The sequence below is a fragment of the Collimonas sp. GW821-FHT07E08 genome (genome assembly GCF_059418905.1).
This window is the reverse complement of the sequence record NZ_JBWKQR010000023.1, coordinates 1-53,815: the sequence shown is the minus strand read 5'-3', so window position 1 is coordinate 53,815 and position 53,815 is coordinate 1. Positions and strand designations below refer to the sequence as shown.

The window sequence follows — 53,815 nt, the reverse complement described above, 5'->3', positions numbered from 1 at the left end:
ATCTTGACGAAGAACGGATCAAGCTTCGACCCGCACTTCGTTTCCATAAAAGCTTGACCAAAACCATAGAATCTATTGACGCCCTACGCCTTGCCGCGTTTGTTTGCATGCGCCTGCAACGCGGTAAGGCGTACCCGGTAGGGCGTAATAGCGCAGCGTATTACGCCGCATGCGATGTCCAAATGAGAAAACGACGTCAAATTAATTGCGGCGAATAGCAATTAGAAAATGCTGCTTATGTCGATCAACCGTACGGCGCAATACGCTGCGCTATTGACGCCCTACGCCTTGCTGCGTTTGTTTGCATGCGCCTGCGGTGAGTACGGTCAAACCAGCAGCCGGCGCTGCGAGCGGCAGCACGATCACCGCCGCAGTCAAACTGGAAACAATCCATTTTTATTCCGCAGGCATTGTTTTTCGCAATTGATAACAATTATTGTCTGTAATATAATGACAGCGAGAGTTCAGCCTCGCTGATTTACTCGTCAATCAGCTTGTAAATTTTTATCCGCACTGCGGATATCCTTCGCATCGATGTACGCCGCACGTCTCGACAGATGTCCAGCCGCAACGATCGCTCCAGATAAGTTTTGCCAGCCGCACCGCCAGCCAACATCTCACTGCTTTAAGGAAATCCTATGAGAAAACGCTTGCCTCGCCTGTTTCGTACAAGCTCCATTATTGTCGCCGGCCTGCTCGCCGCCCCCGCATCGGCTGCCGACGTCGATCCTGAATTTTCTGCCGCTGAAAACCGCCTCAAAGCCAATAATGCTTTCGATAGCCTGAGCCGCTCCAAGGCAAGGCGCGCTTTCGACGCCTTGCCGCCAGCCGATCGCGAAAGACTGTTGTCGTCGCGAATCAGAAAGGCTGTGCCGGGTGCGGCCAACACCAGGATTTTTCTGCGGGACGAGACGGATGACTGCCGCAACATGCCCAGTTATAGCGAGAATAGCGTCGGCTTCAGAATCGGCGTGACGCCGGACGGCTTGAAATTCAGCGGCGGACCCGGCGAATCGTTGCGGACGCCTTATCCATCCATGCATAAAGACGCAGGCTTTTGCGATTTTTCCCTGCATGGCATGATGCCGGCAGTTCGGCAAAACCCAGACGAACACCGGGGCAGTTTGCATGGCGCGAATATCGCTCCTCCTTTTAGAAGCCGCCATTCACCCACTTCCACGCTGGCCGAATCGCTGCGCAACCAGCGATATGCCAATGAACAGCAACGGTTATCGGCAAACCCGCCGCCGATGCCGGTCACAACGGATACTTATCGTGAAGGCCGTTCAAGCCGGACTCCCCATTTGCCAGGCAGGGTCATCGTCACCACGCCTGGCGGCGGTCTCAGATTCAAGCCGTAGCAGGTACGGCGTATCCGGCAGGTGTAATGGCGAAGCGTATTACGCCATTACACCTTACGCCTTATCGCGTTGTTATTTGTCTCAGTTTATTTGATATCGCTTGCTTTTGCGAAGCATCACATGCGGCGTAATACGCTTCGCTATTACGCCCTACGCCTCGCCACATTGCACGGCCGGATCAAAGCACACTTCCTCCAACGGCCTCCTTGAGCGGGGCTTCTTTTTTCCCGGAAAACAGTTTCTTCAGCCAATGCTCGAACTCGTCGACGTAGGTAAACACCACCGGCACCACCAGCAAGCTCAGTGCGGTCGAGGTCAGCAGGCCGCCGATGACGGCCACCGCCATCGGTTGCCGGAAGCTGGAGTCGGCGCCGAAGCCTAGGGCGATCGGCGCCATGCCGGCGATCATGGCGACGGTGGTCATCACGATCGGCCGCGCCCGCTTATGGCAGGCGTCTATCAATGCCTCGAACACCGACAGGCCGCGGTCGCGCTTGCCGACGATGGCGTACTCCACCAGCAGTATCGAGTTCTTGGTCACGATCCCCATCAGCATCACCAGGCCGATCATCGACGGGATGTCCAGTTCGCTGCGCGCCATCAGCAGCGCCAGGAAAGCGCCGCCGAGCGACAACGGAATCGCCGACAGGATGGTGACCGGCTGCAGGAAATCGCGGAACAGCAGCACCAGCACGCAGAACACGCACAGCACGCCGATGACGATCGCCATCATGAATCCGGCGCCCAGCTCCGCCGCGATTTCCGCATCGCCGGTCTGGATCAGCTGCACGCTGGACGGCATCTGCTTGACTGCCGGCAGCGCTTTCGCCGCCGCCAGCGCTTCACCCAGCGGCATGCCGCCGAGATCGGCGCTGACCGTGACGTAGCGCCGGCGGTCGTATCTTTCGATTTTCGACGGCCCGCTCTCCACCGACAGGCTCGCCACCGAAGACAGCGGCACCAGGCCGTTGCGGCCCAGCACATGCAGGTTGGCAAACGTGGTCACGTTCTGGCGATCGACGTCCGGCACGCTGACATTGATATCGACCTGCCGGTTGTCGAGGTTCAGCTTGGCCAGGTTTGCCGAAAAATCGCCGGCCGTGGCGATCCGCACCACCTGGCCGATGGCGGCGGTCGACACGCCCAGTTCGCTGGCGCGCTGCAGGTCCGGCCGCACGATGATTTCCGGGCGCTCCAGGCTGGCGGTGGAACTGATGTTGGCCAAGCTGCCGACGCCGCGCAGCTGCCGCTCCATGGCCTGGGCAGTCGCCTTCAGCGCATTTTCATTGTCGCCGGCAAGGATCAGCTGCATTTTCTCGCCAGGGCCGCCTGCACCCACCGTGAAACGGGCGCCGGGCACGTTCAGCAAGGCGCGCCGCACCGCTTTCTCGATTTCGGTCTGGCGCGGACGTTTGGCGCGGTCGGCCAGCGACAGCGTCAGCGAGCCGTTGCGCACTTCGCCAGCCTGCAGCTGCCCGCCGCCGACCACCTGCGACACGCCTACCGTGGTAAAGATAGCGTCGATGCCGCCCACGCTGCCCAGCGCGGTGCGCGCCCGTTCGGCTACCGCCAGCGTATTCTGCAATGAGCTGCCAGGCGGCAGTTCAACGTTAACCGTCGTATACCCGCGGTCGGCCGGCGGCATCAAACCGGTCGAGATCAAGGGAATCAGGGCCACCGAACCGACAAAAAACAGCGTCGCCGCCAGCATCGTGGTCTTGCGGTGCTCCATGCACCAGCGCACCGCATGCAGGTACCAGCGCATGATCCGGCCATCCTGCTGTTCAACCGCAGGCTTGGATTTCAACAGGTAGGCGGCCATCATCGGCGTCAGGATGCGCGCCACCAGCAACGAGGTAAGGACAGCGATCACCGCGGTCCAGCCGAACTGCTTGAAGAACATGCCCGCAATGCCGCTCATCATGGCCGTCGGCAGGAATACCACGACCAAGGCCATGGTGGTGGCCATCACGGCCAGCGCGATCTCGGTGACCGCGTCGCCGGCCGCCTGCAGGATCGGTTTGCCCATATGCGCATGGCGCTCGATATTCTCGATTTCGACAATTGCATCGTCCACCAGGATGCCGACGATCACCGCCAGCGCCAGCAAGGTCAGGGTATTCAGGGAAAACCCGAACCACGCCATGGCGGCAAAGGCAGGCAGGATCGACAAGGGCAGCGCCGAGGCCGCGACCAGGGTCGCGCGCCAGTCGCGCAAGAAAAACCACACCACCAGCACCGCCAGGATCGAGCCTTCGTACAGCATGTCCATCGAGCCTTCATACTGCTCCTTGGTGTAGCCGACCGTTCCCGAAATCCGCGTGAATTTCAGCGTGCGGTTGCCGGCTTGCAGCTTTTCCAGCGCCGCGCCGACGTTTTTGGCGATCACGGTTTCGTCGTAGCCCTTGGCGCGGAATACCTTGAAGCCGACCACCGGCTTGCCGTCCAACAAGGCAATCTGGGCGCGCTCGGCGCTGGCGTCGCTGATGGTGGCGATCTGGTCGAGCCTGAGCTTGCGCCCGTTGGCCAGCGTTATCGGGAACGCGGCCAGCTCCGAGGCCTGGTGCACCGTCGCGATCACGCGCGCCGACTGTTCTTCCTGGCCGAACTGCCCGCGCCCGCCCGACGATTCCTGCTGCATGTTGCGCAACGCCTGCGAGACGTCGACAGCGGTCACGCCCTGCGCCGCCATGCGCACCGGATCGACAGCAACGCGCACCTGGCGCGTCAGGCCGCCTACCCGGTCTATGCGGCCGATGCCCGGCACCGCCAGGATCGCCTTGCCGACGGTGTCGTCGACAAACCAGGACAGCGCCTCTTCGCTCATATCGGCGGCGATGGCGTACACCAGCACCGCATCGCCGCCGACGGTGACGGCGCTGACGGTCGGCTGCTGCAGGTCGGTCGGCAGCTGCGAGCGTACGCTGTCGACGGAATTCTTGGTGTCGATCAGGGCGTCCGAGAGATTTTTCTCAAGGACGAATTCCACTGTGATCTGCACCTGGCCGTCGGTGATCGAGGTGCGCAGGTGCTTGAGCCCGCTCATGGTCGCCAGCGCGTCTTCCACCTTGCGCGCCACCTCGGTTTCCAGCTGCGCCGGCGCGGCGCCGGGCTGGGTCAGCGTGACATTGATGGTGGGCAGGTCGATATCCGGCAGGTTTTGAATAGGCAGCTTATGGAAACCCATGATGCCGGCGACGGTCAGCAAGGCGAACAGCAGGATCGCCGGGATCGGGTTGCGGATGGACCAGGTGGCGAAATTCATTTGGCCTCCTTGGCTGCCGGCGCAGCGGCGGCATCCGCGGCGTCGCTTGCTACCCGCACGGTATCGCCCTCATTGAGGAATCCGGCGCCAAGCACCACGACCTGGTCCGATGGCGCCACGCCCTTCACGATTTCGATGTCGGTGCCCTGCCGGCGTCCGGTGACGACCGCCAGCCGCTCCACTTTATTGCTGCCGTCGTCCTTGAACTTGAGCACATAGGTATGGCCGTCGCGGATGACAATGCTCTGCGCCGGCACCACCAGCGCCTGCTTTGGATTGAGTGCGATCGCGCCGTTTGCGTACATGCCGGCCCGCACCTGCTGGCCGTCGGCGATATCGGCATACACCAGCCCGAGCCGCGAGCTGCTGTCCAGTGACGGTGCGGTTTGCCGGACCACGGCAGACGCCGTACCGCCGCCGGGCAGCGCCAGCGCCACCTGCTGGCTGGCCGCAATCCGCGCCAGCTGCTCCGCCGTCACTTCGCCGCGCCACTCCAGGCGCCCTTTCAAGATCATCCTGAACAGTTCCTGTCCGGTCGACACCACCGAACCGGCGGTGGCGGAGCGCGAGCTGATGACGCCGTCGTCGGGCGCGATCACATCGGTATAACGCAGCTGCAGCTGCTTGAATGCAAGCTGGGCGCGCGCCGTCTTGGCCAGCGTGGTCGACTGCAGCACGTCCTGGTCGCTGATGCCGCCGCTGCCCTGCAGCGAAATGGCCCGTTTGGCGTTGGCCTCGGCCTGGTCGTAAGCGGCCACCAGTTGCGCTTCTTCGGCGCGCAGCAGGTCGGGATTGAGGCGCGCCAGGACCTGGCCCTTTTTGACATGGTCGCCGACATTGACCCGCACCTGGTCCAGCTGGTAGCCGCCGATCTGGCTGCCTATGATCGCTTCCTGCCAGGGCGCGACGGCGCCGGACGCGGTCAAGGTCTCGGCCCAGCTGGCCTGGGCCGGCCGGGCGATCGTCACTGTCAGCGCTGGCGTGGTCTGGGCCGGCTTGGCTTCAGCCTTGCCGGATTTCGCCAGCATGGTGACGCCGGCGGCGACCGCCGCCACGGCAAATACAAGGGCAACGGCGATGGCGGCGCCCTTGCGCCGCGGGGAGGATTTGACGGGTGCTACCATTGGTTCGGACGTATTCATGGCTGGGTTTCCTGGTGTATTGCTATCGTATGGTTGTGATGGCGCTGGTGCAGGCATGCACCGTGCTAGCCCGGGTTATCGATTTGCCCGGTGGCCTGCATCAGGCTGATCCAGGCTTGCCCTTGGTCGCGCTTGGCGGCAATGAAATTCTCTTCGGCGGTCTGGCGCTGGCGCCGGATGTCTTCCAGCTCGAACATGCTGATGGCGCCGGCGCGCCACTGCGCCTGGCTGGCGCGGAAACTGAGCTGGGCGGCGTCTACCGCGTCCTGCGAGGATTTCACGCGTTCTTCGGCCGACGTCTGGAAGGCCAGCGCATCCTCGACGTTCTGGACCACTGTACGTAAAGTCGACTGCAATGTGGCGGCAGCTTCCCGGTAGCGTCCGGTAGCGGCGTCGACATTGGCCGCGCCGGCGCCGCCGTCGAATAAAGGAACGGTCAATCCCGGCCCGGCCGACCAGCTGGTGAAATTGACCGAATTGCCGACGGCGCGCAGCCAATTCCCCGACAGCATCGCGCTAAGGCTGATGGTCGGCAGCCGCTGCGCGCGCGCCACGCCGATATCCGACCAGGCCGCAGCCAGCAAGCGCTCGGCGGATACCAGGCTCGGATGGTCGCGCAGCACTGTCGCCGGCAGCTCCGGCTGCATGGCTGGCGGGGTCGGCATGACATGCGCGACATCGTCCAGGATCGCGCTGCTTTCCTGCGGATCGGCGTTGCTTGCCGTCGGCAGCAGCAAACGGCGCACCGCTGCCGCCGGCTGTCCGGTCAGCGCCACCAGCGCATCGACGTTGCGCGTGCATTGTTCCTGCTGGCTGATGCGTGCGGTGCGGGCGTTAGCCAGGTTGGTCAGCGCGCTGAATTCCGCCGAAGACGCGATATAACCGACTGCGCGCCGCTTGCGGGTAAGGGTCAGCTCGGTTTCGCGCGAAGCGATGTCAGCGTCGCGCACCTGCAGCGAATAGGCGCAGGCGCGCAGCGCAAGGCTGGTATTGGCGACTTGCGCCGCCAGCGACAGGCGGGCGCCTTGCGCATCGGCCGTGCGCGCGTCGAGGCGCCGTTGCGCCGCCGAGACCGATTCCCTGATGCGGCCCCAAAGGTCGATCTCCCAGCTGAAATCGGCGCCGACCGAGGATGAACTCTCCAGCATGGTAGTGGAGCTGCCGCCCAGCGTGTTCTGGGTCTGCGCGCGCGTGGCGCTGGCGTTGCCGTTTACCGCTGGCAAGCGCTGTGCGCTGGCGACACCGGCGGCAGCCTTGGCCTGGTCTACCCTGGCCGCAGCCTGGGCCAGGGTCGGGTTATCGGCAAACGCCGAGGACACCAGGCTGTCGATGGCGGGATCCCCCAATTGGGTCCACCACTGCCCGTTCGCGGCCACTGCGCTGCGCTTGCCGGGATGCGGATTGTTTTCCCAGTCGGCCGGGACCGGCTGCTTGGGCGGTGAATAGGCGGGCTGGGTTGCGCACGCGCTCAGGAGCAAGGCAACCGCGGCGGCGGCGGCAAAGGTTCTCATTTTTGGCATATCCGTTTCAATCCATTCCTGCTTTACCTGGAGCCCGGTGGGTTTTGTCCGACTGACATTATTTAATAGATCGAGCATTCTATCTATTATAAGCAGGAATCAGCCGCCGTCAATTTATGTTAGATTGATCGCTCTATTTTGTATCTTTTTGGTTTTTAGGAGGCCGCATGCGCAAAATCGACCCGGTAAAACACGAGCAAAAGCGGCGCGACATCCTCGAAGCCGCGGGCCGCTGCTTTGCCAAGGACGGGTTCCGCGGCGCCAGCATTTCCAGCATCTGTTCCGAAGCGAAAATCAGCGCCGGCCACCTGTACCACTATTTCGCCAGCAAGGAAGCGATCATCGAGGCCATGGCAGCGACCGGCCTCGAACATGCGGAAGCCCGTTTCAATCACTTGATGAAAAGCGACAATCCGATCGAGGGCCTGATAGCGGAAATCGAGCAAGCCAACACCCAGAGCTGCTCCGCGCAGCAGCATCAGATCGACATGCGCGCAAAAAAACAGCTGCATGTGGACATGCTGGCCGAAGCCGGCCGCAATCCCGCCATGGCGGAAATCGTCAACCAGCATTCAACGAAAATACGCGGAATGCTGGCCACCCTGCTGCAAACAGCCCAGAAACGCGGGCAGATCGACCAGACCCTGGATCCAGACCTGGCCGCCGCCATTTTGCTGAGCGCCATGGAAGGCGTCGGCAACATGACGATGCGCGATCCCGAGCTCGACATGAAAAAGAAGCTGGAGATGCTGAGCACGCTGATCAAGCGTTTCCTGACGCCGGGCTCAGGTAAAGAAAAATAGAGCCCGGATTTAAGTCATCGATCTTGTTACCTGGCTTGCTTCACCGCCAGCCATTCGTTCAGCGCCGCCCTGGCAGTCGGGGTGAAGTCGGTGAACACGCCATCCACGCCCAGCTCGAAATACGCCTTGTATTCTGCCTTCGGGTCGCCGCCATAGGTGCGCGTCAAGCGCGCCGGCTCATCGCGGTAGGTGAACGGATGCACGAACAGGCCCAGCCGGTGGGCGTCGGTAATCAAGCTGGTCGGCGCCATGTTGGAGGCATCCGACAGCTTCTTCACCGCATTGCCGGCGGCGTCCACGCCTTGCGGCGGCAGTATGTACAGTTTCCATGGCCCGATGCCGTCGGCATAGGTCTTGACTTCAGCCAGGCCTTCCGGCGTCGCCATCGCCGCGAAGGTGCGCGGATCGCCCTTCTGCAGCCAGGAGAAAGGCTTGGCGGTGTCCGGCGAACCGTAAGTCATGACGCCGGTCTTGAAGTCGGTGCCGTCGCCGTCCATCAACTGCACCACCTTGGTCTTGAGGCCGAGGCGGCGCATCAGCTTCAGGCTCTCCGGTTCGAACGATTGCACGAAAACCGGGGAATCATGGGTGTTCCAGCCTTCCTTATCCAGCATCGCGAGCAGCTTTTCTTCCAGCGGCACGCCCAGCGCGCGCTGGTAGATCGGATTCTTGGTTTCCGGATAGATCGTCAGGGTGCTGCTGGGATTGGCGGCGCGCGTGGCTTTGGCGAGGTCGATGACTTCCTGGAACGTCGCCATCGGGTACATGCCGTCGTACTGGTGGCTGCGGACCGCGATCGGCTGCTTGACGCGCAAGGTCTTCAGTTCGGCCGCCGTGAAATCGCTGATATACCAGTCCGGCGCCACGGCCACGCCGTCGACCGTGCGCGATTTCTTGCGCGACGCGAATTCAGGGTGGCTGGCGACATCGGTGGTGTCGCTCAGGAACGGGTTGTGGCAGACGAACAGCACGCCGTCGCTGGACGACATCAAGTCCATCTCCAGCGAATCGGTGCCGGCGGCGATCGCCGCCTGGTAACCCGCGATGATTTCTTCCGGATACAGGCCGGCCAGCCCGCGGTGGCCGATGATCAGCGGCGGATTGCCGTCGAGCGTCTTGAGGCCGGGGTAATGCGCAGTGCCGCCAGGCGCCGGCTGGCTGGCGCAGCCCGCAGCCAGGGCGGCTGCGGCAAGCAATGAAGCTGTCAGTACGTATTTCATAGGACTCCTGCAGGTTGTTCAGGGAAAGTGTCTGGAACGGCACAGCGACTATTGCACAATGTCTGCGCGTTGCAAGATATATGTCTGGTTGGGACACAACTTTGCCTGGAAAAGCGAGCAAGATCCATACCCATGCGATAGGGTGAAATGACTGATCAGAAGAGTGTTTAGTCGACTAGCCGATTTATATTTACATATAAATCAGCTAGTTATTGAAAATATTTAATCTATTACTTTAAATATTTTACTTCTAATATTTTGCTTTAACTTCGATGGTGCTCGAGTGCGCTCAGGCCACCTGCTCCCGCCACCAGCGCAGCCCCTCATGCGGCTCCGCAAGGCTGAGCAGCTCGCCCATCTGCGGCGTGCTGACCGGCACTCCCTGCTGTTCGGCCAGCACAACGATGCGTTCGAACGGGTCTTGCCAGACATGCAAGGCTAGGTCAAAAGTACCGTTATGCACCGGCAGCAGCTGCTTGCCGCCCAGGTCCAGGTGGGCCTGCAGGGTCTGTTCCGGCTGCATGTGCACATCCGGCCAGTCAACGCCGTAGGCGCCGGTTTCTACCATGGTCAGGTCGAACGGGCCGTAGCGGTCGCCGATTTCCTTGAAGCCGCCGAAATAGCCGCTGTCGCCGCTGAAGAACAGCCGCAGGTCGTCATCCAGAATTACCCAGGAAGCCCACAGGGTGCGGTTGCCGTCGCTCAGGCCGCGCCCTGAAAAATGGCGCGCGGGCGTGGCCACCAGCTGCAGACCGCTTACCATCGTGGTTTGCCACCAGTCCAGCTGCTGTATCTTTGCCGCCGGCACCCCCCATTTGACCAGCGTATCCCCTACTCCCAGCGGCGTCAGGAAATGCTCTACCTTGCCGGCCAGCTGCAGGATTGCGTCATGGTCAAGATGGTCATAATGGTCGTGCGAGAGGATCACGCCTTTGATCGGAGGCAGCTCGGCGATGCCGATCGGCGGCTGGTGGAAGCGCTTGGGGCCGATCCACTGGAACGGCGAGGCGCGCTCGGAAAACACCGGATCGGTCAGCCAGAATTCGCCGCGCAGCTTGAGCAGCATGGTGGAATGCCCCAGGCGGAACAGCGAGCGGTCCGGCGCCGCCAGCAGCTGCTCGCGGCTGAGCGCCTGCACCGGGATCGGCCTGGCGGGCACCGTGCCGGGCGGCTTGTGGAAGGCAAACCGCCAAATGATCTGCAAGGTCTTCCACAAACCGTTCTTGTGCCTGGGAAGCTGGTTGCGGAATTTGCCCTCGCGCCGCTGCGATGGCCTGGGGAGAATACTCGTATCGGGTGCTGTGAGCGTTTCGCTTGCCATGCCGTTTATCCTGTTGCTGCCGGTTAGTCGACGATTCCCTGCAATGGCAAGGAACAATTACACTACACAGTGTAGTTTAAACAGAAAAAAAGTAAACTAATTAGTGCAAATAATTTGTAACCGGCACCAGGCTGCCTGACAAATTGCGGCTGCTTACAGGGATTCAGTAATCTTCCTGTCCGTTTTACACTGCGGCTCCGGCTCGGGTCCGAAAATCATGAAACTGACCGCCGCCAGCACCCAGACGCCGACGCCGCCGTACAGCATCACCAAGCCAAAACCGTGCACCAGCGCTGCGTGCGCCACCGTTCCGGAAGCATCCAGCGACGACAGTTCCGGGAACCCTTGCTCGAGCGAGGCAAAATTTCCCGAAGCAATCCTTTCCGCCAAAGCGCGCAACCGCAACGCGTCGACGGATGCGGGAAAAGCGCTCCGCATGTAAGACAGGATGCCTTCCAGCAGGATGAACCCCATCAAGGCGATGTTGACCGCCAGGGAAATCAGCCTGGCGCTCATGTCTATGCCGGAAGCCATGCCGGCCCGCGTGACCGGCACCGAGCCGGTGGTGGTATTGGTCACCGGTGTATTGGTCAGGCCCAGCCCGATGCCCGCCAGCAGCGAACCGGGCAGCATGGTCAGCCAGCTGGCGTGCGCGGCGCCGCTGCCGTATTTCATCAGGATGAAGCCGAGGCCGATCGTGAACAGCCCGCACGGGATCACCAGGCGCGGCTGGTAGCGCAGCGACAGGCGCTCCGCCAGCGGCGGGATCACCAGCGTCGGCAGCGTGTAGGCCAGCAAGGACAGTCCGGCCGCCACGACGTCGTAGCCCAGGCCGCTCTGGAAATAGATCGGCAGGTAAATCATGAAGGGCCAGAAGCTGAAATTCATGCCGGCCGAGCCGATGATCGCACCGGAAAAATTGCGTATCCTGAATACGGAAAAATCAAACATCGGATGCGGGTTGATTCTTTCCACCCACACGAAAATGAGGAAGCCGACGACCGCGGCGGCAATGATGCCGATGGCGGCGTCGCTGGCGAAACCAAGGTCCGGCCCTTGGGTAATGAAGTAAGTCAGGCCAAACACCGACAGCGACAGCGTGACGATGCCCAAGACATCCAGTTTTTTTGCCTGGGGATCGCTCGATTCCTCGACGCTGCCGAGCACCAGCAGCAAGGTAAGGATCGCCAGCGGGACGTGGACCAGGAACACCCAATGCCAGTTTGAAACAACCACGATCATGCCGCCGATGATGGGCCCGAAACCGAGGCCGATGCCAAACACCACGCCCCAGATGGCAAACGCTTTGCTGCGTTCGGCGCCCTCCTGGAACTGGTGCGACAGCACCGCGATCTGGCAGATCAGCATGGCGCCGCCGCTCATGCCCTGCAGGAAGCGGCTGGCGACCAGCACCGGCGCGCCCTGCGCCAGGCCGCAGATCAGGGAAGTCAGGCCGAACAGCACCAGGCTGATGATGAAAATACGCTTGCGGCCATAACGGTCCGCCAGTGTGCCGGCCGCCATCAGCACCGTGGTGCAGGCGATGGTGTAGGCATTCATGATCCATTGCATGTCCTTGAAACTGCCGTGCAATACCTTTTCAAGGGTCGGCAATATCACCGGCACGCTGGAAATTTCCAGGCCGAACATCAGCGCGGTCAGGCAGACGGCGGCCAATGCGATTCTGTTTCTGCTGGCGTGAGAGAAGCTCATGGATGTTTGCACTCGGTTGTATCGGAGGAAACATTGTGGAAGGATTTGCCCTATGATGGAAATGATTTAATTTTGTGCCATTCATTAGCAGCCATCATCTATTGGAAACAACCATGGACTTCGATCCGACACTCCTGCGCGCCTTTGTCGCTGTCAAGGAAACCGGCGGCTTCACCCGTGCGGCGCAACGGCTGCACCTGACCCAGTCGGCGATCAGCCACCAGATCCGCCGCCTTGAAGAACAAACCGGACGGCCGCTGCTGCGCCGGACGACGCGCAAGCTGACCTTGACCGAGGACGGCGAGGATTTCCTGCGCTACGCCGAGCAGATCCTGGATACGCTGGATGCCATGGCGCGCCGCTTCCGGCCGTCGCCGGTGTCGGGCGTGGTGCGTTTCGGGGTGCCGGAAAATTTCATGGGCGAACGGCTGCCGCCGCTGCTATGCCAGTTCGCGCGCGCCTTCCCGGCGGTCCGGCTTGAAGTGCACGTCAGCATGAATCTGGATTTGCCGGCCATGATCGCGGCGGATGAACTCGACCTGGCGGTAGTGATATCGGTGCCGCGCAGCGAGACCGGCACGGTATTGCGGCGCACCCGGCTGGCGTGGGTGGCGGCGGAAAATTTCGAGGCAACGCCTGGCGCTTCGCTGCCGCTGGCGTTCTTTCCGGCGCCATGCATCTACCGCCAGGCCGGCCTCGTGGAGCTGGACCGCACCGCGCTCGACTGGCATGTGGTATTCACCTCGCCCAGCCAGCAAGGTTTGCGCGCGGCCGTGCTGGGCGGGCTGGCGGTGACGGTGCTGACGCGCGACGACCTTGAACCCGGCATGAAAATCGTCGACGGCCAGTACGGCTTGCCGCCCTTGCCTAGCGCCGATTTCTCCCTGATCTGGAGCGGCAGCGGCAAGACCCAGGCAGCCTGCGAGTTCGGCCAGCTGATCCTGGAGATGCCGGAACTGCCACCGCTGCCGTTTGCCCTTGGCCGCCCAGAAGCCCGCGCGGCTTCCCTGTAGCGCCCTATTCCGCGATGGCAACCCTGAGCGCCAGCGCAATCCCCTTGGCTGCTTGCGAGATCTCGTCCAGCGACGGGAAGCTGGGAGCGATGCGGATGTGGCGGTCCTCGACGTCGTTGCCATAAGGGAAAGCGGCGCCGGCAGACGTCAGCGTGATGCCCAGCTCTTTGGCCAGCGCGATGGTCCGCTTGGCGCAACCAGGCGGCGTAACGAGGTCGATGAAATAGCCGCCGTGCGGCCTGGTCCAGGATATCCCGTCGATCCCGCCCAGGTAGGCGTCGAACTGCGCCAGCACGGCGTCGAATTTCGGTTTCAGCAGCTGGCGGTGGCGTTCCATCAGCGCTTCGACATTGGCACGGTCTTTCAGGAAACGCACATGGCGCAGCTGGTTGATCTTGTCCGGGCCGATGGTGCGCACCGATGTCTTGCGCTGCCACCAGGCGATGTTGGCTGCCGATGAAGCCAGCGCGGCCAGGCCGGCGCCGGCCAGCGTGATCTTGGACGTCGAGGCAAAAACGATGGCGCGGTCTGGATTGCCGGCGCGTTCGCAGGCTTCGAGCACATTGATGGTGGTGTGCTTCTGCTCGCTCAGGTGATGCAGGCGGTAAGCATCGTCCCACAGCAGCAGGAAATCCGGCGCGGCGGTCTTCATGGCGGCCAGGCGCTGCACCACGTCGGCTGAATAGATGGCGCCGGAAGGATTGCTGTATTTGGGAACGCACCACATGCCCTTGATGCTGGCGTCGCCGGCCACCAGTTTTTCCACCACGTCCATATCCGGGCCGTCGTCGGCCAGCGGCACGCTGATCATCTTGATGCCGAGCGATTCGCAGATCGAGAAATGGCGGTCGTAGCCTGGCACCGGGCACAGGAAAGTCACCGGCTGCTGCTGGCTCCAGGGCGCATGGCCGGTTATCCCGTATAACAGGCAGAACACGATGGCGTCATGCATCAGCGCCAGGCTGGCGTTGCCGTCCACCACCACCTGCCCGGCGGGCACGTCCAGCAGGCTGGCAAACAGGGCGCGCGCTTCCGGCAGGCCGCTGGCGACGCCATAGTTGCGTGTGTCGGTGCCGTCGGCCGCGGTAAAACCGTCGAGCTGCTGCAGCAAGGCGCTGGACAGGTCGAGCTGCTCCGGCGCCGGCTTGCCGCGCGACATGTCGAGCTTGAGGCCGAGCTGCTTGAATGCATCGTATTGCGCTTGAATCTCTTGTGAAGTCATTGGTTTTTCCTGCAAAGGCAGCCCCAGGCCGGGGCTGCGCGTTAATCAATCAATAGCCCAGCGCCAGTCCCGAGTTGCGGCGCGGATCGTTCGCGCCGTAGAAACGGTTCTTGCCAACCGGCTTGCCGCCCAGCGATGGCGCCCCGACCAGTATGGCGGCGACATGGTTGAACGGTTGCGGCACGGTGAACTTCTGGCCCCAGCCTTCGAGGATTTTCTGGGTATCGGGGCTGAGCGTGAACGGTTCGAGATTGGTGGCTTCCGGCAGCCACTGCTGGTGGAAGCGCGGCGCATCGACCGCCTCCTGCAGGTTCATGCCGTAGTCGATCATGTTCAGCATGGTCAGCAGGGTCGCCGTGATGATGCGGCTGCCGCCAGGCGTGCCGACCACCATTACCGTCTTGCCGTCCTTGGTGACGATGGTCGGGCTCATCGACGACAGCGGACGTTTGCCGGGAGCGATGGCGTTGGCCTCGCCCTGCACCAGGCCGTACATGTTGGGCACGCCGATCTTGGCTGTGAAATCGTCCATTTCATCGTTGAGCATGATGCCGGTCTTGCTGGCCATGACGCCGGCGCCGAACCAGTCGTTCAGCGTGTAGGTGACCGACACCGCGTTGCCCCATTTGTCGACGATCGAATAGTGCGTGGTGTTGCTGCCTTCATGCGGCGCCACCCCGGGCTTGATGTCCTGCGATATACCGGCCTTGTGCGGATCGATGGCGGCGCGGATCTTTGCCGCATAATCCTTGTCGAGCAAGCGCGCCAGCGGATTCTTCACGTAGTCGGGATCGCCCAGGTAGCTGTTGCGGTCGACATAGGCGTGGCGCATGGCCTCGATCTGGTAGTGCATCGCCTGCGCTGAGCGGAAGCCGAGGTTTTGCATCGGGTAGCCCTCGAGGATATTCATGATCTCGCAGATGACCACGCCGCCCGAGCTGGGCGGCGGCGCCGAGACTACGTGGTAGCCGCGGTAATCGCATTCGACCGGCGCCAGTTCGCGGGTTTTGTACTGGTCGAGGTCAGGCTGGGTGAGGATGCCCTTGCCGGCCTGGCTGGAAGCGACGATGGCTTGCGCCACCCAGCCTTTGTAGAAGCCGTCGCTGCCCTTGGCGCTGATTTCGCGCAAGGTCTTGGCCAGGTCCTTTTGCACCAGTTTCTGGCCGACGCGGAACGGCTCGCCTTTGTTGAGGAAGATGGCGCCCGAGTCGGCCGCATCTTTCTTGAAGGCAGCGGTTGCGGTGTCCAGCATGTCGACATCGCCCTGGTCCAGCACGAAGCCGTCTTCAGCGTACTTGATGGCCGGCGCGATCACCGCGGCGCGCTTCATCGTGCCGTATTTGCTCAACGCCAGTTCCATGCCGGACACCGTGCCCGGCACCCCGACCGCCAGGTGGCCCTTGGTGCTCAGGTTGGGAACCACGTTGCCGTTCTGGTCCAGATACATGCTGGCGGTGGCCGCCAGCGGCGCCTTTTCGCGGAAATCGAGGAAAGTCTTGCGGCCGTCGGCCAGCTGGATGGTCATGAAACCGCCGCCGCCGATGTTGCCGGCGGCCGGATACACCACCGCCAGCGCATAACCGACCGCCACTGCGGCATCGACCGCATTGCCGCCGTCCTTGAGGACGTCGACGCCGATACGGGTGGCAAGGTGCTGGGCCGTGACGACCATGCCGTTCTCGGCCGCCGCCGGCGCCAGCGAGGCGGCCTGGGTGCAGGCATAACAAAGGGCGAATGCGGCCGCAAGCAGCGACTTGGCCAGGGGATTCGATTTCATGTGCAGGTCTCCAGTGCTGGGGAAAGGGGCATTGTCAGCTGCGGCCCGGCAGCGCAGCGATGCCAGGGCCGTGCACCACATTCTATAGTGGATGGAAGCAGAAAAGCGCGAACTAAGCCGCTGCCGGCCTGGGCTTGCGCAACGCCGTCAGCGAAGCCCGCTGCTGCCCTTGCCCGTCGAAGTTGCCGGGCGCCAGCCATTGTTCAAAAGCCGCGCGCAGTTCCGGCCACTCGCCGTCGACGATCGAGAACCACGCAGTATCGCGCGAGCGGCCCTTGTAGACGATGGCCTGGCGGAATATGCCCTCGAACTGGAAACCGAGGCGCGCGGCCGCCTGGCGCGACGGCGCGTTGAGGCTGTCGCATTTCCATTCGTAGCGCCGGTAGCCGAGGTCGTCGAAGGCGTGCCGCATCAGCAGGTACTGGGCCTCGGTCGACACCGGCGTGCGCTTCAGCAACGGTGAAAACGCCACAAAGCCGACTTCGACGACACCATTGGCCGGGTCGATCCGCATCAGGGCCAGGGTGCCGACCGCCTTTCCCGTCTTGCGCTCGATCACCGCATAGTGCAGAGGATCGCTGCCGGCGGCGGCCTGCTCGGCATAGCTGCGGTAGCCGGCGGCATCGGCGAACGGGCCGACCGACATGTAGGTCCAGTCGCGGCCGTCCGCCGCCTGGCTGTAGGCGGCATACAGGTCGGCGGCATGGCGTTGCGCATCCAGCGGCTCGAGGCGGCAGTAGCGTCCTTCGATGGCGGCGCTGTGCGGGGGACGCGCACGGGCAGTCCAGCCTGGCAAGGGTTCGCCGATCGGCTGCTGGTACGTATTCAAAATGCTGGGCATAGAAGATTCCTTGCTGGATGAGGCCCGGCATGCGCCGGGCATGTGCTAAAGTAAGCCTTTCGTGGCCCTGGAAAAAGATCCACATCCCACATATTTCATGGTGCCACGCTGACACTCCCATGACGACCGCCCCCGCCCGCCTGCCGCAAGCCCTGCTCGAAGCCCCGCTGGACAAAGGCAGCGGCGCAACGCCGATGCAGCGCCAGCTGCATCATCGCATCAAGGAAGCGATCCTGGACGGCCGGCTTGCCCCCGGCAGCCGCCTGCCAGGCTCGCGCGCCCTGGCCGAAGCGCTGTCGATCTCGCGCAATACCGTGACCGCCGCCTACGACTTGCTCGCCGCCGAAGGTTATGTCGCGCCCGACCGCCAGGGCACCAGGGTGGCGACGCTATCGCGCCCGGCGCCGCCGCATCGGCATCTGCAGCGCGGCGCATCGCCTGCCCCTGCCGTAGCACTGCGCCTGAACCGCATCCCCGCCAGCCCGCCGCGCACCGACGCCAGCGCAACACTGCGCCCCGGCGTTCCAGCCTTGTCCCATTTTCCATTAGCGGCCTGGCGCCGCGCCGTCGACCGCGCGATCCGCCGCAGCGGGCCGTCGGCCCTGGGTTACGGCGACCCGCTGGGCGAACCGGCGCTGCGCGCTTCCATCGCCCGCCATCTCGGCATCGCCCGCGGCGTGCGCTGCGAAGCGGAGCAAGTCATCATTACCGAAGGCGCGCAGGAAGCGCTGGCGCTGTGCGTGCGGCTGCTGACCAATCCCGGCGACACGGCCTGGGTCGAGGATCCCGGTTATCGCGGCGCAAAAGCGGCCATGCATGCCGGCGACTTGCACATCGCGCCGCTGCGCATCGACGGCGACGGCGTGATCGCAACGGAAGACGACTGGAAATCCCCGCCGCGCCTGGTCTACACCACGCCTTCGCATCAATACCCGGCGGGCGCGGTGCTGACGGTTGCCCGGCGCCTGGAGCTGATCGCGCAGGCGCGGCGCCATGGCGCGTGGATCATCGAGGACGATTACGACAGCGAATTCCGCCACGCCGGCGAATCCATCGGCGCCATGCAGGGACTGGTGGCGCAGGCGCCGGTGCTGTATGTGGGAACCTTCAGCAAGACCATGTTCCCCTCGCTGCGGCTGGGATTCCTGGTGCTGCCGGCGGCGCTGCTGGCCGAGATGCAGACGCCGCTGGAAGAAATGCTGCGCGGCGGCCACCGCTACGAACAGCTGGCGCTGTCCGAGTTCATCGAAAGCGGCCAGTTCAGCCGCCACCTGGGACGCATGCGGCGCCTGTACCGCGATCGCCAGCAGGCGCTGCGCGAAGCCATCGCACGCCACCTGCAGGTACCGCACATGATCGAAGGCGGCCACTGCGGATTGCACCTGACGGTGCGGCTGCCGGCCAGCTTTCCAGACCGCAAGATCGCCGCGGCCGCGCGTCGTTATGGCATTTCGCCCTACCCGCTGTCGGGTTTCGCGCTGCAGCCCAGGCCGGAAGACAACGGCCTGGTGCTAGGCTACGGCAACACTTCCGCCGAGCTGTTCGAACCCTTGGTGCGCCGGCTGTCGCAGCTGGCGCGCGCCGCGCAAATGCCCTAGCCTGCCGGATATTCTTCGATGGCGTCGACGCGGTCCGGGTAAAACGCCAGGTGATCCTTGATCCCGGCCACCGCCGCATAAGGCGCTTCATAACTCCAGACGCTGTTCACGCTACGGTCGCCGCCGGCGGGAATGCTGTAATAAGAGCATTCCCCTTTATAAGGACAGTAGGTGGTATGCGTGCTGGGCGCCAACTGGGACATGTCGACGTCCTGGCGCGGGATATATTGCACCGCCGGATATGCTGCCTCGCGCAGCGTCAACGCCTTGCCGGTGTCGGCGACGACGCGCCCGGCGACGGTGACGCGGACCCGCGCCAGGTTCGGCGTCACCGTGATCGGATGGTCCGGGCCCGGGATCTTTATCGGTTTTTCAGTCATGGCGCTAATCCTTTCCTGTGGCTTGCGTTAAACGTGTGCTGGACACGATAGCACGCAGCCGGCGAAGCTGCCGGAGCAGCGCTCAGTCCTCAACCGCCAGCCGGCTTTCGCTCCGAAAACGTCCCGGGCTTTGCCCGGTCCAGCGCTTGAAGGCAATGCTGAAAGCAGTATCCGACAGGTAGCCGACGCGCGCGGCGATGTCCGTCAACGGTTCGGCGGAGTGCTTCAGCGCGGTGCGGGCGATGGTCATGCGCCACTGGTTGAGGTATTCCAGCGGCGTATTGCCGACCTTGGCGCGGAAGCGCGTGGCAAACGCCGTGCGCGACATGCCGACCGCATGCGCCAGGCTCTCGATGGTCCAGCGCTCGCCGGGCTGCGCATGCATCATCGTCAATGCGCTGCCTATCTTGGGATCGGACAAGGCCCCCAGCCAGCCGCCCGGCTGCTGGCTGGCTTCCAGGTAAGCGCGCAGCGCGTGCACCAGGACCAGCGCCGCCAGGCTGCTTCGGGCGACATCGGCGCCTGACTGCAGTTCGCGGGTTTCCCACCTCAGCAGTTCCAGCACCCGCGCCAGCGGATGCGACCCGTAATCCGCGCTGCGCAGGTGTATCAGCGGCGGCAGGTGCCGCAGCAGGATGTCCGTCACATCGCTCTCGAAGGTGAACAGGCCGCCCGCCAGGATCACCTGTTCCGGGCTGGCCATGCCCTGGTAGCGCACGATGCCGTCCTTGCTGCGCGCGGCGTCGTAGCTCGACGGCCCGTCCATCGGCGGCAGCGCCGGATCGCTGGCGGTGCGGAACGGACGGCCGTCGGTGAGCATGTAGAAATCGCCTTCCTCAAACAGCAGCGGCGCAGCGTCGCCGTCGATCCAGAGATACAGGCGGCCGGACAGCACGCCGCCGAACTTGATGTGCTTGTACGACGGGAAACGGAAGGCCCATGCGCCCTGTCCTTCAAAGCGTGAAGACAACGCGCTGCTGACGCGGAGCATTGAAAGAACGTCTGAAAGAGCATCCATAATTGTACGATCTAATAATAAATACGCTGTTTTGATTATACACAAACAGGTTTTCAGCTGCGATGATGTATTCAACGCGACGGCAAATACGTTCTTTGAAGCAAGCCGCAGGTTTCTTTTGAATAAAAACCACATCAGGACAGGAGCAATTGATCATGAAAGCTTGGCAACTTGAACGGTTGGGCGGCGCACTCAGCTTGAACGACATCCCGATTCCCGAGCCGCGCGCCGGCGGCGTGGTGGTGAAGATGACGGCGTCCTCGCTGATGTCTTACATGAAGGATTACGTCGAAGGCAAGCTGCCTATCTACGATCCGCCGGGCCGCAGCTTCATCCCGGGCGGGAACGGCGTCGGCGTGATCCATGCGGTCGGCCGCGATGTCTGGCACCTGAAACCCGGCCAGCGCGTGGTCCTCTCATCGCATTTCACCGCCCAGGAAAACGTCCCGGATCCGGCGCAAATACTGATCGGCATCACTGCCATCGGCGCCGCCGCCAAACAGGTCCAGGCAGACTGGCCCGACGGCACCTTGGCCGAATATGCATCGTATCCAGCCGCCGCAGTGACGCCTGCCGACGGCCTGCCGCAGCTGGATGACGCCAGGCTGGCCGCGTCCATGCGTTACATCGTCCCGTACGGCGGGCTGCTGCGCGGACGGCTCGCCGCCGGCGAAACACTGGTCGTTTCCGGCGCCACCGGCGCTTACGGCACGGCCGCAGTGATCCTCGCCCTGGCAATGGGCGCCGGCCGCATCGTCGCCGTCGGCCGCAACGCCAAGGCCCTCGAGGCCGTCGCAGCAATCGGACAAGGACGCGTGGTGCCGGTAACGGCCAGCGGCGACGCCGAGACCGATGCCGACAACATCCGCGCAGCAGCCAACGGCGGCGCGCACATGGCTTTCGACATGGTCGGCAACGCCGGCGACCCCAACATGACGCTGGCCGCCCTGCGCAGCTTGCGGCATGGCGGACGGCTGGTGCTGATGGGCAGCATGACAGTGCCGCTGCCGATTCCCTATCTCGAGGTCATGCTGAACAGCTGGGAAATCATGGGCCAGTTCATGTATCCGCGCGATGCCTGCGCTCGCCTGCTCGACCTGGCGCGCAGCAGCCAGCTCGACATGAACGCGATCCGTCCGCTGTCCTATCCGCTAAGCGCGCTGCCGGCAGCGATGGAAGCAGCCGCCACGGCCGGCAATTTCGAATGCATCACCATGCAGCACGAGGGATGAGGCCATGGGCACAGTCAACCAGGCTTTTCGTCTGTATGTCGAACCCGGCCAGCTGGAAAGCACGATTGCTTTCATCCTCCACGGACCGCACGCGACGCTCGGCGGGCGTCATCTCACGGCCCGCAATCCGGATGGCTTGGCGGTTGAATATCATGAAGCGGCGGAGGCTGCCTGATCGCGGCCGGCGGCTAGCTCGGGCCGGGGCCGCAATTGTTTTTAATATCTTGTTGAAGGATCGGGATCAAAACCTCGGCATTGCTGATTCCTTTATCCTCACGCAGCATCTCCGACAGGAAATACCGGCTCCCCAAGATTAAGCATCAACCTGTTCGCCCAGGCAAAGATCGCCACCGAATGAATCAGGTCGAGAATCTCCAATTCATTTAACCCCACCTTTTTCAACGCCTGGATGCTGGCGGCACTCAGTTCAGCCGGCGCATCGGTGAGTTCGGCGGAGAATTTCGAGATGGCCTGCTCGCGTGCGTTGATGCCGGCCTGGTAGGGATCGTCGAATACCTGCTGCACGGTGTCGTTGCGCTTGGCCAGCTGTTCGAAGCGCTGGGCGTGCACCGAGGCGCAATACACGCAGCCGTTGATGCGCGACACCACCATTGCTCCCAGTTCGCGCTCTGCGCGCGACATGCCTCCCGGCGCGTACATGATGGCGTTGAACGCCGCCGAACGCTGGCGCAGGATGTCCGGCTGGTGGCCGAGGAACAGGTAATAGTCCGACACCTTGGCCTTGGGATGGCTTTCTTCCAGCACCTTGAGCTGGTCTTCGGTGGCGTGGCCGATGTCGATCACGTCCAGCCATGCGCTCCACTCCAGCACTTCATTGGTGAAGCCTTGCGATTTGACGATATTGCTCATGCCGGCTCCTTGTTTGCCGATAAGCCGGCCTGTTCGATTGCCTTCAGGCCGGCAACCAGCCTTACCTGGTACGAGATGAACGCGATCAGCTGCGACAGCGCCACCACCGCCGGTGTGCTGATGCCGGCGGCCGGCAGGCTGTGCAAGGCCTGTTTGTCGCCCTCGACCGGGCGCTGGGTCAGGGCCCGCGCATAGGTCAGCATGGCGCGCAGGCGACCGTCCGGCAATTGTTCCGGCGCCCCTCCGGCAGCGATCTGCAGCTGTCCGGCATCCACTGCCAGTGCTTCCAGTCGTTGACGGTAGTGGGCCGCCAGGTCGTGCGCGGCGCTCAGGCGGCAGGCGTACAGCGCCACCAGCAGGCGTTCATCCAGGCTGATGCCGGCCAAGGTCGGATCGAACAGCGTGTCGTAGCTGCCCTGCGTCGCGGCCACCACTTTCTCGCGCTGGTGGCGCAAGGCATAAGTGCTTGCGCCGGGCTGCAGGCCGGCCAGCCGGTCGACGACATCGTTTTCGACGCCATGGGTTTGGGTTGTCATGAGATTTCCTTTTTAGATAGATGTGCCGCCACAGCCTGATGCAGGAAAGCCAGCGCCTGTTGCCAGGAATGGCGGTCGGCGTGGGCATTGGCTGCCGGCTGGCCGCCGCCGGTGCTGATGCGTCCGGATACCGGATGGGCGTAGCTGAGCTGGGTGGTGGGAACGTACGGGAACAGGATGGCGTGGCCGGCGTCCTGGTAATCCTGCCATTCGACCGGATACGGATGGCCAGCTTCCCTGAGTTTGTCGCGGACCATCCTGGAATACAGGCTGGACGGCCAGGAGCCGTCGTCGCTGGCCGACAGCAGCAATACCGGGGCCTGGATTTTTTCCACCGGGATACGCGCCCGCCGCACCGCGTCCTGGTCTTGCAAGGCGGTCAGCATGGCCAGCGCGTGGCGGTGCGGCGGCGGCCCCTGGTCGAACGGTTGCCAGCTGGCTGTGCGGTTGTTTTCCCATTGATGCGGCAAGGGCTGGCCGTTCAGCAGCCAGGTCGGCCCTTCGCGGCCGATGGCGGGATCGGCGGCGTTTTGGGCGCTGTGCACCAGTGCGCTCGGCACGTAAGCCAGCAGCGCCGACACCTGTTGCGGGAAGGTGGCGCCAAGCAGCAGCACCAGTTCGCCGCCGCGCGACTGGCCGCTGAGGGCGATGAAACCTGCTTGCGGTTTCAGCTCGCGCCGCATCCAGTCGAGCCCGGTCTGGAAATATTCCAGCGGCGTGTTGGAGATATAGTCCGGCAAGCCGGGCGCCTTGAAATACGCCAGCGCCAGCGCGGCATAACCGCGCGACGCATACAGCGCGGCACGCGCCTCGTTGATGCCGCCGCCGGAGCCGTTGAGCACCATCACCGCCGGGTGCGGACCGGCGCCGGCCGGCAGGAACAGCGTGCCGACCAGGCCCTGCTCGCACACGGGCTTGCGCGTCACGCCTTCCCGGCACAGGCGTTGCAGCAGCGTGGCGGAAGCGCTGGCGCCAGCCGCCATGGCAGTCAGTTCGGTCGCCAGCGGTTGCTCCACGCTGGCGTTGAACAGCTCGCGCCGGCCGGCCTGCTCCGGCGCCTGCGACCACAGCAGGCCCATCGGCGAAACACCGGCATAATCGCCGTCCACCGCCGCGGCCAGCGTCAAGTCCAGCTGTCCATGCGCATCCGCCACAAAACAGGCGCGGCTGCGCCAGGCGACGCCGGCGCGCAGCGTACGGCTGCCGATTTCCACCAGCTCGCCGGGAGCCGCGCCGCGCACCACGATGCGGCGCTCGACGTCAATCAGGTCGTCGGCCGGACTGACGCTGATGTCAAGCGTTGCCATCGCCGCCCTCCTCTGCCTGCCGCAACAATCGGCCTGGCATCTTATTTCTTGCCATCCTGGGTCACCATCATGGCGGTGGTGCGGTCGCTGCTGACCGGCGTGACTTTTAAACCCTTTTTTGCGGCCCAGATGTTCTGGTAGTGATACAGCGGGATCACGCCGGCGTCGTCGGAAACCACCTTGGCCGACTGGCGCAGGATCGCTTCGCGCTTGGCGGCGTCGAATTCAGCGGTGGAATCGGCCAGCGCCTTGTCCACCGCGGGATTGCTGTAGTGCCCCCAGTTCGATGCGCCCAATCCTTTTTTGGCGTCCACGGTAGCCAGCACGTTCACCAGCGCATAACTCGCCTCGCCGGTGCCGTTGCCCCATGCCAGCATGCTGACCGCAAATTCGTTCTTGTTGGCGCGCGCTGAATAAGAGGCCCAAGGCACCACTTCGACCTGGGTCTTGACGCCGATGCGGGTCCAGAACTGGGCGACAGCCTGGGCGGTTTCCGGCGCCTGCGGATAGCGGTCGTTAGGCACATGGATGGTCAGCTTGAAGCCTTGCGGAAAACCGGCGTCGGCCAGCAGCTTCTTGGCCTGGCTGACGTCGTTGGGAATATTCTTGATGTCCGGGTTGTAGCCGAAGGTATCGGCCGGCATCCATTGGTTGGCTTCGGTCGCCGCGCCTTGCAGGATGCGGTCCACCAGCGCCTTGCGGTTGATCGCCAGCGACAGCGCCTGGCGCACGCGGACGTCGAGCAGCGGATTCTTTTCCAGCGGCTTGCCGCCGTTGTCTGTGATGTACTGGCTGACGCCCTGGTGGAAGCTCGGCTGCAGCAACAGCACGCGCAAGCCGTTGTACGGGAAAACCTTGACGTTGGGCGACTGCTTGAGCCGGGCCAGGTCGGACACCGAAACCTTGTCGATCACGTCGACATCGCCGGACAGCAAGGCCGCCGTGCGGGCTGCGGCGTTATTGATGTAGCGGTAATTGACCTTGTCCCATACCGGCTTTGGGCCCCAATAGTCGTTGCTGCGCTCCATGACCACACGGTCGCCCGGCGTATAGGCGACGAACTTGTAGGGGCCGGTGCCGATTACCGCGGCGCCGCTGTTGTAGTTTTCGGTGCTCGATTTTTCCCCGACATGCTTGCTGACGATATGGACCGAGGCCAGGTTCAGCGGCAGGTCGGGATTCGGGATATTGGTCTTGACCACCAGCGTCAGCGGATCCTTGGCGCTCACCGATTCGACCGTGCGCAGGTAACCGGCGAAAGTCGCCACGCTGCCCGGCACGCTGCGCGCGCGCTGGTAGGAAAAAATCACGTCGGCAGCGGTGAACGGCGTGCCGTCCTGCCATTTGACATTGTTGCGCAGCTTGAACTCCCAGGTCTTGGGATCGACATTCTTCCAGCTCGCAGCCAGGCCCGGCTGCAGCTTGTTGTAGTTGTTCTCGACCAGCAGGTCCCAGAAATGCAGGTCGACCGAACGGTCGCCGGCGTGGTTGTTGAGTTGCGGATCAAGCGACGACAAAGGGTCGGCGAAGGCCACGTTCAGCGTCTGCGCCTGGCTGGCGGCGGCGCCCAGCAGGGTTAAGGCCAGCAAGCTGGAAAGAAGCGGTTTTTTCATCTGCATCATCCTCGGTTGGTGTTTTCAGGTATCTATCAGGCGTCGTTCAAATGGCAGGCGCTGCGCTGCCCGGGCGCAATTTCCTTCAATAGCGGCGCCTGTTCCCGGCAACGCTGCATCGCATGCGGACAGCGCGGATGGAAATGGCAGCCGGACGGCGGGTGCAGAGGGCTGGGAATCTCGCCCTTGATCGCGGTGAACAGCTTGTTGCGCGCCTGCAGCCGCGGCACTTCGGCCAGCAAAGCCTGGGTGTAAGGATGGTTGGGGCGCGCGAACAGGTCGTCGACGCTGGCGGCTTCGACAATCCGGCCCAGGTACATGATCACGACCCGGTCCGAGACATGCTCGACCACGCCCAGGTCATGGCTGATGAACAGGTAAGCCAATCCCAGCTGCTCGCGCAAATCCATGAACAGGTTCAGCATCTGCGCCTGGATCGATACGTCCAGCGCCGCCACCGCTTCGTCGCACACCAGCATCCGCGGCTGCACCGCCAGCGCGCGGGCGATGCCGATGCGCTGGCGCTGGCCGCCGCTGAACTGGTGCGGATAGCGGTCGCGCAGCTGCGGATCGAGGCCGGCCTGCAGCAGCTGGGCGCACACGTAGTCGTCCAGTCCTGCGCGGTCGACCTTGGCGTGGATCAGCGCCGCTTCACCGACGATCTGGTCGACCCGCCGCCGCGGATTCAGGCTGGCGTACGGGTTCTGGAAAATCATCTGGATCTTCAGCCGGGCCTCGTGTTCGCCGTGCGCGCTCAAGCCGTGGCGATCGGCGCCGTCAACCAGCACCTGCCCTGCCGACGGCGCCAGCAAGCCGCTGACGATCCGGCCCAGGGTCGACTTGCCGCAGCCGGATTCGCCGACCAGGCCGACCACTTCGCCCGGCATGACTTGCAGGTCGACGGCGTCCAGCGCCTGGGTGACGGCGGCCGGCCGCATCCAGCCGCGCGCCTGCAGCAAGGTTTCAAACGGGCGCGGCCGGCGTTCGCCGAAGCGCTTGCTGACCTGCCTGGCTTCCGCCAGCGGTATTTGTTTATCCATGGTGCGGCTCCGTTGCGGCAGCAGGCAACGCGGGATGGAAGCAGCGCAGCAGATGGCCGCTGGCCGGCTCGCTGGTTTCGGGGCGTTGCAGGCAGCGCTCGCTGGCCCGTTCGCAGCGGGCGGCAAACGCGCAGGCGGACGGCAGCTGCAGCAGGTTCGGCGCCATGCCGGGAATCTGGCGCAAACGCTGGCCGCGCCGGTTGTTGCTGGGCAAGCTGCCGATCAGTCCTTGCGTATAAGGATGCAAGGGGCGGTCCAGCACCTCCGACACCTTGCCTTGCTCAACGATGCGGCCCGAATACATGACCGCAATTTCGTCGGCCAGGCCGGCCACCACCGACAGGTCGTGCGTGATCCAGATCAGCGCCGTGCCATGCAGGCGCGCCAGGTTCTGCACTTCGGACAGAATCTGCGCCTGGATGGTCACGTCCAGCGCCGTGGTCGGCTCATCGGCGATGATCAGGTCCGGCTTGTGCAGCATGGCGATCGCAATCGCCACGCGCTGCCGCATGCCGCCCGACAGCTGGTGCGGATAAGCGCGCAGCCGTTCTTCGGGACTGGCGATGCCCATCATGCCCAAGGTCTGGCGCGCCAGTTCCCTGGCTTGGGCCCGGCCGACCTTGCTATGCGCCAGCACGGCGTCGATCATTTGCGCCTCGATGCGCAGCACCGGATTGAGCGTCATCATCGGGTCCTGGAAAATCATCGCGATGCGGTTGCCTTGCAGCTGGCGCAAGGCGCGCTTGTCCAGCGCCAGCAGGTCCTGTCCCTGGAACAGTATCTGGCCGCCGACCACCCGTCCGGGCGGATCGAGCAAGCCCAGTATCGAAAAGCCGGTGACGGTCTTGCCCGAGCCCGATTCGCCCACTAGCCCCAGTATCCGGCCGCGCTCCAGGCGCAGCGAAACATCGTCGACCGCGGGCAGCACGCCTTCGCGGGTGAAGAAATGGGTAGACAGGTTGCGTACATCCAGGGTCGGCGGCGCGCTCATTTCTGCCACCTTGGATTCATCACGTCGCGCAGGCGGTCGCCCACCAGGTTGATGGCGACGATCACGATCAGCAAGGCGATGCCTGGATAAAAACTGATCCAGTACTCGCCCGCCAGCATGTACTGGTAGCCGTTGGCGATCAGCAGTCCCAGCGACGGCTGGGTGATCGGGACGCCCAGGCCGAGGAAGCTGAGCGTCGCTTCCAGCATGATGGCGCGCGCAATCTGCAAGGTGCCGACCACGATCAGCGGCGGCAGGCAGTTGGGCAGGATATGGTGCACCATGATGCGCCAGCCGGAAACGCCGAGCCCGCGCGCTGCCTCGACATATTCCTTTTGCCGCTCGACCAGCGCCTGGCCGCGCGCGGTGCGGGCGTAATAGGCCCACTCCAGCACCACCAGCGTCGCCATCACGTTGAAGATGCCCTTGCCGAGGTAGGCCAGGATCAGCATCGACACCAGTATCGACGGGAACGACAGCACCAGGTCGGCTAGCCGCATCAGCAGCGCATCGACCTTGCTGCCGGCATACGCCGCCAGCAGCCCGGCCAGGGTGCCGATCACGCCGGCGATCAAGGCGGAACCGACGCCGATGCCGACGCTGATGCGCAGGCCGTACAGGATGCCGGAATACAGGTCGCGGCCCTGGCCGTCGGTGCCCAGCCAGTAGGTAAATGTGCCGAGGCCGTTGGCGGTGCCTGGCGGCAGGCGCGCATCGAGCACATCCAGCTGCATCAGGTCGTAGGGATTTTGCGGCGTCAGCCAGGGTGCGGCCAGCGCCGCGGCCATCAGGACCAGCGCCACCGCCAGCCCCAGCATGGCCGATTTCGACGCCAGGAAATCGCGCAGGACGCGGCGCCAGGGCGATTCGCGGCGCGGCAAGGCGACAGCCGGCGCCTGTATCCTGGCCAGCGCTGCCGGCAATGCCTGCTTGCCAGCGGCGCTCATGCCTTGAGCTCCACCCGCACGCGCGGGTCCAAGAGCTTGTACAGCACGTCGACCAGCAGGTTGAGCGTGACGAACAGGCAGACGATCACCATCATGTACGCCACGATCACCGGCCGGTCGAGGGCGTTGATGCTGTCCAGGATCAGCTTGCCGGCGCCGGGCCAGGCGAAGATGCTTTCGGTCACGACCGCGAAGGCGATGGTCGACCCCAGCTCAAGGCCGAGCACGGTCACCAGCGGGATCATGGTGTTGCGCAGCACATACATCAGCACCACGCGCAGCGGCGACAGGCCCTTGGCGCGGGCGAACTTGACGAAATCCATCGGCAGCACCTCGCGCACGTTGGCGCGCGTCAGCCGGATCACCAGTGAAATCTTGAACAGCGCCAGGTTCAGCGCCGGCAGCAGCAGGTGGCGCCAGCCGTCGGCCGTCAGCCACGACCACTTGACCCCGAACAGCGTCGCCGTCGCGCCGCGGCCGCCGGAAGGCAGCCAGCCCAGCGCCACGCTGAAGGCCATGATCAGCATCAGGCCGATCCAGAAGGTCGGCAAGGAAAACCCGAGGATGCTGCCGGTCATCACCAGCTTCGACAGCGGATGGTCGGGAAACAGGCCCGCCAGCAGGCCGAGCGGAATGCCGGTAAGCACCGCCAGCAGCAGCGCCGCGAACGCCAGTTCCAGGGTCGCCGGCAGGCGCTGGAAAATCAGCATGATGGCCGGTTCGTTGTAGACGAAACTGTTGCCCAGGTTGCCGTGCAGCGCGCCGTTCAAGAAAGCCAGGTACTGGCGCCAGATCGGCTGGTCCAGCCCGAGCTGGTGGATGATGCGCAGGCGGTCAACCTGGTCGACATCCTGGCCGATCAGGATATCGACCGGATTGCCGATCATGTGCAGGCCGAAAAACACGATCACCGTCATCAGCAGCACCACCATCAGCGCCTGCAGCACGCTGCGCAAGATCGCGCCGCTCATCGCTGCTCCTCCGGCGCCGGTTCGGCTGCCGTCCATTCGTCGCCCAGCAGTTCCGGTTCGTCGTACTGCTGGATGTTGAGGTAATGGGTGTCGATGTTTTCGCGATACAGCAAGGCGGCGATGCCTTGCGCCAGCCGCTGCGCGCCGTCGCTGATTGCCGGGATGTCGCCGGACAGGCTGCCGTGGCTGAGCGCGGCCGGATAGCAGAAGCAATGGATGCGCTCCAGGCCCGGCAAGCCGCCCTCCTGTTTTTGCTGGAATTCGAAGGCGCTTCCCAGGTCGGGAGAATCGGCCAGTTCCGGATCTTCGTCGCCGGGCGGCGGCGTATAGCGCTCGCTCCAGCTACGGATGTGCGGCGCGATGGCGGCAAATTCGGGGCGCACGGTCCAGTCGATGCGGAAGCCGGTGGAAAAAATCAGGAAATCGAGATCGAACACGCCGCGTGCAGTGGTCACCTGCATCCCGGTTTCGCCGACGGCGATATGGCTGATGCCGGCGCCAAAGATGAAGCGTGCATTGGGAAAGCCGGACACCCTTTGCACGCTGGCGCTGGGCGGCGGCGTTTGCTGGAGGTTGATGTAGTGGCGGATGCGCCACTTCCATTCATCCGGCAAATACAGGTGGCCGCTGGTCAGGCCCGGATTGCCGGCGCCCTTGCCCTTGTTGACGCGCGGCAGTCCGGACCGCCGTATCAGCAGGTCGACCCTGGCCGCGCCCGCCTCCAGCGCCGTGGCCGCGCTGTCCATGGCCGACGCGCCGGCGCCGATCACGCCCACGCGCAGGCCTGCCAGCGTGGCGTAGTCAAGGTCGTCGGCAGAATGCGCCCAGCGCCGGCGCGGCAAATCCAGGGCCAGCGGCGGCAGGTACGCCCCGCCCAGTCCGTCGCGCCCGGTAGCCAGCACCACGCGCCGCGCCAGCACCGTGGAAACGCCGCCGGCCGCGGCAATGCGCAGTTCCACCACGCCGTCGGCGCGCGGCAGTATGGCTTCGACCCGATGCTGGTTGCGCACATCGAGCGCCAGCACGCGCCGGTACCAGCGCAGGTAATCCATCCATTGCAGGCGCGGGATCTTGTCCAGCAATTCCCAAGCCTGCAGCCCGAACTGGGCTTCGTACCAGGCGCGGAAAGTCAGCGCGGCAAAACCTAGCGCCGGGCCGGTGAGTTTTTTCGGCGAGCGCAGGGTTTCCATGCGCGCCGTGGTCGCCCACGGTCCCTCGAAGCCGGCTGGCGACTGGTCGAAAATCACTGCGCCTATGCCCAGGTGATTCAGCGAGGCGGCGGCAGCCATGCCCGCCTGGCCGCCGCCGATGACGGCGACTTCCAGTACCGGCTGGCCATCGCGCACCAAGGGCGGCACCCAGGATTTGGCCGGCAAGTCGAGCCAGGCCAGGTCCTGCCGCAGGCGCGCTTCCAGCGCCGCCAGCCCGCCATCCGCGGCAGCAATCGGTTGGCTCATCGCAGCGCCTCCTGCCTGGCTGATTGCAGTAAATACAGTAAATGTCGTTTGTTCATCGGGTATTCGCGGCAGGTGCGGGTTAATCGGGCGGCTTACAGCAAATCGTCGTGCTGGCCGGCGTCACGCTTGACGAAACCGTGCAGGATATTCCTGGAGGCGGTTTCCAGCGCGGCGATCAAGGCCTGGGTCACGCCGTCGATCGGCTTGCCGTAAGGAGTCACGACGCCGAAATAAAACGGGATATTCACTGCCAGCGGCTTCACCGCCAGTCCGCTGATCGGCATGCCGAGCGCGGTCATCGGCTCCACCAGGGCCACGCCCAGGCCGGCATGCGCGGCCATGATGGCGTTGAACGACGTATTGGTTTCTATCGCCACATCCAGCGCAGCGCCGTTGCCGAGCGCGCTGTCGATGCGCTGGCGCAGCCGGTAGCGGTTCGACATCGTGATGAGCCGCTGCCGGCGCAGCATGTCGGCGCTGACCACGTCGCAACCGGCGAGTTCGCTGTCGGCCCGTACTACCGCCACGCACGGCGCCTCGCCTATCCAGTGCAGGTCCAGCCCGCGATGCGCGACCGGCAGGCTGGTCAGTCCAAGGTTGACGGTCCGGTGCAGCACGGAGTGGACTACCTGTTCGGCGGAGGCGCTGCGTAAATGGATATGCTCGGGCAAGCCTTGCGATTCCACCAGCTTCAGCGCCATCGGCGCTATGGTCGACGCCAGCGCCGGCGTCGCCACCAGGTGGATCGGCTGCTGTTCGTCGCGGCCGATCTCCAGCGCCCGCTCCCGTATCGTGCGCAGGCCGACCAGCGAACGCTCGACCTCTTCATACAGCAGGAAAGCCTTGTCGGTCGGCGTAACGCGCGGCCCGTTGCGATCGAACAAGGCGTAGCCGAGCTCGCTTTCCAGGTCCTGGAGCGCCTTGCTCACGGCCGGCTGCGAACGTCCCAGGCTGCGCCCGGCGCCGGTCACGCTGCCGATCGTCATGACTGCCGAAAATGCTTCCAGCTGGTTCAGGTCCATAGTAATTTGCTATATACGTTTATCGAATTATATGATTGTATTTATTCGATTTAAGTATAATCATTTCGCATAAGCAAATGCAAAAATAATCCACGCGGATACTGTCTTTCGGCCATCTGAAAAGAACAGGTGCAACAGTAAACGCCTATCAAAATGAAATAATATTTGTTTTTCAAATAATGCTTTTAACGTAAAGTATGGTTCGTACCATTTCAGGATTTCCCATCATGACTGCTGCCTGTACCACCGTAGTACCTGACAAGTCCCCCGCTGCAACAGCCCCGCAGCTCCCCATTTACCTCGATTATTCAGCGACCACGCCGGTCGACCCGGCCGTGGCGGCCAAGATGTGCGAATACCTGACTGAAAAATTCGGCAACCCGGCCAGCAGTTCGCATGCATTCGGCTGGGAAGCCAAGGCCGCCGTGGAACGGGCGCGCAGGCAGGTGGCCGCGCTGGTGGGCGCCCAGGCCGGCGAAATCGTCTGGACATCCGGCGCTACCGAATCGAACAACCTGGCCCTGAAAGGCGCCGCCCACGCCTTGCGCGAAAGCGGCCGCGGACGCCACCTGGTGACCATGAGCACCGAGCACAAGGCGGTGCTGGACACCATGCGCACGCTGGAACGCGAAGGATTTGAAGTCACCTACCTGGCGCCGCAACCGAACGGCCTGCTCGACCTGGAAACATTCAAGGCGGCGCTGCGCAGCGACACCATCATCGCCTCCGTCATGATGGTCAACAACGAGATCGGCGTGATCCAGCCGGTTGCCGAGCTGGGAGAAATCTGCGCCGGGCGCGATATCGTGTTCCACGTCGACGCGGCGCAAGCGGCCGGCAAGGTCGCCATCGACCTGCGCAGCCTGAAGGCCGACCTGATGTCGTTCAGCGCGCACAAGATCTACGGTCCGAAAGGGATAGGCGCGCTGTTCGTGCGCCACGATCCGGCGCTGAAGCTGGAAGCCCAGATCGACGGCGGCGGCCATGAGAACGGCATGCGCTCCGGCACCCTGGCTACCCACCAGATCGTCGGCATGGGCGAAGCATTCAGCCTGGCGGCGCAGCTGCTGGACAGCGAAAACGCCAGGATACGCAGCTTGCAGGAGCGCTTGTGGGAGGGCTTGAGCGATTGCCCCGGGGTCGTGCTCAACGGCGACCGCCAGCAGCGCGTGCCGCACAACCTGAACCTGAGTTTTGAGATTCCCGGCAGCACGCCTATCGCGGCGCAGCTGCTGGACATCGCGGTGTCGGCCGGCTCCGCCTGCAATTCGGCCAACGCCGCGCCATCCTATGTGCTGTCCAGCCTGGGACGACCAGACGCGCTGGCGCGCAGCGCGATCCGCTTTTCATTGGGACGCTATACCACCGCGCAGGAAATCGACTATACGGTGGCGACGCTGAGGCGGTTGCTGAACGCCTAATCGCTCCGAATCGGACAGTTAAGCATCCACTGCACCCCGAAGCGGTCCGTCAGCTTGCCGAAGTAGTCGCCCCAGGGCTGGATGCCAAGCGGCGTGGTGACGTTTGCGCCTTGGCTCAAACGCGCGAACAGCTGGTCGGTCTGCTCGCGGCTGTCGGTCATCAGGATGTGCGCCGAGCCGCGCATGGGTTCGGCGTCGTCATTGTCTGAAGCATAAAACAGGACGCCCGGTCCCTCGAACCTGGAATGCATGATCTTGCCGCGCATCGCCTCGTTCTTCAGCGGCATGCCGCCGGCGCCGTGATACATGACTTCGGTCACCTGGCCCAGCCCGCATTCGGTATAGAAGGCCAGCGCCTGTTCGCAGCCGGTGGTGAAAAACAGGTAGTTCGATTGCTGCATCGTCATCGCTCCTGGTGTGCGCTAACCTTCTCGATGAAAGCCTGCATTACACCATTGAATTGCCGCGGCCGCTGCAGCGGCGCAAAATGGCTGACGCCCGGCATCACGATCAGCTCCGCTCCTGGAATGCTGCGGCTGAGATATGCGGCATGTTCGGCTTTGATGAATTCATCATGCTCGCTTTGCACGACGGCGACAGGCGCCTGGATTTCAGCCAGGTCGCGCGCCGAATAATTGGGTTGCGTCTTCATCATCAGCCCCACTGCATCGGCAAACGCGGCGAACTGGTCCGGCGTGGCCGATAGCTGGGCGTAGTCCTTGGCGTGGCGGCTGAAGCAGCGGTCGATGACAGGCGTCGGCTGGAATTCCCTGGCGCCGCTCGGATCCATGTTGCAGCCGAAGAAAAATACGCCGGCGACGCGCGCCGGCGCTTGCATGGCGAGGACCAGTGCGGTGCAGGCGCCGTCGCTCCAGCCTACTATCGGCGCTGTCTTTATATGCAAGACGTTCATCACGGTCAATACGTCGGACGCCATCAGCTCATAGCTGAACGGCCGTGAATCGCGTGTGCTGCGGCCGTGGCCGCGGCTGTCGATCAGCACCACGCTACGGCCGGAGCCGACCAGCATCGGCAGCTGGTAACCCCAGTTGCCGCTGTGGCCAAGGCCGCCGTGCAGCAGGATCACCGGCGGGCCGGAACCGTAGGTCGCATACCAGATGCGCGCGCCGTCGCGCATCACATGGCCCTGGTCGTCCGCCGCCGGCAGCGGCGCGGCGCCATGCGCTGCGAAATTCCTGAGGTCGTCGTCGAATGTTTCCATCGTATCCATTGCAAGGTTCAACGCCAGGCCCGGTACAAGGCTTAACGCAAAATCGCGCCGTGTTTGCCGATCATGATCATTTCCACGAATTTCGAGCCGTCATGATTGTCCGGCGTATACGATACCCGCACTCCGCCCAGGTCGAAATCGCGCATGGTTTCCAGCGCCGCCATCAGTTTTTGCCTGGTCGGATTAGGGCCCGCGCGGCGCAGCCCCTCGGTCAGCAGCTTCGCTGCCACAAAACCCTCGAATGCCGAATAAGAAGCCGGCGGAGGCTTCGGCATGCTTTTCAGGACGCTCTGGAATTCGCGGCTCACGCCGGCGCTGAAATTCTTCGGGTACGGCATCACCTGCATCACGCTCACCCCTCGGCCATCCTCGCCCAGCGACTCGAAGAAGGTATCGGAACTGACATTGGAAAGCATCATGAAGGAGGGATGGAATCCTTTCTTGTGGACCTGCTTGACAAAATCGGCGCAGGCCGACGGCGTGCAAGCCATCAGCACGGCCTGCGGATTGCCGGCGATGATGGCGTCGACCGCCTTGTCGATTTTCAGGTCCTTGCGGTCGTAGCTGGCAGTCACCAGGGCCTTCAGCTTGTGCGCCGCCAGGTTGCGCTCAAAACCGGCCAGGCCGTCGCGGCCGAAGCTGTCGTCCTGGTACAGGATCGCGACCTTGCGGATCGCCAGGGAACTGAACAGTTCCACCATTTTCGCCGTTTCATCCTGATAGCTGGCGCGCAGGTTGAACAGGTAGGGATTGAATGGCCGGTGCAGGCTTTGGCCGCCGGAAAACGGCGCGATCAGCGGCACTTTCTCCACCTGCAGCAAAGGCAGGACGGCTTCCACCGTCGGCGTGCTGCGGTAGCCGAACAAGGCCAGCGCGTTATCCTGGGCCAGCAGCTTCTCGGTATTGCGTTTGGTGGTTTCCGGCTTGCGCTGGTCGTCATAGGATTTCAGCTCGATCTTGCGCCCATGCACCCCGCCTTGCGCGTTGACCCAGCCGAAATAAGCCAGCGCACCCTCCATGTTTTCCTTGCCGGTAGCTTCGCCCGATAACTCCACTGACTGTCCGATGACGATCTTTTCCTGGGCTCCGGCGCTGGCCATGGACGCCAGGAAAAGAAGCGCAAATAGCGTCTTCATGATGATTGTCTCCCTGATTATGATTATTTTCGGTCGACAATACTCTCACGAACCTTGCAAATAGCTTTCATTTTTAGAGGTTTTTGATTTTTGCAAGGCAGAGATAAGACAATGACAAGAGCGGGGGAATGTGTTTTTATCAACAACCACCATTGCAGCTGGTTCAGGCACCTCGGAACAACGGCTGGCGGCGGCTGGCGAAAGCGCTCAGCCCCTCGCTGAAATCCTCGCTGGCGCACGCTTGCCGCCGCAGTTCGGCGATCCGTTCCAGCGCCTGCACCGGCAGCGGCTGCAGGTCTTCCAGGATGCGCAGCTGCTCCTTTACCGCCCGCACCGCCAGCGGCGCCTTGGCGGCGATCCCGCGCGCCATCTCCAGCGCTGTCGCTTGCAGCTGATTCTGCTCGACCAGCCGGTTGACAACGCCGAAATGGGCTGCGCGCTCGGCCTCCAGCGGCTGGGCGCAAAAGAACATCTCCTTGAGCACATGGATCGGCAGGTTATGGAAAAAGCGCAGCAGCCCGCTGGTGGTATACGGCAGGCCGATGTTGGCCGGCGTCATGGCGAAGCGCGCGCTGCGGTCGGCTACCACCAGGTCGCAGCTCATCGCCAGGTCGACCGCCCCGCCCCACACCGATCCCGAGATCATCGCGATAACTACGCCCGGATAAGCCCGCACGCTGCGCAGCACGCGCTCCAGCGGCTTGCCGTAGGCAAGCGGATCGCGGTCGTGCGCAAGTTCGCCCAGGTCGTGGCCGGCGCTCCACACCGCCTGCCCGATCCCGCTGCCAAGCAGTATCGCCGGCAGCCGTTGCGCCGCCAGTTCATCCAGGCGGGCCTCCAGCGCGCCCAGCAGCTCGGCGCTGAGCGCATGGCGACGGGAAGGATTGCTGAACACAACCTGGCCTATCCCCGCTTCGACGATGTGGGCGCTGACCGTGGCCGAAGATCCATCCGGTGCCTGGTTCATTGCGCCACCTCTACACATTGTTCCGTTGCCGGCGGCGGACCGGCTTCGTTTTGATACACGATGTTTGCCGCCAGCAAGGCATCGATAGCCGCATCGTCGAAACCGGCTTCGCGCAACGCTTCCACCGTGTGCTCCCCGAGGCCGGGCGGCGCCCTGTGGGTAACCGGCGGCGCCGCGCCCACGCCATAGGCCGACACCGGCGTGACCACCTGGCGCAATGCACCTAGCGTGGGATGCTCGACCGTTTCGACCAGCCGGCAATGCTGCACTTGCGGGTCGTCGAACACTTCGGCCAGGGTATTGATCGGCCCCGCCGGCAAACCGGCGCCGATGAACAGCTCGCTCCATTCCCGTTTGCCGCGCGTCTTCAGGCGCTCTTCCAGTATGGCCTTCAACGCATCGCGGTGAAGCACGCGTTTCTCATTGCTGGCGAAACGCGGATCGTCCGGCAACTCCGCCAGGTCGAGCAGCTGGCACAGGCGCAGCCACATGCCGGCAGTGATCGGCGCCAGGTTGAGCGGGCCGTCGGCGGTCTCGAACACGCCGTAGGGCGCGATCACCGAATGGGCGTTGCCGGTGCGCTGGGGAATCTCGCCCAGGCTCAGATAGCGCTGGCCGTGCACGCTCAGCAGCCCCACCAGGCTGGCCAGCAGCGAACTGCCGACATGCTGGCCGCGCCCCGTGCGCTCCCGTTCCAGCAGCGCGGCGAGCACCGCCATCGCCAGCCACATGCCGGAACTCATGTCGCCGATGGCGGTGCCGGTGCGGGTCGGATCGCCGTCAGCGAAACCGGTCAGGCTCATCATTCCCGAATAGCCTTGCGCGATCTGGTCGAAACCGGGCCAGCCGCTGAGCGGACCGTCGGCGCCGAAAGCGTTGATGCTGCCCATCACCAGGCGCGGATTGCGCGCGCTCAGCACGTCGAAACCGAGGCCCATGCGCTCGACCGTGCCCGGCTTGAAATTCTCGATCACTACGTCGGCGCCGTCGATCAGCCGCTGCAGCGCGGCCAGCCCTTGCGGCTGGCGCAGGTCGATGCAGACGCCGCGCTTGTTGCGGTTGCAGGACAGGTAATAAGTGCTGACGCCGCGGTCGAACGGCCCCCAGTTGCGGCTCATGTCGCCGTCCGGCCCCTGTTCCACCTTGATGACGTCGGCTCCGAGGTCGGCCAGCGCCATCGTGCAGAACGGCCCGGACAGCGCGCGGCTGAGGTCGATTACCTTGATTCCCTTTAATGCTTGCATCTGCTTCTCCAACTGATGACTGGTGACGGGTGAATGACGGCGCAGCCGGCGCTATCCGGGCAATGCCTGGTGGTGGGTTTCCACTGCAAAAGGCAGGATCAGCAGGCCGGCCGCGAAAGCCGCCGCGGTCCAGGCGATCGGCAGGCCGAGCGAGCCGTGCCATTGAATCGCCGCGGCCAGCAGGAAGTTCACGCCGGCGCCGAGGAAACGGCCGACGGAAGCGTTGAAGGCAAACGCCGTGGCTCGTATCCGGGTCGGGTACTGTTCCGGCAGCCACAGCGAGAAGATGGCGAAATTACCGCCGAAGAAACCCAGGAATAGCAGCGACGCCATGAACAGGTTGAGCCCGTCCGGCAGGTAGAACACCCAGCCGAAGGCAAACACGATGGACAGCGCCATGCCGCCGAAATAGATGCCGAGCGCGATGCGCCGGCCCAGCCGTTCGGCCAGCCACGGCGCCGCCAGGCAGCCGAGGATGGTAGCGAACGACAGGATCGCCGCGCCGACCGACGCCAGGTGCACGGCGCCGACGCCGTCGATGCCGGCACGCTTGGCCAGCGTAACCACCGCGCTGGCTTCATAGACCGAACCCGCCCACAAACCGATGATCGCTACACCCACCAGCGTGGCGCTGGTCAGCGTGCGGCGCAGGTAGGCCGGGGCGAACAGTTCACGCAACGAGCTGCGCGCGCTGGCCATGGCGGTCGAATTATGGCTGCCCTTGCGCCACTGCCCCGGCTCCTTCACACGCAGCACGGTGAAGATTGCGAGCAAGGCCGGCGCCAGGCCGCACAGGAACATGGCGCGCCAGCCGTAGGCAGCGCCGACCGTGTAGTTCAGCCAGGCGGCGATGAAAAAGCCGACATAGTAGCCAGTCTGCAGGTAGCCGGCGCCCATCTTGCGGCGGTCCTCCGGCCAGCTTTCCGCCACATAGGTACCTGCCAGCGCCCACTCGCCGCCCACGCCGATGCCGGCGATCAGGCGGAACGCCGCCAGCGCCCAGACATTGTCGGCAAACGCGGCGGCGCCGGTAAACACTGAATAGATGAGGATGCTGGCGGCCAGGGTCTTGACCCGGCCAAAACGGTCGGCCAGCGGCCCCCAGATGAAAGACAGCCCCCAGCCGATCAGGAACAAGGCAAACAGGATGGAACCGTACATGCCTAAGTTGCCAGGCGTGGCGGCAATGCCCGACGCCGGCAGCAATTCGGTCAGCGCCGGGATCAGCACCAAGGCATAGATCACTGAATCGACCCCGTCCATCACCCACCCCGCATACACCGCCCAGAAGCCGCCGACCTGCTCGCGGCTCAATGGTGTGCGCCGGGGCTTGGCGCCCGGCTCCTGTAGTGCAATCGCCTTGACCATTCCTGTCTCCTTGTCAACCTGTGTCGGCCGTGGTGACGCGATTCCGGACTGCCTGGCCGGGCCTGCGTCGCATTTTTTGTGGAGCCAGTATAGGGAGGCGGTAAATAATTTAAAAATATGTTATTACTCTCTCGCTATAGGATTAACGTATGGAATAAATCGCTTGAGAAGGAGATGAAATGGACTTGCGGCAACTGCGGTATTTCGTCAAGGTGGTCGAGTGCGGCAACGTCACGCACGCCAGCGAACTGCTGCATATCGCCCAGCCCGCGGTCAGCCAGCAGATGCGCAACCTGGAACGGGATCTCGGCATGCAGCTGCTGGAACGCAGTGTGCACGGGGTGGCGCCGACGGCGGCCGGACGGACGCTGTACCGGCATGCGACTGAGCTGCTGCGGCAAGCCGACGGCACGCGCGAGCTGTTGCGCCAGGACGCCGAACTGCCGCAAGGCAAGGTGTCGGTCGGCATGCCGTCCAGCACCGCGCGGGTGCTGGCGATTCCGCTGGCGCGCCTGGTGCGCGACCGCTATCCCGGCATCGTGCTGGAACTGATCGAAGCGCCGAGCGCAGATCTGGGCGGCCTGATCGGCGACGGCCGGGTGGAAATCGCAGTGGTGGCCGATGCCGTCGAGACCCGCGGCGTGGCGGCGCAGCGGCTGGTCACCGAGGTGCTGCACCTGATTGCATGGCCGGATTTTGCGCTGCCGGCCGGGCCGGTGAAGCTGGCCCAGCTGGCGCGCATGCCGCTGATCCTGCCCAGCGCGCCGAACTCGATACGCAGCCGGGTCGACTGGGCGCTGCGTGAAGCCGGCCTGCCGTGCGAGGTACTGTTCGAGGCCAGTTCCACCGCGCTGCTGTTCGCGGCGGTGATCGCCAGGCTCGGCGTCACGATCCTGCCGTGGTCGGCTGCGCATGTCGAACTGGATGAGCGCAAGCTCAAGCTGGCGCAGGTCGACCATCCCCTGTTCTCGCGCGACCTGTCGCTGTGCTGGCACGATACCGAACTGCTCAGCAACGCCGTGCAGAAGGTCAAGGCGATCATCGTCGAGCTGTTCGATGTACTGGGACGGCGTCCGGAATGGACCACCGAGATGCGCAGCAAACCGGCAAAAAAAACGAAGTAGCTGCGATCAAGGCTGGCGACGCAGGATCAGGCCGATCTCGGCGAACTCTTCCAGTATCTCGCCGATGCGCGCCGTCGCCACCGCATCCAGCGCCTGCACCGCCTGGTGGCCGTGGAACGGCTTTTTCCGCGCGCGTATCCATTGCAGCACTTGCCGTGCGTCCGGCGCCAGCAAGCTGCGCTCGCGCTTGCGGCCCGATTTGGTGACCAGCACATCGTCGTCGCGGCTGCGGCCGATCTCGAACTCCACCTCGGGGTTCCGCTCAAACGAAGCAGTAAACGCCCCGCCCCAGTCGGCCAGCAAATCCGCTGCGGACAGCGACGCCACGGCATCGCCGGTGGCGTCGATCAGGTTTTGCAGGCGCTGCCGCTTTTCTTCGTGGCCCATGGTGGAACCGAGGCCGAAGGCCAGCTCGCGGCCGGCGTCGTGCTTCAGCATCCGGTCCTTGATTTCTTCCATCAGCAGGTCGGTCCAGGATGGCGGGTTGATAGTGAACAGCAGGGACAGCGACGGTTCGTGGTTGAGGGTGCAATGCCAGTAGCCCGGATGCAGGTAAACCAGGGTGCCGGGCTTGGCCTCGAAACTTTTGCAGCCGGCAGGCATGCGAGTCGGAAACGGCTGGCGCGCATACTGCCGCATGTGTTCGTTGACCGCCGCGCCGGCAGACCAGCCGACGTGCGGGTTGACCACATGCCGGTTGGCGGCGACGCTCCACTGCTTGCTGCCGATCAGCTGTATGTTGATGGTGACATTGGGGTCGAAATGGAAGGTCGAGCCGGTGCCTTGCGAAATGAACGCTTCGAAATAGACATCGTCCTGGCGCAGGCCAAGGTCGCGCTCGAGCGCACGCGCAATCGGTTCCAGCGCCGGCACGTGGTCTTCCACCTTGCTCAGGTACAGCGTGTAGCCGCTTTCATAGAAAGCCGGCAGCTGGCGCGCGGTGGCGTTGATCAGCGGGTTCTTGGTGTCGCGCGGGGCCCAGGCGTCGGCGTCGCCACGCCAGGCTTCCAGCAGCGCATCGATGCTGGACAGCTCCGGAATGGCCGCGATGTCGGCGAAACGCTGCGGTGAACCGTGGCCTATGTAAGGTTTCTTTTGCCAATAGCGCGCCATGAAGGTATCTACCGCTAATGGATGTATCAGATCGGCCAATCCCAGCTTTTTCATCGTCGCTCCCCCTCGTCTCGGAACCATGGATTGCCAGGGACAATTCAGAAGCCGGGCCCGCTTGCGCCAGGCTTTTCCAGAAGCTTGTTCAGGAACTTGATGCACGGACTTGATACACATGCATGGTTAAGATTAGCTCAATATTTCCATATTGCAATATTATTTTTGTGCTACCGTCTGTTGCGGCCGCAACCGAAGCGTCGGCCACGCCGGGCATGACGCTCGGCGTGGTTTGCCACCCGATGGCTATCGGCGTGAAAAGTTATCGCTTGGTGGTATGCACGATGTGATAGGCAAAGGCCGAGGCCACCGGCGCCCCGTCCAGCCTTGCCGGAGAAAACTGCGTTGACTGCAGCCCTTTGATTACCGTGTACGCGAGGATTTTTTGATCGTCGCTCAGCATGAGTTCCCCGTTGTTTTTGGCGCCCAGGATATCGACGGCGCTGACCGATCCGGTTTCGTCGACGTGCACGATCAGTTTCACATCCTCCTTGTGAGTCATCGAATTATCCATGCGGACTCCTCGCGACACTCCCAAATTGCGCAACAAGCTGCGAATGTTTGGCGAGGGGAACGGCGGAATCACGTTTTCATCGGTGATATCGACGAATTTCCGCCATAGCGCCTGTTCGTTGGCGGACAGCTCGTCCCAGCTTTTATTGACGTCCACGGCGATCCCGAGCGACGCCCGGCTTTTGCTGATGGATGAGCCGGTCCTCGCATCGCCGACAGCGATGGAATATTCCGCTTCCGACGCATATGCCGGCAACAAAAGGCAGCTGGAGATGACAACCGGTAATACCGTCCGAGCCAGGAAAATGACCATGTATCTAATCTCCGCTAAGAAAAACCAGGAAAATGGGGCGCCGTGCACGCTACATAAAAAAGACAGCGCGAATAGAATCGGTTGTCTCGGCATTTTCATTGCTGGAAGGCCATCCTGTCAAACTGGAAACACGCTGCGATTGAAAAGCCGTCTTTTTTTCCAGGACGGCGGGGCCGCTTCTAATCGAAGCAATCCGCAGCGGTAGTTATAATTGGCAGTAAAGACGCCACCCGCAGCACTTGAGTGATATATTGCCCTATTGCAACTTATTGTTTGGATGAAGAAGGCGTATATTGCACCTCTCAACGCCGGCCAGGCTGTGCGCGGCATTGTGAGTTCTATAATGGATAACTTGCATCAGGTCCACCACGCGGATACCCACCCTTAGACATTGCCAATGTACTCATTATTACCCGCCTTGGTAGCCTCGGTTTTCCTGGGTTACGGCTTGTACGTACTTTGCACGCAGGGATTCACCCGCATCGGCATCAGCTTTTCCGCGCTGTGCATCATCTCCGCGTTCTGGCAGGGAACCTGGGCGGTGCTGTTCCAGGTCCATACGCCGGGCCTGGCGATGTTCCTGATCAAGTTCGGCTACCTGCTGATCCTGTTCCTGCCGACCAGCCTGTACCACTTCCTGACCGAGGTCTCGGACCGCACCAAGGAACGCCACCTGGTTTACCTGTCTTACGGGATCGCCTCGGTCCTGGCGCTTTTCCTGGTTGGCGGCGACCTGTTCATTTCCGGCTTCTACGAATATTTCTGGGGCTACTACCCCAAGGCAGGACTGCTCCACCCCATCCATGTTCTGCAGACGGTAGTGGTGGTCAACCGCGGCCTGTACATCACCTTCCTGCAGCAGAAAAATGCACCGCCCAACAAACGCATCAGGCTGCGCCTGTGCATCGCCGGCATCCTCACTTATTTTTTTGCCGCGGTCGATTACCTGTGCAACTACGGCTTCGAGTTCTATCCGCCCGGCGTGCTGTTCATTGCCGTCAGCCTTGGCATCATCACGGTGGCGATCGTGAAGTACGGACTGTTCAATCCCATGGCGATTGCCGCCAGCGTGGCCCACGAAATGCGCACGCCGCTGCTCTCCATCCGCAACCAGGCGCAGGGTATCAACAAATATATCCCGACGCTCCTGCACAGCTACGAGCTGGCGGTCGCCAACAACCTGTGCGAATCGTCGCTGCCGCCGTTCGCGATGACCTATCTCGCCACCATAGGGAAGACGCTGACGCACGAAGTGGACCGTACCAATGCGGTGCTGGACATGATGCTGGCGTCGATCAAGATGGACCAGATCGACAAGACCAATTTCAGCCAGCACGCCATAGGACACTGCCTGGCGGAAGCGGTCGACCGCTACACCTATGACCGCCAGGACCGGGAGCGCATCGTGGTCGCCGACGCCGAAGAATTCCGGTTCTACGGATCGGATACGCTGCTGATACTGGTGCTGTTCAACCTGCTGAAAAATGCGCTGTACGCCATCAAGATGGCCGGCAAGGGTGAAATCCGCATATCGACGGTGCGCGGCCCGACTGTCAACCGCATGTATTTCAGCGACACCGGGACTGGCATAACGGGCGACGCGCTGCCGAACATTTTCGACGGCTTCTTCACCACCAAGCAAAGCGGCGGCACCGGGGTCGGCCTCACGTTCTGCCATCGGGTGATGGCGTCGTTCGGCGGGCGCATATTGTGCGATTCCGTGGCCGGGCAATATACGACATTCACCCTGGAATTCCCGCTGGTGGAGGATCAGCCGTCGGACGGCCTGTTCGCGGCGTCGGCGCCGCGCCAGGCGGAGCAAGAGGCTGCTGCCTCTCCTCCGCATGGTCCTTAGGTCAAGGACAGGCTGATATAGCCCGTTACGCCGTTACTCTCCCTTCTCGATTTCATATTGCCGGATCTTTTCAAGGATGTGCTCCGGCAGCCGCGAGATCCTTTTTTCCTTGTTGGCGAAAACGATCTGCTGCTGGCCGGTCGCCACCAGCTTGCCCTCTACCAGGAACCGGAACGCCAGCGAAAACGAGCATTGCTTGATGGCGAAAGTATTGACTTCGCACGCAATCTTCTGGAATGCGAATGTCTCGCAGACATACTGTTGCTGCGCCTCCTTGGTGATAAAGACGCCGAGCGACTGCAGCATGTCGGCGGAGATGCACTCGAAAAACCAGCGCTCGCGGCAAATCCCTTGCCACTCGAAATGCCGGGCGAAATAAATGTTCCCGGTGGCGTTCGAGTCCTTCAGGTACACATCGATCGCGTGGTGGAAGGTTTTTGGCTGGCGCGGCCGCAGATAGGCGAGCGGGAAAGGAATGGCTTCTATTTCGGTTTCTTGGACAACAGGACGCTGGGTCAAGATGGCAGACATGATGGTAACTCCCATAAGCAAATGGAAAATGGCTGGTTTCAACAGCCGCTATTGCCTCCTCGCCCGGTCCAGGCACGAGGATGCAGCTTATAGTGTTAATCATGTGACGCCACTTACAAGGAAGGGCGCCATAAACAGCCGCGAGGCGGCAAACGGCGATATGTGGTAATCGCCGCCGCTTATTTGCGATGGCTATTTGATGCGCTGTTTTTCCAGCTTGCGCGCCAGCGTGCGCCGGTGCATTCCCAGGCGCCGCGCCGTTTCCGAAATATTGAAGCCGGTTTCCACCAGCACTTCATGGATGCGCTCCCATTCCAGCGTCTTGATCGAGGTCGAGCGGTTGCTCAGTTCAATCGCCGCGGCGCCGGCGACATGGCCGAAAGCCGCTTCGATATCATCGGTGTTGGAAGGCTTGGCCAGGTACTGGCAAGCGCCAAGCTTGATTGCTTCCACCGCCGTGTTGATGCTGGCGAAGCCGGTCAGCACCACGATCAGCATGGCCGGATCGTGCTTGTGCAGCATCTGCACGCATGCCAGCCCGGAAGTGCTGTCGTTCAGCTTGAGGTCGACTACCGCATATCCGGGCGAATGCTGGCGCAGCAGCGCAGCGGCCTGGTCCAGGTTCGACGCCAGCAGCACGGCATAGCCGCGGCGCTCGAACGAACGGCCCAGCGTGCGCGCGAAAGTGGCGTCATCTTCGATGATCAGCAGCAGGCGGTCAGTTGCCATGTCCGGCCTCCCCCTCAAGGCTGATCGACGCCAGCGGCAGCGTGAGCTGGACCAGCGCCCCGCCCTGCTCGCGGTTGCGCGCGGTTACCGTGCCGCCCAGCTTGCGGGCGACGTTGACCACGAAAAACAGGCCCAGGCCGCTGCCTGGCCGTCCCTTGCTCGACTGGTAGGGCTTGCCCAGGTGCGCCAGCATCGCCGGCGCAAAACCGGGGCCGCTATCGGTCACGACCAGGGTCAGCGCATCGTCTTCCCGCGTCGCTTCCAGGCTGACCCACTGCGGCGATGCTTCGAGCGCGTTGTCGAGCACATTGCAGATCATCTGCTTCAGCGCCGAGTCGAAAACGACCGGCATATCCTGCTCGATCCGGTTTTCGTAGGCAAACGAGACAATCGGCCGGGTCGCGCACCATTCCTTGGCCAGGTCGTTGAGGAAAGTGCTGATGGTGGTTTTCACCGACGATTCGCCGCGCGCCTCGCCGGCCGACAGCAAGATGCCGCTGACGATGCTCTTGCAGCGCTGCAGCTGGGCTTGCATCTCGCCGATTTCTTCCAGCAGTTCGCTGTTCGTGCTGAACTCCGGCATGCGCCGCCAGTCGCCCAGGATCACCGACAAGGTGGCCAGCGGCGTGCCGAGCTCATGCGCGGCGCCGGAAGCCAGCAGGCCCATGCGCACGATGTGGTCTTCCTCCGCCGCGCGCTGGCGCAAATCGGCCAGCTGGGCGTCGCCGGCGCGCAGGTTGCGGCCGATGCGGGTAACGAAGAACACCAGCAGCGCCGCATTCAGCACAAAACAGATCAGCAAGCCTTCCACATACAGGCTGGACAAGCCGTTGCCATGGTCGGGCGGCAGCGCCAGAGGCTCGCAAAACAGCGACAGGCCGGCCAGGCAGACGCTGGTGACGGCGACGATGGTCCAGGTCGACCAGGTTTCCAGCAGCACGGCGCTCAGGATCACCTGCAGCAGGAACAGGAAGGCGAAGGGATTGTTGATGCCGCCGCTGAGGTACAGCTGGGCAGTCAGGATGCCGACGTCGACCAGCAACGCCAGGAACAGCTCGCCGTTGCTCGCCACGCGCCGCTCGTGCCAGCGCAGGTGGCTGGCGATGTTGAACGCTACCAGGCAGGCCAGCACCTTCAGCATGTGCGGCAGCGGCAGCTGGATGCCGAAGCCGGCGATGACGATGGCGATGGTAGTGATCTGCCCGACCACGGCGATCCAGCGCAGCTGGATCAATTGCAGCATGTTCTTGTGGCCGGCGGCGTTTTCGACGCCGGCCGCCAGCGTCCAGCGCCGCTTCAAATCTTCTGTATTTGCAAGAATATCAATTTTACTTGCCATCTTCACTTTCACGGTCGAGACCATCCGCATCGGCGCCAGGCCGATACTGCCGGCGCAGCTTCCTTTCCTCGCGCCCTACCCAGAAACAGGCGCCCGCCACCATCAAGGCAAGAGCATACCAAGTGAGAGCATAAACCAGATGGTTATTGTGAAAGGCAATCACCGTCAAGCCGCCGACCGGGCGGTCGCCGCCGGTGTCCCTGCCGGCTGTCGCCGCGTCTGCATCGATGAAATAAGGCGCCGCCGGCGACAGGTTGCGCGCTGCCGCTATCGCTTGCACGTCGCGCGAAAACCAGCGGTCGCCGGCTGGATCGTTGCGGCGCAGAAAACCGCCGCCCGGCTCGCTCATGCGCAGCAGTCCGCTTACCTCGGCCGGACCGACATCCGGGCCGTCCTGCTCGGCGCCGGCCTTGGCCGGCACAAAACCGCGGTTGACCAGCACCACGCTGCCGTCCGCGCTGCGCAGCGGCGTCAGCAGCCAGAATCCGCCGCCGAGTTCGGTCGAAGCCTGGACCCGGGCTGTCAGTGCGTAGAGGAATGTGCCGCTGAGACGCACGCGCCGATATTCATCGGCGTCGGCATTGACTTGCGGCCAGCGTTCAGGGCCGGGAGCGGCCACGGCGGGCGCGTGCACCCGCTGTTCAACCCGTTCGATCAGGGCCAGCTTCCATTGCAGCCGCTTGAGCTGCCAGGTGCCTAGCGCGGCGAAACCGGCAAACACCAGCCCGGCGCAGATGGCCAGCGCCAGCAGCACGGTTGCGGAGCGCGGCCTTGGCGCAGCCGGGACCGGGACCGGGACCGGGCCTGCATCCTGACTGTCCGTCACCATGCCGCGCGGCGCCTGTTTCATTGCATGTGTTGCATATGCTGCATGTCGTGCGTTTTTGGCATCCCAGGCATCTCGGGCATCGCTTGCATCGATTCCGGCACCACTTCCGTGGTGTCAGGCATCATGCCCGGCATCATGTTGTGGTTCAGGTGATACATCACCCACAGCGAACCGCTCAGCATGATGAACACCAGCATGATCGTGAAGATCAGCGCCAGCATCGACCAGCCGCCTTCGGATTTGGTGTTCATGTGCAGGAAATACACCATGTGCACCACGATCTGCACGGCGGCGAAACCGAGCAGCACCAGCCCGGTGGTGCTGGATTTGTCGAAGACCTTGCCCATCACCAGCCAGAACGGGATCGCCGTCAGGACCACCGCCAGCACGAAGCCGGTGGTGTAGCTCTTCAGGCTGCCGTGGTCGGCATGGGTGTGGCCGTGGTGATCGTCGTGGCCATGGGCGACGACGCGCGCCGGGTGCTGTTGATGTCCGCCGCTCATGGCAAAACTCCCATCAGATAGACAAAGGTGAAGACGCCGATCCAGACCACGTCCAGGAAGTGCCAGAACATCGACAGGCACATCAGGCGCCGGCCATTTTCGGCGGTCAGCCCGTGGCGCTTGACCTGGAACATCAGCGTGACCAGCCAGACGATGCCGAAGCTGACGTGCAGGCCGTGGGTCGACACCAGGGCGAAAAACGAAGTCAGGAAGCCGCTGCGTTGCGGTCCGTAGCCTTCGTGGATCAGGTGCGCGAATTCATACAGTTCGAAGCCGATGAAGCAGGCGCCGAGGATGCCGGTGACGGCCAGCCAGGCCAGCGTTGCGCCCTGACGCTTGCGCTGCATCTCGAGCATGGCGAAACCGTAGGTGATCGACGACAGCAGCAGCAGCGACGTGTTGACCGCCACCAGCGGCAGGTCGAACAGTTCGGCGCCGGTGGGGCCGCCTGCATAGTTGCGGCCCAATACGGCGTAGGTCGCGAACAGGCAGGCGAAGATCAGGCAGTCGCTCATCAGGTACAGCCAGAAACCGAGCAGCGTGCCGTTCTCCGGGTGATGTTCGCGGGTGTAGAAGCGCGCGCTTGGATCAGCCGCGCCGGCGGGGTTCATAGTGATATCAGACATGGCTAGCCAGCAATCGTGTGCGTTCGCCCTCGGTACGGACGACCTGGTCCGCCGAGATATGGAAATCGCGGTTGTAGTTGAAGGTGTGGATGATGATCGCAGCCATCATCGCTGCGAAGCCGAGGCCGGCCGCCAGCCACATGTGCCAGATCAGGGCAAAGCCGACGGCTGCGCTGAGCGCGGCGATGATGAAACCGGCTGCCGTGTTCTTCGGCATGTGGATAGCGACAAAATCCTTCAGCGGACGAGTGTAGCCGTTGGCCTTCATGTCGGTCCAGGCGTCGTTGTCATGCACCACCGGCGTGAAGGCAAAGTTGTAGTCAGGCGGCGGCGACGAAGTCGACCACTCCAGCGTGCGCGCGCCCCACGGATCGCCGGTGGTGTCGCGCAGCGATTCGCGGCGGCGGAAGCTGACGATCAGCTGCACGATGAAGGAAGCGATGCCGAGTGCGATCAGCACGGCGCCGAAGGCGGCAATCTGGAACCAGATCTGCAGCGACGGATCTTCGAAGTGGCCCAGGCGGCGGGTCACGCCCATCAGGCCCAGCACGTAGAGCGGCATGAAGGCGACGTAGAAACCGATGGTCCAGAACCAGAAGCAGCACTTGCCCCAGAAATCGTCGAGCTTGTAGCCGAAGGCTTTCGGGAACCAGTAGTTGATGCCGGCAAACATGCCGAACAGGACGCCGCCGATGATCACGTTATGGAAGTGGGCGATCAGGAACAGGCTGTTGTGCAGCACGAAGTCGGCCGGCGGCACCGCCAGCAGCACGCCGGTCATGCCGCCGATGACGAAGGTGATCATGAAGCCGATGGTCCACAGCATGGGCAGCTCGAAACGGATGCGGCCGCGGTACATGGTGAACAGCCAGTTGAAAATCTTGGCGCCGGTCGGGATCGAGATGATCATCGTCGTGATCCCGAAGAAGGAATTGACGCTGGCTCCCGAGCCCATGGTGAAGAAGTGATGCAGCCACACCAGGTAGGACAGGATGGTGATCACCACGGTGGCGTAAACCATCGAAGTGTAGCCGAACAGGCGCTTGCTGCTGAAGGTAGAAACCACTTCCGAGAAGATGCCGAACGCCGGCAGGATCAGGATGTAGACTTCGGGGTGGCCCCAGATCCAGATCAGGTTGACGTACATCATGGCGTTGCCGCCCATGTCGTTGGTGAAGAAGTTGGTGCCGAAAATCCGGTCCAGCGACAGCATGCCGAGCACCGCGGTCAGCACCGGGAAGGCAGCGACGATCAGGACGTTGGTGCACAAGGCGGTCCAGGTAAACACCGGCATCTTCATCATGTTCATTCCGGGCGCGCGCATCTTGACGATGGTCGCGATCAGGTTGATGCCGGACAGCAGCGTCCCTACCCCGGCAATCTGCAACGCCCATATGTAGTAATCGACCCCCACATCCGGACTGGCAAGAATGCCCGACAGCGGCGGATAAGCCAGCCAGCCGGTACGGGCGAACTCGCCGACGAACAGCGAAGCCATCACCAGCATGCCGCCGAAGGTCGTCATCCAGAAGCTGAAATTGTTCAGGAAAGGAAACGCCACGTCGCGCGCACCGATCTGCAGCGGCACCACGTAGTTCATCAGGCCGGTCACCAGCGGCATGGCGACGAAGAAGATCATGATGACGCCGTGCGCGGTGAAGATCTGGTCGTAGTGGTGCGGCGGCAGGAAACCGGCGGAATCGCCGAAGGCAAACGCCTGCTGGGCGCGCATCATCAGGGCGTCGGCAAAGCCGCGCAGCAGCATCACCAGGCCCAGCACCACGTACATGATGCCGATCTTCTTGTGGTCGATGCTGGTGAACCAGTCGCGCCACAAGGTGCCCCAGACCTTGTAATAGGTCAGCGCGCCAAGCACGGCCGCGCCGCCGATGGCGACCATGATGAAGGTCGCGATAAGAATCGGTTCGTGGTAGGGAATCGCTTCCCAGGTGAGACGGCCGAAGATCAGCTTGGTCAGATCAATATGGTCTAGCATCGTTACTTTCCGGTAAAAAAGGGAAACACGGCGCCTACCGTGCATGTTGCGGCGCCGCCGCTGGCAGAACAGAACACTGCCGGCTCTTGCTGCAAACGGTTATTCATGGTCTTTGGCCTGGTGTCCGGCCATGCTGTGGCCGCCGTCGGCCGCCATCATCTGCTCCATGCACATCTGGCCCGGCTCGATGCAGCGGTTGAGGATGGCGTGGTACAGGCTTGGATCGACAGCGCCGTAATAACGCACCGGCTCCTTCTCGCTCGGTTTTTCAAGCTGCAGGTAGTCGGCCCGGTCCAGCTTGCCGCTGGCGGCCTTTGTGGTTTTTACCCAGTTGTCGAAATTTTCCGCGGTCATGCCATGGAACTTGAACTTCATGTCGGAGAATCCGGCGCCGCTGTAGTTGGCCGAGAAGCCGTCGTATTCGCCCGGCCGGTTGATCACCGCATTGAGGGATGTCTGCATGCCTGGCATGGCGTAGATCTGGCCGGCCAATGCTGGAATGAAGAAGGAATTCATGATGGCCGACGAAGTGATCTTGAAGCGGATCGGCATGTCGACCGGAGCCGCCAGTTCGTTGACGGTGGCGATGCCTTGTTCCGGGTAGATGAACAGCCACTTCCAGTCCAGCGCCACCACTTCTACCGTCAGTGTCTTCGTGTCGGCAGGGATCGGGCGGTTCGCATCCAGGCGCGACAGCGGCCGGTAAGGATCCAGGGTGTGGGTGCTGATCCAGGTCAGCAGGCCGAGCGCGATGATGATGAGCAGCGGCGCGCCCCAGATCACCAGCTCCAGCTGGGTCGAGTGATCCCAGTCGGGTTCGTAGCGTGCGGCGGTATTGTTCTTGCGGTAGCGCCAGGCAAACCATATGGTCAGTGCAATCACCGGGACGATGATCAAGAGCATCAGGATCGTGGAAACCACGATGAGGCGGCCCTGCTGGGAAGCGATGTCGCCTGACGGATTCATCACCACCGTATTGCAGCCAGCCAGCAAAATGAGGGGAAGGAGGAGCAATCCGCGCCGGGATAAGAGGGAAACCATAGAGTAAAAGTACCGTCGAAGCTATCAGATTGTGATAATGTACACTGACTGGTATGCGTTGGCGATTGGACGTTTTGTCCTACCCTTACCAGTGTGTTGTTTCGTAAATAATGAGGCTTCAGGTTTGCGAAGCGGCACACTCAGGAAGGGTTCGGCACGGCCGGTTGGCATGGCCAGTATTGACAGAAACCCACTAGAGACAAAATTATGATGACGAGCACCCATAGCCACAATGGCGAAGTTTCCGCTGATTTCTCGTCGCACTCGACAATCAATGATGCGCAAAATGCCAAGTCAGCCAAGCCAGACTCCATCGCCCCCGGCGAGATAGCCATCGGCGTAGTAATCGGCCGAGCATCTGAATATTTCGACTTTTTCGTGTACGCCATGGCCTCGGTGCTGGTGTTTCCCTCGGTCTTCTTCCCGTTCGAGCAGCAGCTGGAAGGCACGCTTTACGCATTCGTGATTTTTTCCTTTGCCTTTCTGGCAAGGCCGTTCGGCACCGTCCTGTTCATGGCGATCCAGCGCCGCCTCGGACGCGAGGTCAAATTGACGGCGGCCCTCTTCATATTAGGCATCTCCACGGCCGGGATTGCCTTCCTGCCAACCTTCCAGCACCTGGGATTCTACGCCATCGTCTTGCTGGCGCTGCTGCGCATCGGCCAAGGCATTGCGCTGGGCGGCTCCTGGGACGGCCTGCCCTCGCTGCTGGCGCTGAATGCGCCGCAGAACCGGCGCGGCTGGTACGCCATGCTGGGCCAGCTGGGCGCGCCGGTAGGCTTCATGATCGCCGGCGGCCTGTTCGCCTACCTGCTGTCGAACCTGACCACCGAAGACTTCCTTGACTGGGGCTGGCGCTATCCGTTCTACGTAGCGTTCGCCATCAACGTCGTCGCCCTGTTCGCCCGCCTGCGCCTGGTGTCGACGCCGGAATATGCGCGCTTGCTCGACGAGCGCGAACTGGAGCCGACCAACGCCCTGGAAATGACGCGTTCGCAAGGACGCAACGTCATCATCGGCGCCTTGGCGGCCTTGGCCAGCTACGCCCTGTTCCACCTGGTGACCGTGTTCCCGCTGTCCTGGATCACCCTGTATTCGATGCGCTCCGTGAGCGACTTCCTGATTCTCCAGGTCATCGGCGCCGGACTCATGGCGCTCGGCGTAGTCGCCTCCGGCCTGATCGCCGACCGTCTCGGCCGTCGCACCACCCTTGGCGCCTGCGCGGTGCTGATCGCGGTGCTGAGCGCCTTTGTGCCGACCTTGATGAACGGCGGCGAGTTTGGCCAGAACACCTTCATCCTGCTCGGCTTCGCCTTGCTGGGCCTGTCGTACGGCCAGGCCGCCGGCGCCGTCACCGCCAACTTCCCGGCGAAATACCGCTACACCGGCGCCGCCCTCACCTCCGACCTGTCCTGGCTGGTGGGAGCCGGTTTCGCACCGCTGGTGGCGCTTGGCCTTTCGGCGCATTTCGGCCTGGCTTACGTCAGCTTTTACCTGCTGTCGGGCGCGGCCTGCTCGCTGGCTGCGCTGAGCTTGAACCGCGCCCTGGAAATCCGCGATTGACGATCTCCAGCTGACAATGCAAAAAGCCTGTTTTCACATGAAAACAGGCTTTTTTTATACCAGTGACCCGTCCTGAATTAGGTTGACACTTTTTCGATGAAGAGAAGGGGTGTCAGATGGAGCAATCGATACGGCGTAG

General features: G+C 63.0%; 47 protein-coding genes and 1 pseudogene. 11 read left to right on the top strand and 37 right to left on the bottom strand.

Annotated elements, in window-relative coordinates:
• Positions 1-218 (top strand): hypothetical protein (locus tag AC07RZ_RS22620; RefSeq protein ID WP_494669666.1); only part of this gene is annotated, 218 nt, incomplete at its 5' end.
• A gap of 420 nt (positions 219-638) precedes the next feature.
• Positions 639-1,361, top strand: a complete 723-nt coding sequence (locus AC07RZ_RS22615) for a hypothetical protein (RefSeq protein WP_494669665.1) — start codon at positions 639-641, stop codon at positions 1,359-1,361.
• A 178-nt stretch (positions 1,362-1,539) separates the two neighbouring features.
• Here the strand turns inward: AC07RZ_RS22615 and AC07RZ_RS22610 are convergent, their stop codons facing one another.
• The 3 genes from AC07RZ_RS22610 to AC07RZ_RS22600 form a co-directional block, all read right to left on the bottom strand.
• Positions 1,540-4,626, bottom strand: a complete 3,087-nt coding sequence (locus tag AC07RZ_RS22610; RefSeq protein ID WP_494669664.1) for an efflux RND transporter permease subunit — start codon at positions 4,624-4,626, stop codon at positions 1,540-1,542.
• Positions 4,623-5,768, bottom strand: a complete 1,146-nt coding sequence (locus tag AC07RZ_RS22605; protein ID WP_494669663.1) for an efflux RND transporter periplasmic adaptor subunit — start codon at positions 5,766-5,768, stop codon at positions 4,623-4,625. The genes AC07RZ_RS22610 and AC07RZ_RS22605 overlap by 4 nt, the downstream gene beginning before the upstream one ends.
• Before the next feature lie 65 nt (positions 5,769-5,833).
• Positions 5,834-7,288: an efflux transporter outer membrane subunit gene (locus AC07RZ_RS22600; protein WP_494669662.1), complete on the bottom strand. Its 1,455-nt coding sequence runs from the start codon at positions 7,286-7,288 to the stop codon at positions 5,834-5,836.
• Positions 7,289-7,455: 167 nt separating this feature from the next.
• Here AC07RZ_RS22600 and AC07RZ_RS22595 point away from each other — a divergent pair, with 167 nt between their 5' ends.
• Entirely contained in the window at positions 7,456-8,091 is a 636-nt protein-coding gene (locus AC07RZ_RS22595) for a TetR/AcrR family transcriptional regulator (RefSeq protein ID WP_494669661.1), read from the top strand.
• Between the two features lie 26 nt (positions 8,092-8,117).
• On the opposite strand, the gene AC07RZ_RS22590 is transcribed toward AC07RZ_RS22595, so the two are convergent.
• The 3 genes from AC07RZ_RS22590 to AC07RZ_RS22580 all read right to left on the bottom strand — a co-directional run bounded on the left by AC07RZ_RS22590 (position 8,118) and on the right by AC07RZ_RS22580 (position 12,345).
• On the bottom strand, positions 8,118-9,311 hold the full coding sequence (locus tag AC07RZ_RS22590) for a glycerophosphodiester phosphodiesterase family protein (RefSeq protein ID WP_494669660.1): 1,194 nt from the start codon (positions 9,309-9,311) through the stop codon (positions 8,118-8,120).
• A gap of 289 nt (positions 9,312-9,600) precedes the next feature.
• On the bottom strand, positions 9,601-10,632 hold the full coding sequence (locus AC07RZ_RS22585) for an MBL fold metallo-hydrolase (RefSeq protein WP_494669659.1): 1,032 nt from the start codon (positions 10,630-10,632) through the stop codon (positions 9,601-9,603).
• A gap of 153 nt (positions 10,633-10,785) precedes the next feature.
• Positions 10,786-12,345, bottom strand: coding sequence for an MFS transporter (locus tag AC07RZ_RS22580; RefSeq protein WP_494669658.1), 1,560 nt, complete (start codon positions 12,343-12,345; stop codon positions 10,786-10,788).
• A gap of 113 nt (positions 12,346-12,458) precedes the next feature.
• Between AC07RZ_RS22580 and AC07RZ_RS22575 the strand changes: the two genes are divergently transcribed.
• Positions 12,459-13,358 carry a LysR family transcriptional regulator gene (locus AC07RZ_RS22575; protein ID WP_494669657.1) on the top strand — a complete coding sequence of 300 codons (900 nt, stop codon included), beginning with the start codon at positions 12,459-12,461 and terminating at the stop codon, positions 13,356-13,358.
• A gap of 4 nt (positions 13,359-13,362) precedes the next feature.
• Here AC07RZ_RS22575 and AC07RZ_RS22570 read toward each other — a convergent pair whose 3' ends face one another.
• From AC07RZ_RS22570 to AC07RZ_RS22560, 3 genes and pseudogenes are all read right to left on the bottom strand, one after another.
• The gene (locus tag AC07RZ_RS22570; RefSeq protein WP_494669656.1) at positions 13,363-14,580 is read right to left on the bottom strand and encodes an aspartate aminotransferase type Ic; all 1,218 of its coding nucleotides are present in this window, start codon (positions 14,578-14,580) and stop codon (positions 13,363-13,365) included.
• A gap of 49 nt (positions 14,581-14,629) precedes the next feature.
• Positions 14,630-16,252 carry a gamma-glutamyltransferase gene (ggt, locus tag AC07RZ_RS22565; RefSeq protein ID WP_494669670.1) on the bottom strand — a complete coding sequence of 541 codons (1,623 nt, stop codon included), beginning with the start codon at positions 16,250-16,252 and terminating at the stop codon, positions 14,630-14,632.
• A 226-nt stretch (positions 16,253-16,478) separates the two neighbouring features.
• Positions 16,479-17,198 (bottom strand): annotated as a pseudogene (locus AC07RZ_RS22560) (GNAT family N-acetyltransferase); the annotation flags it as partial.
• Between the two features lie 119 nt (positions 17,199-17,317).
• Between AC07RZ_RS22560 and pdxR the strand changes: the two are divergent.
• A complete protein-coding gene (gene pdxR / locus AC07RZ_RS22555) occupies positions 17,318-18,796 on the top strand; it encodes a MocR-like pyridoxine biosynthesis transcription factor PdxR (protein WP_494669655.1) in 1,479 nt (492 codons plus the stop codon).
• Here the strand turns inward: pdxR and AC07RZ_RS22550 are convergent.
• Together AC07RZ_RS22550 and AC07RZ_RS22545 are read right to left on the bottom strand one after the other, a co-directional pair.
• Entirely contained in the window at positions 18,793-19,176 is a 384-nt protein-coding gene (locus AC07RZ_RS22550; RefSeq protein WP_494669654.1) for a DUF427 domain-containing protein, read from the bottom strand. The genes pdxR and AC07RZ_RS22550 overlap by 4 nt on opposite strands.
• 82 nt (positions 19,177-19,258) lie before the next feature.
• Positions 19,259-20,194, bottom strand: coding sequence for an AraC family transcriptional regulator (locus tag AC07RZ_RS22545; RefSeq protein ID WP_494669653.1), 936 nt, complete (start codon positions 20,192-20,194; stop codon positions 19,259-19,261).
• Positions 20,195-20,349: 155 nt separating this feature from the next.
• Between AC07RZ_RS22545 and AC07RZ_RS22540 the strand changes: the two genes are divergently transcribed.
• Positions 20,350-21,426, top strand: a complete 1,077-nt coding sequence (locus AC07RZ_RS22540; protein WP_494669652.1) for a quinone oxidoreductase family protein — start codon at positions 20,350-20,352, stop codon at positions 21,424-21,426.
• A gap of 4 nt (positions 21,427-21,430) precedes the next feature.
• Positions 21,431-21,601 carry a hypothetical protein gene (locus AC07RZ_RS22535; protein ID WP_494669651.1) on the top strand — a complete coding sequence of 57 codons (171 nt, stop codon included), beginning with the start codon at positions 21,431-21,433 and terminating at the stop codon, positions 21,599-21,601.
• Positions 21,602-21,699: 98 nt separating this feature from the next.
• Here AC07RZ_RS22535 and AC07RZ_RS22530 read toward each other — a convergent pair whose 3' ends face one another.
• The 10 genes from AC07RZ_RS22530 to AC07RZ_RS22485 all read right to left on the bottom strand — a co-directional run bounded on the left by AC07RZ_RS22530 (position 21,700) and on the right by AC07RZ_RS22485 (position 32,180).
• Positions 21,700-22,296, bottom strand: coding sequence for a peroxidase-related enzyme (locus AC07RZ_RS22530; RefSeq protein ID WP_494669650.1), 597 nt, complete (start codon positions 22,294-22,296; stop codon positions 21,700-21,702).
• Positions 22,293-22,832, bottom strand: coding sequence for a CMD domain protein (locus AC07RZ_RS22525; RefSeq protein WP_494669649.1), 540 nt, complete (start codon positions 22,830-22,832; stop codon positions 22,293-22,295). Before AC07RZ_RS22525 ends, AC07RZ_RS22530 begins: the two co-directional genes overlap by 4 nt.
• Positions 22,829-24,139 carry an acyl-CoA thioesterase/bile acid-CoA:amino acid N-acyltransferase family protein gene (locus tag AC07RZ_RS22520; RefSeq protein WP_494669648.1) on the bottom strand — a complete coding sequence of 437 codons (1,311 nt, stop codon included), beginning with the start codon at positions 24,137-24,139 and terminating at the stop codon, positions 22,829-22,831. The genes AC07RZ_RS22525 and AC07RZ_RS22520 overlap by 4 nt, the downstream gene beginning before the upstream one ends.
• 41 nt (positions 24,140-24,180) lie before the next feature.
• Positions 24,181-25,752 carry an ABC transporter substrate-binding protein gene (locus AC07RZ_RS22515; protein ID WP_494669647.1) on the bottom strand — a complete coding sequence of 524 codons (1,572 nt, stop codon included), beginning with the start codon at positions 25,750-25,752 and terminating at the stop codon, positions 24,181-24,183.
• Between the two features lie 35 nt (positions 25,753-25,787).
• Positions 25,788-26,792: an ABC transporter ATP-binding protein gene (locus AC07RZ_RS22510; protein WP_494669646.1), complete on the bottom strand. Its 1,005-nt coding sequence runs from the start codon at positions 26,790-26,792 to the stop codon at positions 25,788-25,790.
• Positions 26,785-27,783, bottom strand: coding sequence for an ABC transporter ATP-binding protein (locus AC07RZ_RS22505; protein WP_494669669.1), 999 nt, complete (start codon positions 27,781-27,783; stop codon positions 26,785-26,787). Before AC07RZ_RS22505 ends, AC07RZ_RS22510 begins: the two co-directional genes overlap by 8 nt.
• The gene (locus AC07RZ_RS22500; RefSeq protein ID WP_494669645.1) at positions 27,780-28,730 is read right to left on the bottom strand and encodes an ABC transporter permease; all 951 of its coding nucleotides are present in this window, start codon (positions 28,728-28,730) and stop codon (positions 27,780-27,782) included. The genes AC07RZ_RS22505 and AC07RZ_RS22500 overlap by 4 nt, the downstream gene beginning before the upstream one ends.
• Complete coding sequence (locus tag AC07RZ_RS22495; protein ID WP_494669644.1) at positions 28,727-29,701, bottom strand: ABC transporter permease; 975 nt, start codon at positions 29,699-29,701, stop codon at positions 28,727-28,729. Before AC07RZ_RS22495 ends, AC07RZ_RS22500 begins: the two co-directional genes overlap by 4 nt.
• Positions 29,698-31,158, bottom strand: coding sequence for an NAD(P)-binding domain-containing protein (locus tag AC07RZ_RS22490; protein WP_494669643.1), 1,461 nt, complete (start codon positions 31,156-31,158; stop codon positions 29,698-29,700). Before AC07RZ_RS22490 ends, AC07RZ_RS22495 begins: the two co-directional genes overlap by 4 nt.
• 92 nt (positions 31,159-31,250) lie before the next feature.
• Entirely contained in the window at positions 31,251-32,180 is a 930-nt protein-coding gene (locus AC07RZ_RS22485; RefSeq protein WP_144737553.1) for a LysR family transcriptional regulator, read from the bottom strand.
• 227 nt (positions 32,181-32,407) lie between these two features.
• Here AC07RZ_RS22485 and AC07RZ_RS22480 point away from each other — a divergent pair, with 227 nt between their 5' ends.
• Entirely contained in the window at positions 32,408-33,601 is a 1,194-nt protein-coding gene (locus tag AC07RZ_RS22480; protein WP_494669642.1) for an IscS subfamily cysteine desulfurase, read from the top strand.
• On the opposite strand, the gene AC07RZ_RS22475 is transcribed toward AC07RZ_RS22480, so the two are convergent.
• The 6 genes from AC07RZ_RS22475 to AC07RZ_RS22450 form a co-directional block, all read right to left on the bottom strand.
• Complete coding sequence (locus tag AC07RZ_RS22475; protein ID WP_342829588.1) at positions 33,598-34,002, bottom strand: VOC family protein; 405 nt, start codon at positions 34,000-34,002, stop codon at positions 33,598-33,600. The two genes, AC07RZ_RS22480 and AC07RZ_RS22475, sit on opposite strands and share 4 nt — an antisense overlap.
• Positions 34,003-34,004: 2 nt before the next feature.
• Complete coding sequence (locus AC07RZ_RS22470) at positions 34,005-34,823, bottom strand: alpha/beta fold hydrolase (protein WP_494669668.1); 819 nt, start codon at positions 34,821-34,823, stop codon at positions 34,005-34,007.
• 41 nt (positions 34,824-34,864) lie between these two features.
• A complete protein-coding gene (locus AC07RZ_RS22465; RefSeq protein WP_494669641.1) occupies positions 34,865-35,968 on the bottom strand; it encodes an ABC transporter substrate-binding protein in 1,104 nt (367 codons plus the stop codon).
• A gap of 163 nt (positions 35,969-36,131) precedes the next feature.
• Positions 36,132-36,935 (bottom strand): methylmalonyl-CoA decarboxylase, encoded by an 804-nt coding sequence (gene scpB / locus AC07RZ_RS22460; RefSeq protein WP_494669640.1) that lies wholly within the window; start codon positions 36,933-36,935, stop codon positions 36,132-36,134.
• Positions 36,932-38,179 carry a CaiB/BaiF CoA transferase family protein gene (locus AC07RZ_RS22455; protein ID WP_494669639.1) on the bottom strand — a complete coding sequence of 416 codons (1,248 nt, stop codon included), beginning with the start codon at positions 38,177-38,179 and terminating at the stop codon, positions 36,932-36,934. Before AC07RZ_RS22455 ends, scpB begins: the two co-directional genes overlap by 4 nt.
• Positions 38,180-38,230: 51 nt before the next feature.
• The gene (locus tag AC07RZ_RS22450) at positions 38,231-39,547 is read right to left on the bottom strand and encodes an MFS transporter (protein ID WP_494669638.1); all 1,317 of its coding nucleotides are present in this window, start codon (positions 39,545-39,547) and stop codon (positions 38,231-38,233) included.
• Between the two features lie 179 nt (positions 39,548-39,726).
• On the opposite strand from AC07RZ_RS22450, the gene AC07RZ_RS22445 reads away from it, so the two are divergent.
• Positions 39,727-40,671, top strand: a complete 945-nt coding sequence (locus tag AC07RZ_RS22445; RefSeq protein ID WP_494669637.1) for a LysR substrate-binding domain-containing protein — start codon at positions 39,727-39,729, stop codon at positions 40,669-40,671.
• A gap of 6 nt (positions 40,672-40,677) precedes the next feature.
• On the opposite strand, the gene AC07RZ_RS22440 is transcribed toward AC07RZ_RS22445, so the two are convergent.
• Together AC07RZ_RS22440 and AC07RZ_RS22435 are read right to left on the bottom strand one after the other, a co-directional pair.
• The gene (locus tag AC07RZ_RS22440; RefSeq protein ID WP_494669636.1) at positions 40,678-41,838 is read right to left on the bottom strand and encodes a JmjC domain-containing protein; all 1,161 of its coding nucleotides are present in this window, start codon (positions 41,836-41,838) and stop codon (positions 40,678-40,680) included.
• A 262-nt stretch (positions 41,839-42,100) separates the two neighbouring features.
• A complete protein-coding gene (locus tag AC07RZ_RS22435) occupies positions 42,101-42,664 on the bottom strand; it encodes a hypothetical protein (RefSeq protein ID WP_494669635.1) in 564 nt (187 codons plus the stop codon).
• 397 nt (positions 42,665-43,061) lie between these two features.
• Here AC07RZ_RS22435 and AC07RZ_RS22430 point away from each other — a divergent pair, with 397 nt between their 5' ends.
• Positions 43,062-44,519, top strand: a complete 1,458-nt coding sequence (locus AC07RZ_RS22430) for a sensor histidine kinase (protein WP_494669634.1) — start codon at positions 43,062-43,064, stop codon at positions 44,517-44,519.
• A gap of 33 nt (positions 44,520-44,552) precedes the next feature.
• Here the strand turns inward: AC07RZ_RS22430 and AC07RZ_RS22425 are convergent, their stop codons facing one another.
• From AC07RZ_RS22425 to cyoA, 8 genes are all read right to left on the bottom strand, one after another.
• Complete coding sequence (locus AC07RZ_RS22425; protein WP_494669633.1) at positions 44,553-45,050, bottom strand: acyl-CoA thioesterase; 498 nt, start codon at positions 45,048-45,050, stop codon at positions 44,553-44,555.
• A 192-nt stretch (positions 45,051-45,242) separates the two neighbouring features.
• Positions 45,243-45,779 carry a response regulator transcription factor gene (locus tag AC07RZ_RS22420; protein ID WP_092398784.1) on the bottom strand — a complete coding sequence of 179 codons (537 nt, stop codon included), beginning with the start codon at positions 45,777-45,779 and terminating at the stop codon, positions 45,243-45,245.
• On the bottom strand, positions 45,769-47,118 hold the full coding sequence (locus tag AC07RZ_RS22415) for an ATP-binding protein (protein ID WP_494669632.1): 1,350 nt from the start codon (positions 47,116-47,118) through the stop codon (positions 45,769-45,771). Before AC07RZ_RS22415 ends, AC07RZ_RS22420 begins: the two co-directional genes overlap by 11 nt.
• Complete coding sequence (locus AC07RZ_RS22410; RefSeq protein ID WP_494669631.1) at positions 47,108-47,968, bottom strand: SURF1 family protein; 861 nt, start codon at positions 47,966-47,968, stop codon at positions 47,108-47,110. The genes AC07RZ_RS22415 and AC07RZ_RS22410 overlap by 11 nt, the downstream gene beginning before the upstream one ends.
• Positions 47,965-48,450: a cytochrome o ubiquinol oxidase subunit IV gene (gene cyoD / locus AC07RZ_RS22405; protein WP_494669630.1), complete on the bottom strand. Its 486-nt coding sequence runs from the start codon at positions 48,448-48,450 to the stop codon at positions 47,965-47,967. Before cyoD ends, AC07RZ_RS22410 begins: the two co-directional genes overlap by 4 nt.
• Positions 48,447-49,076 (bottom strand): cytochrome o ubiquinol oxidase subunit III, encoded by a 630-nt coding sequence (cyoC, locus tag AC07RZ_RS22400; RefSeq protein ID WP_092398618.1) that lies wholly within the window; start codon positions 49,074-49,076, stop codon positions 48,447-48,449. The genes cyoD and cyoC overlap by 4 nt, the downstream gene beginning before the upstream one ends.
• Positions 49,069-51,072, bottom strand: a complete 2,004-nt coding sequence (cyoB, locus tag AC07RZ_RS22395; RefSeq protein WP_494669629.1) for a cytochrome o ubiquinol oxidase subunit I — start codon at positions 51,070-51,072, stop codon at positions 49,069-49,071. The genes cyoC and cyoB overlap by 8 nt, the downstream gene beginning before the upstream one ends.
• 99 nt (positions 51,073-51,171) lie before the next feature.
• Complete coding sequence (gene cyoA / locus AC07RZ_RS22390) at positions 51,172-52,113, bottom strand: ubiquinol oxidase subunit II (RefSeq protein ID WP_494669628.1); 942 nt, start codon at positions 52,111-52,113, stop codon at positions 51,172-51,174.
• A 210-nt stretch (positions 52,114-52,323) separates the two neighbouring features.
• Between cyoA and AC07RZ_RS22385 the strand changes: the two genes are divergently transcribed.
• The gene (locus AC07RZ_RS22385; protein WP_494669667.1) at positions 52,324-53,676 is read left to right on the top strand and encodes an MFS transporter; all 1,353 of its coding nucleotides are present in this window, start codon (positions 52,324-52,326) and stop codon (positions 53,674-53,676) included.
• The last annotated feature ends 139 nt before the right edge of the window (positions 53,677-53,815 follow it).

Coding starts and splice junctions, on each gene's coding strand:
- AC07RZ_RS22445 (WP_494669637.1), top strand. CDS start 39,727: ATGGACTTGCGGCAACTGCGGTATTTCGTCAAGGTGGTCGAGTGCGGC.
- AC07RZ_RS22590 (WP_494669660.1), bottom strand. CDS start 9,311: ATGAAATACGTACTGACAGCTTCATTGCTTGCCGCAGCCGCCCTGGCT.
- AC07RZ_RS22465 (WP_494669641.1), bottom strand. CDS start 35,968: ATGAAGACGCTATTTGCGCTTCTTTTCCTGGCGTCCATGGCCAGCGCC.
- AC07RZ_RS22585 (WP_494669659.1), bottom strand. CDS start 10,632: ATGGCAAGCGAAACGCTCACAGCACCCGATACGAGTATTCTCCCCAGG.
- AC07RZ_RS22420 (WP_092398784.1), bottom strand. CDS start 45,779: ATGGCAACTGACCGCCTGCTGCTGATCATCGAAGATGACGCCACTTTC.
- AC07RZ_RS22525 (WP_494669649.1), bottom strand. CDS start 22,832: ATGACAACCCAAACCCATGGCGTCGAAAACGATGTCGTCGACCGGCTG.
- AC07RZ_RS22425 (WP_494669633.1), bottom strand. CDS start 45,050: ATGTCTGCCATCTTGACCCAGCGTCCTGTTGTCCAAGAAACCGAAATA.
- AC07RZ_RS22510 (WP_494669646.1), bottom strand. CDS start 26,792: ATGGATAAACAAATACCGCTGGCGGAAGCCAGGCAGGTCAGCAAGCGC.
- AC07RZ_RS22570 (WP_494669656.1), bottom strand. CDS start 14,580: ATGACTTCACAAGAGATTCAAGCGCAATACGATGCATTCAAGCAGCTC.
- AC07RZ_RS22535 (WP_494669651.1), top strand. CDS start 21,431: ATGGGCACAGTCAACCAGGCTTTTCGTCTGTATGTCGAACCCGGCCAG.
- cyoD (WP_494669630.1), bottom strand. CDS start 48,450: ATGAGCGGCGGACATCAACAGCACCCGGCGCGCGTCGTCGCCCATGGC.
- AC07RZ_RS22450 (WP_494669638.1), bottom strand. CDS start 39,547: ATGGTCAAGGCGATTGCACTACAGGAGCCGGGCGCCAAGCCCCGGCGC.
- AC07RZ_RS22505 (WP_494669669.1), bottom strand. CDS start 27,783: ATGAGCGCGCCGCCGACCCTGGATGTACGCAACCTGTCTACCCATTTC.
- cyoC (WP_092398618.1), bottom strand. CDS start 49,076: ATGTCTGATATCACTATGAACCCCGCCGGCGCGGCTGATCCAAGCGCG.
- AC07RZ_RS22410 (WP_494669631.1), bottom strand. CDS start 47,968: ATGAAACAGGCGCCGCGCGGCATGGTGACGGACAGTCAGGATGCAGGC.
- AC07RZ_RS22595 (WP_494669661.1), top strand. CDS start 7,456: ATGCGCAAAATCGACCCGGTAAAACACGAGCAAAAGCGGCGCGACATC.
- AC07RZ_RS22385 (WP_494669667.1), top strand. CDS start 52,324: ATGACGAGCACCCATAGCCACAATGGCGAAGTTTCCGCTGATTTCTCG.
- AC07RZ_RS22540 (WP_494669652.1), top strand. CDS start 20,350: ATGAAAGCTTGGCAACTTGAACGGTTGGGCGGCGCACTCAGCTTGAAC.
- AC07RZ_RS22490 (WP_494669643.1), bottom strand. CDS start 31,158: ATGAGCCAACCGATTGCTGCCGCGGATGGCGGGCTGGCGGCGCTGGAA.
- AC07RZ_RS22520 (WP_494669648.1), bottom strand. CDS start 24,139: ATGGCAACGCTTGACATCAGCGTCAGTCCGGCCGACGACCTGATTGAC.
- ggt (WP_494669670.1), bottom strand. CDS start 16,252: ATGGTCGTCACGGCCCAGCACCTTGCCACCCGTATCGGCGTCGACGTC.
- AC07RZ_RS22455 (WP_494669639.1), bottom strand. CDS start 38,179: ATGCAAGCATTAAAGGGAATCAAGGTAATCGACCTCAGCCGCGCGCTG.
- AC07RZ_RS22495 (WP_494669644.1), bottom strand. CDS start 29,701: ATGAGCGGCGCGATCTTGCGCAGCGTGCTGCAGGCGCTGATGGTGGTG.
- AC07RZ_RS22530 (WP_494669650.1), bottom strand. CDS start 22,296: ATGAGCAATATCGTCAAATCGCAAGGCTTCACCAATGAAGTGCTGGAG.
- cyoB (WP_494669629.1), bottom strand. CDS start 51,072: ATGCTAGACCATATTGATCTGACCAAGCTGATCTTCGGCCGTCTCACC.
- AC07RZ_RS22545 (WP_494669653.1), bottom strand. CDS start 20,194: ATGGATGCTCTTTCAGACGTTCTTTCAATGCTCCGCGTCAGCAGCGCG.
- AC07RZ_RS22615 (WP_494669665.1), top strand. CDS start 639: ATGAGAAAACGCTTGCCTCGCCTGTTTCGTACAAGCTCCATTATTGTC.
- AC07RZ_RS22550 (WP_494669654.1), bottom strand. CDS start 19,176: ATGACTGAAAAACCGATAAAGATCCCGGGCCCGGACCATCCGATCACG.
- scpB (WP_494669640.1), bottom strand. CDS start 36,935: ATGAACCAGGCACCGGATGGATCTTCGGCCACGGTCAGCGCCCACATC.
- AC07RZ_RS22435 (WP_494669635.1), bottom strand. CDS start 42,664: ATGGTCATTTTCCTGGCTCGGACGGTATTACCGGTTGTCATCTCCAGC.
- AC07RZ_RS22430 (WP_494669634.1), top strand. CDS start 43,062: ATGTACTCATTATTACCCGCCTTGGTAGCCTCGGTTTTCCTGGGTTAC.
- AC07RZ_RS22475 (WP_342829588.1), bottom strand. CDS start 34,002: ATGCAGCAATCGAACTACCTGTTTTTCACCACCGGCTGCGAACAGGCG.
- AC07RZ_RS22480 (WP_494669642.1), top strand. CDS start 32,408: ATGACTGCTGCCTGTACCACCGTAGTACCTGACAAGTCCCCCGCTGCA.
- cyoA (WP_494669628.1), bottom strand. CDS start 52,113: ATGGTTTCCCTCTTATCCCGGCGCGGATTGCTCCTCCTTCCCCTCATT.
- AC07RZ_RS22415 (WP_494669632.1), bottom strand. CDS start 47,118: ATGGCAAGTAAAATTGATATTCTTGCAAATACAGAAGATTTGAAGCGG.
- AC07RZ_RS22610 (WP_494669664.1), bottom strand. CDS start 4,626: ATGAATTTCGCCACCTGGTCCATCCGCAACCCGATCCCGGCGATCCTG.
- AC07RZ_RS22440 (WP_494669636.1), bottom strand. CDS start 41,838: ATGAAAAAGCTGGGATTGGCCGATCTGATACATCCATTAGCGGTAGAT.
- AC07RZ_RS22470 (WP_494669668.1), bottom strand. CDS start 34,823: ATGGAAACATTCGACGACGACCTCAGGAATTTCGCAGCGCATGGCGCC.
- AC07RZ_RS22580 (WP_494669658.1), bottom strand. CDS start 12,345: ATGAGCTTCTCTCACGCCAGCAGAAACAGAATCGCATTGGCCGCCGTC.
- AC07RZ_RS22500 (WP_494669645.1), bottom strand. CDS start 28,730: ATGAGCGCCGCTGGCAAGCAGGCATTGCCGGCAGCGCTGGCCAGGATA.
- pdxR (WP_494669655.1), top strand. CDS start 17,318: ATGACGACCGCCCCCGCCCGCCTGCCGCAAGCCCTGCTCGAAGCCCCG.
- AC07RZ_RS22485 (WP_144737553.1), bottom strand. CDS start 32,180: ATGGACCTGAACCAGCTGGAAGCATTTTCGGCAGTCATGACGATCGGC.
- AC07RZ_RS22600 (WP_494669662.1), bottom strand. CDS start 7,288: ATGCCAAAAATGAGAACCTTTGCCGCCGCCGCCGCGGTTGCCTTGCTC.
- AC07RZ_RS22605 (WP_494669663.1), bottom strand. CDS start 5,768: ATGAATACGTCCGAACCAATGGTAGCACCCGTCAAATCCTCCCCGCGG.
- AC07RZ_RS22515 (WP_494669647.1), bottom strand. CDS start 25,752: ATGAAAAAACCGCTTCTTTCCAGCTTGCTGGCCTTAACCCTGCTGGGC.
- AC07RZ_RS22575 (WP_494669657.1), top strand. CDS start 12,459: ATGGACTTCGATCCGACACTCCTGCGCGCCTTTGTCGCTGTCAAGGAA.